The sequence below is a fragment of the Dactylosporangium sp. NPDC049140 genome (assembly GCF_040648435.1).
The window spans coordinates 16604-72014 of record NZ_JBEZDS010000042.1 but is presented as its reverse complement, the minus strand read 5'-3'; the positions used below and the strand labels follow the sequence as shown (position 1 = coordinate 72014).

Annotated in this window: 55 protein-coding genes and 1 pseudogene (1 of these 56 only partly in view); 26 read left to right on the top strand and 30 right to left on the bottom strand. The window is 74.1% G+C overall.

From position 1 onward, the window contains the following. Positions 1–261, bottom strand: the 5' portion of a protein-coding gene (locus AB0B76_RS43900) for an NmrA family NAD(P)-binding protein (RefSeq protein ID WP_360387293.1). Its footprint begins 612 nt before the window's first position; 261 of the gene's 873 nt are visible here — the first part of the coding sequence; the start codon lies at positions 259–261; its stop codon lies beyond the left edge, outside the window. Positions 262–311: 50 nt separating this feature from the next. On the opposite strand from AB0B76_RS43900, the gene AB0B76_RS43895 reads away from it, so the two are divergent. Continuing rightward, the gene (locus tag AB0B76_RS43895; RefSeq protein ID WP_360387291.1) at positions 312–1040 is read left to right on the top strand and encodes a helix-turn-helix domain-containing protein; all 729 of its coding nucleotides are present in this window, start codon (positions 312–314) and stop codon (positions 1038–1040) included. Between the two features lie 213 nt (positions 1041–1253). Here the strand turns inward: AB0B76_RS43895 and AB0B76_RS43890 are convergent, their stop codons facing one another. The 5 genes from AB0B76_RS43890 to AB0B76_RS43870 form a co-directional block, all read right to left on the bottom strand. After that, positions 1254–1853, bottom strand: a complete 600-nt coding sequence (locus AB0B76_RS43890) for a class F sortase (RefSeq protein ID WP_360387288.1) — start codon at positions 1851–1853, stop codon at positions 1254–1256. Positions 1854–2095: 242 nt separating this feature from the next. Beyond that, positions 2096–2917 carry a DUF4397 domain-containing protein gene (locus tag AB0B76_RS43885; protein ID WP_360387386.1) on the bottom strand — a complete coding sequence of 274 codons (822 nt, stop codon included), beginning with the start codon at positions 2915–2917 and terminating at the stop codon, positions 2096–2098. Positions 2918–3093: 176 nt separating this feature from the next. Further along, positions 3094–3798 (bottom strand): hypothetical protein, encoded by a 705-nt coding sequence (locus AB0B76_RS43880; protein ID WP_360387285.1) that lies wholly within the window; start codon positions 3796–3798, stop codon positions 3094–3096. Further along, a complete protein-coding gene (locus tag AB0B76_RS43875; protein WP_360387282.1) occupies positions 3795–4145 on the bottom strand; it encodes a PadR family transcriptional regulator in 351 nt (116 codons plus the stop codon). Before AB0B76_RS43875 ends, AB0B76_RS43880 begins: the two co-directional genes overlap by 4 nt. Further along, on the bottom strand, positions 4135–4878 hold the full coding sequence (locus AB0B76_RS43870; protein WP_360387279.1) for a hypothetical protein: 744 nt from the start codon (positions 4876–4878) through the stop codon (positions 4135–4137). The genes AB0B76_RS43875 and AB0B76_RS43870 overlap by 11 nt, the downstream gene beginning before the upstream one ends. 71 nt (positions 4879–4949) lie before the next feature. Between AB0B76_RS43870 and AB0B76_RS43865 the strand changes: the two genes are divergently transcribed. Then, positions 4950–5393, top strand: a complete 444-nt coding sequence (locus AB0B76_RS43865) for a hypothetical protein (RefSeq protein WP_360387277.1) — start codon at positions 4950–4952, stop codon at positions 5391–5393. Here AB0B76_RS43865 and AB0B76_RS43860 read toward each other — a convergent pair. Together AB0B76_RS43860 and AB0B76_RS43855 are read right to left on the bottom strand one after the other, a co-directional pair. Then, positions 5308–6564, bottom strand: coding sequence for a YncE family protein (locus tag AB0B76_RS43860; RefSeq protein ID WP_360387274.1), 1257 nt, complete (start codon positions 6562–6564; stop codon positions 5308–5310). The genes AB0B76_RS43865 and AB0B76_RS43860 overlap by 86 nt on opposite strands. After that, positions 6561–7316: a polysaccharide deacetylase family protein gene (locus AB0B76_RS43855; RefSeq protein ID WP_360387271.1), complete on the bottom strand. Its 756-nt coding sequence runs from the start codon at positions 7314–7316 to the stop codon at positions 6561–6563. Before AB0B76_RS43855 ends, AB0B76_RS43860 begins: the two co-directional genes overlap by 4 nt. 680 nt (positions 7317–7996) lie before the next feature. Here AB0B76_RS43855 and AB0B76_RS43850 point away from each other — a divergent pair. Continuing rightward, positions 7997–8575, top strand: a complete 579-nt coding sequence (locus AB0B76_RS43850; RefSeq protein ID WP_360387269.1) for a hypothetical protein — start codon at positions 7997–7999, stop codon at positions 8573–8575. 424 nt (positions 8576–8999) lie between these two features. Then, the gene (locus AB0B76_RS43845) at positions 9000–9191 is read left to right on the top strand and encodes a hypothetical protein (RefSeq protein WP_360387266.1); all 192 of its coding nucleotides are present in this window, start codon (positions 9000–9002) and stop codon (positions 9189–9191) included. A 55-nt stretch (positions 9192–9246) separates the two neighbouring features. Here the strand turns inward: AB0B76_RS43845 and AB0B76_RS43840 are convergent, their stop codons facing one another. Then, positions 9247–9828, bottom strand: coding sequence for an HD domain-containing protein (locus AB0B76_RS43840; protein WP_360387264.1), 582 nt, complete (start codon positions 9826–9828; stop codon positions 9247–9249). 183 nt (positions 9829–10011) lie between these two features. Here AB0B76_RS43840 and AB0B76_RS43835 point away from each other — a divergent pair, with 183 nt between their 5' ends. The 7 genes from AB0B76_RS43835 (at position 10012) to AB0B76_RS43805 (ending at position 18391) form a co-directional block, all read left to right on the top strand. After that, entirely contained in the window at positions 10012–11451 is a 1440-nt protein-coding gene (locus AB0B76_RS43835) for a M28 family peptidase (RefSeq protein ID WP_360387261.1), read from the top strand. Positions 11452–11844: 393 nt separating this feature from the next. After that, positions 11845–14733, top strand: coding sequence for an Hsp70 family protein (locus tag AB0B76_RS43830; RefSeq protein WP_360387259.1), 2889 nt, complete (start codon positions 11845–11847; stop codon positions 14731–14733). Positions 14734–14799: 66 nt separating this feature from the next. Continuing rightward, entirely contained in the window at positions 14800–15834 is a 1035-nt protein-coding gene (locus AB0B76_RS43825; protein WP_360387256.1) for a S66 peptidase family protein, read from the top strand. Between the two features lie 52 nt (positions 15835–15886). Beyond that, positions 15887–16405 (top strand): sigma-70 family RNA polymerase sigma factor, encoded by a 519-nt coding sequence (locus AB0B76_RS43820; protein ID WP_360387253.1) that lies wholly within the window; start codon positions 15887–15889, stop codon positions 16403–16405. Continuing rightward, positions 16402–16887 carry a hypothetical protein gene (locus tag AB0B76_RS43815; RefSeq protein WP_360387250.1) on the top strand — a complete coding sequence of 162 codons (486 nt, stop codon included), beginning with the start codon at positions 16402–16404 and terminating at the stop codon, positions 16885–16887. Before AB0B76_RS43820 ends, AB0B76_RS43815 begins: the two co-directional genes overlap by 4 nt. 59 nt (positions 16888–16946) lie before the next feature. Continuing rightward, positions 16947–17822 (top strand): fructosamine kinase family protein, encoded by an 876-nt coding sequence (locus tag AB0B76_RS43810; protein WP_360387247.1) that lies wholly within the window; start codon positions 16947–16949, stop codon positions 17820–17822. 365 nt (positions 17823–18187) lie between these two features. Beyond that, entirely contained in the window at positions 18188–18391 is a 204-nt protein-coding gene (locus AB0B76_RS43805) for a cold-shock protein (RefSeq protein ID WP_360387245.1), read from the top strand. 204 nt (positions 18392–18595) lie between these two features. On the opposite strand, the gene AB0B76_RS43800 is transcribed toward AB0B76_RS43805, so the two are convergent. Further along, positions 18596–19585, bottom strand: coding sequence for a YafY family protein (locus tag AB0B76_RS43800; protein ID WP_360387241.1), 990 nt, complete (start codon positions 19583–19585; stop codon positions 18596–18598). A 61-nt stretch (positions 19586–19646) separates the two neighbouring features. Between AB0B76_RS43800 and AB0B76_RS43795 the strand changes: the two genes are divergently transcribed. Then, positions 19647–20045 (top strand): VOC family protein, encoded by a 399-nt coding sequence (locus AB0B76_RS43795; protein WP_360387238.1) that lies wholly within the window; start codon positions 19647–19649, stop codon positions 20043–20045. 128 nt (positions 20046–20173) lie between these two features. Here AB0B76_RS43795 and AB0B76_RS43790 read toward each other — a convergent pair whose 3' ends face one another. Continuing rightward, the gene (locus tag AB0B76_RS43790) at positions 20174–20755 is read right to left on the bottom strand and encodes a TetR/AcrR family transcriptional regulator (protein WP_360387236.1); all 582 of its coding nucleotides are present in this window, start codon (positions 20753–20755) and stop codon (positions 20174–20176) included. Between the two features lie 116 nt (positions 20756–20871). Here AB0B76_RS43790 and AB0B76_RS43785 point away from each other — a divergent pair, with 116 nt between their 5' ends. Beyond that, positions 20872–22098 carry a serine hydrolase domain-containing protein gene (locus AB0B76_RS43785; RefSeq protein WP_360387234.1) on the top strand — a complete coding sequence of 409 codons (1227 nt, stop codon included), beginning with the start codon at positions 20872–20874 and terminating at the stop codon, positions 22096–22098. A gap of 77 nt (positions 22099–22175) precedes the next feature. Here AB0B76_RS43785 and AB0B76_RS43780 read toward each other — a convergent pair whose 3' ends face one another. The 8 genes from AB0B76_RS43780 to AB0B76_RS43745 all read right to left on the bottom strand — a co-directional run bounded on the left by AB0B76_RS43780 (position 22176) and on the right by AB0B76_RS43745 (position 29529). Next, on the bottom strand, positions 22176–22445 hold the full coding sequence (locus AB0B76_RS43780) for a hypothetical protein (RefSeq protein ID WP_360387231.1): 270 nt from the start codon (positions 22443–22445) through the stop codon (positions 22176–22178). A gap of 70 nt (positions 22446–22515) precedes the next feature. Next, complete coding sequence (locus AB0B76_RS43775) at positions 22516–23769, bottom strand: multidrug effflux MFS transporter (RefSeq protein ID WP_360387229.1); 1254 nt, start codon at positions 23767–23769, stop codon at positions 22516–22518. A 563-nt stretch (positions 23770–24332) separates the two neighbouring features. After that, entirely contained in the window at positions 24333–25001 is a 669-nt protein-coding gene (locus AB0B76_RS43770; protein WP_360387226.1) for a response regulator transcription factor, read from the bottom strand. Next, on the bottom strand, positions 24998–26107 hold the full coding sequence (locus tag AB0B76_RS43765) for a sensor histidine kinase (RefSeq protein ID WP_360387223.1): 1110 nt from the start codon (positions 26105–26107) through the stop codon (positions 24998–25000). The genes AB0B76_RS43770 and AB0B76_RS43765 overlap by 4 nt, the downstream gene beginning before the upstream one ends. A gap of 11 nt (positions 26108–26118) precedes the next feature. Beyond that, positions 26119–26862: a hypothetical protein gene (locus AB0B76_RS43760; protein ID WP_360387220.1), complete on the bottom strand. Its 744-nt coding sequence runs from the start codon at positions 26860–26862 to the stop codon at positions 26119–26121. Further along, the gene (locus AB0B76_RS43755) at positions 26859–27746 is read right to left on the bottom strand and encodes an ATP-binding cassette domain-containing protein (RefSeq protein WP_360387218.1); all 888 of its coding nucleotides are present in this window, start codon (positions 27744–27746) and stop codon (positions 26859–26861) included. The genes AB0B76_RS43760 and AB0B76_RS43755 overlap by 4 nt, the downstream gene beginning before the upstream one ends. Before the next feature lie 75 nt (positions 27747–27821). Then, positions 27822–28838 carry an NAD(P)-dependent alcohol dehydrogenase gene (locus tag AB0B76_RS43750; protein WP_360387215.1) on the bottom strand — a complete coding sequence of 339 codons (1017 nt, stop codon included), beginning with the start codon at positions 28836–28838 and terminating at the stop codon, positions 27822–27824. Between the two features lie 91 nt (positions 28839–28929). Continuing rightward, positions 28930–29529, bottom strand: a complete 600-nt coding sequence (locus tag AB0B76_RS43745) for a YbhB/YbcL family Raf kinase inhibitor-like protein (RefSeq protein WP_360387212.1) — start codon at positions 29527–29529, stop codon at positions 28930–28932. Between the two features lie 77 nt (positions 29530–29606). Between AB0B76_RS43745 and AB0B76_RS43740 the strand changes: the two genes are divergently transcribed. Then, a complete protein-coding gene (locus tag AB0B76_RS43740; RefSeq protein ID WP_360387209.1) occupies positions 29607–30440 on the top strand; it encodes a helix-turn-helix transcriptional regulator in 834 nt (277 codons plus the stop codon). A 978-nt stretch (positions 30441–31418) separates the two neighbouring features. Here the strand turns inward: AB0B76_RS43740 and AB0B76_RS43735 are convergent. After that, a complete protein-coding gene (locus AB0B76_RS43735) occupies positions 31419–32543 on the bottom strand; it encodes a histidine kinase (RefSeq protein WP_360387206.1) in 1125 nt (374 codons plus the stop codon). Positions 32544–32863: 320 nt separating this feature from the next. On the opposite strand from AB0B76_RS43735, the gene AB0B76_RS43730 reads away from it, so the two are divergent. Next, positions 32864–33715 (top strand): hypothetical protein, encoded by an 852-nt coding sequence (locus AB0B76_RS43730; protein WP_360387203.1) that lies wholly within the window; start codon positions 32864–32866, stop codon positions 33713–33715. Between the two features lie 7 nt (positions 33716–33722). On the opposite strand, the gene AB0B76_RS43725 is transcribed toward AB0B76_RS43730, so the two are convergent. Continuing rightward, a complete protein-coding gene (locus AB0B76_RS43725) occupies positions 33723–33941 on the bottom strand; it encodes a hypothetical protein (protein ID WP_360387388.1) in 219 nt (72 codons plus the stop codon). Between the two features lie 54 nt (positions 33942–33995). Between AB0B76_RS43725 and AB0B76_RS43720 the strand changes: the two genes are divergently transcribed. Then, positions 33996–34712 carry an alpha/beta hydrolase gene (locus AB0B76_RS43720; protein ID WP_360387200.1) on the top strand — a complete coding sequence of 239 codons (717 nt, stop codon included), beginning with the start codon at positions 33996–33998 and terminating at the stop codon, positions 34710–34712. On the opposite strand, the gene AB0B76_RS43715 is transcribed toward AB0B76_RS43720, so the two are convergent. Next, positions 34694–35482: a hypothetical protein gene (locus tag AB0B76_RS43715; protein ID WP_360387197.1), complete on the bottom strand. Its 789-nt coding sequence runs from the start codon at positions 35480–35482 to the stop codon at positions 34694–34696. The genes AB0B76_RS43720 and AB0B76_RS43715 overlap by 19 nt on opposite strands. 253 nt (positions 35483–35735) lie before the next feature. Then, positions 35736–37751: a hypothetical protein gene (locus tag AB0B76_RS43710; protein ID WP_360387194.1), complete on the bottom strand. Its 2016-nt coding sequence runs from the start codon at positions 37749–37751 to the stop codon at positions 35736–35738. Positions 37752–37844: 93 nt separating this feature from the next. Between AB0B76_RS43710 and AB0B76_RS43705 the strand changes: the two genes are divergently transcribed. Then, a complete protein-coding gene (locus AB0B76_RS43705) occupies positions 37845–38726 on the top strand; it encodes a hypothetical protein (protein ID WP_360387192.1) in 882 nt (293 codons plus the stop codon). On the opposite strand, the gene AB0B76_RS43700 is transcribed toward AB0B76_RS43705, so the two are convergent. Further along, positions 38696–39091, bottom strand: a complete 396-nt coding sequence (locus AB0B76_RS43700) for an NUDIX domain-containing protein (RefSeq protein WP_360387190.1) — start codon at positions 39089–39091, stop codon at positions 38696–38698. The two genes, AB0B76_RS43705 and AB0B76_RS43700, sit on opposite strands and share 31 nt — an antisense overlap. 72 nt (positions 39092–39163) lie before the next feature. Between AB0B76_RS43700 and AB0B76_RS43695 the strand changes: the two genes are divergently transcribed. Beyond that, a complete protein-coding gene (locus AB0B76_RS43695; RefSeq protein ID WP_360387188.1) occupies positions 39164–39862 on the top strand; it encodes a GntR family transcriptional regulator in 699 nt (232 codons plus the stop codon). Between the two features lie 10 nt (positions 39863–39872). On the opposite strand, the gene AB0B76_RS43690 is transcribed toward AB0B76_RS43695, so the two are convergent. Further along, positions 39873–40481 carry a TetR/AcrR family transcriptional regulator gene (locus AB0B76_RS43690; protein WP_360387185.1) on the bottom strand — a complete coding sequence of 203 codons (609 nt, stop codon included), beginning with the start codon at positions 40479–40481 and terminating at the stop codon, positions 39873–39875. Between the two features lie 126 nt (positions 40482–40607). On the opposite strand from AB0B76_RS43690, the gene AB0B76_RS43685 reads away from it, so the two are divergent. The 4 genes from AB0B76_RS43685 (at position 40608) to AB0B76_RS43670 (ending at position 44749) form a co-directional block, all read left to right on the top strand. Further along, positions 40608–41915, top strand: a complete 1308-nt coding sequence (locus AB0B76_RS43685; protein ID WP_360387183.1) for an MFS transporter — start codon at positions 40608–40610, stop codon at positions 41913–41915. Further along, positions 41912–42298 carry a hypothetical protein gene (locus AB0B76_RS43680; RefSeq protein WP_360387181.1) on the top strand — a complete coding sequence of 129 codons (387 nt, stop codon included), beginning with the start codon at positions 41912–41914 and terminating at the stop codon, positions 42296–42298. Before AB0B76_RS43685 ends, AB0B76_RS43680 begins: the two co-directional genes overlap by 4 nt. After that, entirely contained in the window at positions 42283–44088 is a 1806-nt protein-coding gene (locus AB0B76_RS43675) for an extracellular solute-binding protein (RefSeq protein WP_360387178.1), read from the top strand. The genes AB0B76_RS43680 and AB0B76_RS43675 overlap by 16 nt, the downstream gene beginning before the upstream one ends. Before the next feature lie 76 nt (positions 44089–44164). After that, positions 44165–44749 (top strand): hypothetical protein, encoded by a 585-nt coding sequence (locus tag AB0B76_RS43670; RefSeq protein ID WP_360387175.1) that lies wholly within the window; start codon positions 44165–44167, stop codon positions 44747–44749. On the opposite strand, the gene AB0B76_RS43665 is transcribed toward AB0B76_RS43670, so the two are convergent. Then, complete coding sequence (locus tag AB0B76_RS43665; RefSeq protein ID WP_360387173.1) at positions 44734–45681, bottom strand: hypothetical protein; 948 nt, start codon at positions 45679–45681, stop codon at positions 44734–44736. The two genes, AB0B76_RS43670 and AB0B76_RS43665, sit on opposite strands and share 16 nt — an antisense overlap. A 126-nt stretch (positions 45682–45807) precedes the next feature. Here AB0B76_RS43665 and AB0B76_RS43660 point away from each other — a divergent pair, with 126 nt between their 5' ends. Then, a complete protein-coding gene (locus tag AB0B76_RS43660; RefSeq protein ID WP_360387171.1) occupies positions 45808–47025 on the top strand; it encodes a hypothetical protein in 1218 nt (405 codons plus the stop codon). Here the strand turns inward: AB0B76_RS43660 and AB0B76_RS43655 are convergent. After that, positions 46943–48256 carry a hypothetical protein gene (locus AB0B76_RS43655; protein WP_360387168.1) on the bottom strand — a complete coding sequence of 438 codons (1314 nt, stop codon included), beginning with the start codon at positions 48254–48256 and terminating at the stop codon, positions 46943–46945. The genes AB0B76_RS43660 and AB0B76_RS43655 overlap by 83 nt on opposite strands. Positions 48257–48336: 80 nt before the next feature. On the opposite strand from AB0B76_RS43655, the gene pip reads away from it, so the two are divergent. The 3 genes and pseudogenes from pip to AB0B76_RS43640 all read left to right on the top strand — a co-directional run. Beyond that, positions 48337–49257: a prolyl aminopeptidase gene (gene pip, locus AB0B76_RS43650; RefSeq protein ID WP_360387165.1), complete on the top strand. Its 921-nt coding sequence runs from the start codon at positions 48337–48339 to the stop codon at positions 49255–49257. A gap of 108 nt (positions 49258–49365) precedes the next feature. Next, a complete protein-coding gene (locus AB0B76_RS43645) occupies positions 49366–50430 on the top strand; it encodes a hypothetical protein (protein WP_360387162.1) in 1065 nt (354 codons plus the stop codon). A 191-nt stretch (positions 50431–50621) separates the two neighbouring features. After that, a pseudogene (locus AB0B76_RS43640) lies at positions 50622–52412 on the top strand (family 43 glycosylhydrolase); the annotation flags it as partial. 52 nt (positions 52413–52464) lie between these two features. On the opposite strand, the gene AB0B76_RS43635 reads toward AB0B76_RS43640, so the two are convergent. Genes AB0B76_RS43635 through AB0B76_RS43625 form a run of 3 tightly spaced genes read right to left on the bottom strand, consistent with a single transcriptional unit; the run spans position 52465 to position 55094 of the window. Next, positions 52465–54099 carry a sodium:solute symporter family protein gene (locus tag AB0B76_RS43635; RefSeq protein ID WP_360387160.1) on the bottom strand — a complete coding sequence of 545 codons (1635 nt, stop codon included), beginning with the start codon at positions 54097–54099 and terminating at the stop codon, positions 52465–52467. Next, positions 54096–54305, bottom strand: coding sequence for a DUF3311 domain-containing protein (locus AB0B76_RS43630; RefSeq protein WP_360387158.1), 210 nt, complete (start codon positions 54303–54305; stop codon positions 54096–54098). Before AB0B76_RS43630 ends, AB0B76_RS43635 begins: the two co-directional genes overlap by 4 nt. Positions 54306–54356: 51 nt before the next feature. Further along, a complete protein-coding gene (locus AB0B76_RS43625; RefSeq protein WP_360387155.1) occupies positions 54357–55094 on the bottom strand; it encodes an MBL fold metallo-hydrolase in 738 nt (245 codons plus the stop codon). Between the last annotated feature and the right edge of the window lie 317 nt (positions 55095–55411).

The following is a 55411-nucleotide window of genomic DNA, read 5'->3' as shown; positions in this document are numbered from 1 at the left end:
CGTGTCGAACGTGGCCGGCGGGATGGCGAACACCGCGGCGGCGCCGTCGAGCGCGGACGCGAGGCTCGCCGGGTCGTCGAAGTCGCCGGGTACGAGTTCGGCCCCGGCGGCGGCCAGGGCGGCGGCGGCCGGTTTCGTGGCGTCGCGGACCAGGGCCCGGACCGGCCGTCCGAGCGCCAGCAGCCGTCGTGCGGTGGCGCCGCCCTGCTTCCCCGTGGCGCCGGTGACGACGATGGTCCCGGGCCTGCGTGATACTGACATGAACCGGAACGATCCACCCGCTTGCCGGCCGACGACAAGGATTTCGTGACATGAGCGCCGAACGCACGGACGGCCGCCGCAACCGCGAGACCGTGCTGCGCACCGCGATGCGGGTCTTCGCCGACGACGGGCTGGAGGTACCGCTGAGCCGGATCGCCCAGCGTGCCGGGGTCGGGGCCGGGACCGTGCACCGGCACTTCCCGAGCAAGGAGATCCTCGTCGAGGCGGTGCTCGCCGAGCACGTCCGCGGCCTGGTGCGCGCGGCCGGGCGGTGGGCCGCCCGGGCCGCGCCCGGCGACGCGCTGCTCGGCTTCCTCGTCGAGGCGATCGAGCAGTCGAGCGGGCGGATGAGCGTCTGCGCCGCGCTCACCGCGGACAAGAGCTGGCCCCGCGCCGAGCTGGCGGCGGCCGCGCAGGACTTCGGCCGGGCCCTGGACCGGCTGCTGCACGCCGCCCGGCGGGCCGGCGCGGTGCCGGCCGGGGTGGAGGCCGACGACCTGGCCGCGCTCATCGCCGGCGGCGCGGCCCTGCGCTCGGCGCACCACAGCCGCGCCCGCGGCGCGCGCCTGGTGCGGCTGCTGCTCGACGGGCTGTTCACGAAACGCGGCGAGTTTCGTGACAACGAGCCCGGGCGGCGTCACGAAACGGGGCACTGCCTGGAGTGCGGGGCCCGGCTGCACCGGCACACCACCGGCCGCCCGCCCAGCTACTGCGGCCCGACCTGCCGCCAGCGCGCCCGTCGGCGCCGCCCGGTCGCCGACCGCGCTGCCGCCGATTAGGCGTTCATCCGCTATTCCGACAGATCCTGCCCGATGGGACGGAACCGGCATGACCGTGAACTCGACGCCGATCGAGGTGACCGTCCGGCGCAGCGCGCTCGCCGGGTGGGTCGCCGACCGGCCCGTGAACGTGAAGAACCGTCCTCACCACGCACGGCACGCTGCCCGCCGACGTACGGCTGCTGGAGAAGCCGTTCACCATCGCCGAGCTGCTCACGGCGCTGCACCGGGCGTGAAGGACGGCACGGCGGTGACGACGACGTTGTCGCGGTAGTGCCGGGTGCGTGAGTCGAAGGGGCCCCCGCACGTGATGAGGGTGAGCCGGGGCGCGCCGTCGCGGGCGAAGTACCGTTCGAGCGGGATCTGCGTCTTCGGGTACACCTCCCGCGCCACGACCGCGAACGGGTAGGCCCGGCCGTCGTCGCCGGTGACGGTGACCGCGTCGCCGGGGCCGAGCTCACGCAGCCGGAAGAACGCCCCGCCGCCCTGCTCGGCCGTGTCCACGTGCCCGGCGAGCACGATCGACCCGGCGGTCGCCTCCAGGCCCGGCCCGTACCGGTACCAGCCGACCACGCCGACGCTCGGCGGGACGGCGACGTCGCCGGCGGCGTCGACCCCGACCGGGTCCACCCGCGCGGAGAGCCGCAGGGCGTCGATGCGCAACCCGGCCGGCGCGACCACCGTCGCGGCCGGCGGACCGGGGACGGCGGGGGCGGATGCGGGTGTCGACGCGGCCAGGGCGGCGGCGGCCGGGGCGCCGGCCGGGCCCGGGGGCCGCTGGGTGCACGCGGTCGCCACGGCGGCCACGAGCACCGCGACCCCGACGACCAGGGCCGTGGCGGCGGCCGCCGGCCCGGGGCGGGCCCCCGCACGGATGCGCGGGGACCCACCGGGCTTTTCGGGAGCGGGCGTCGGCCCTGGCCCGTCGGGCTGTTTGTGAGCGGGCGTCGGCCCTGGCCCGTCGGGCTGTTTGTGAGCGGGCGTCGGCCCTGGCCCGTCGGGCTGTTTGTGAGCGGGCGTCGGCCCTGGCCCGTCGGCCTCTTTGTGAGCGGGCATCAGCCCTGGACCGGGGCGGCCCGGCGGCCGCGGCGGAGGGCCAGCGCACCAGCCGCCGCCACGAGCAGCCCGGCGAGCCCCGCCCCGTAGACCCAGCCGGCCGGGCCGTGGTCGGCGCCGCCGCCGCTGCCCGATGGCACGCCGCCGGGGGTGCCGTGCAGGCCGGTGATGGTCTGCGCGACCACGCCGAGGGTCTTGCCCTCGGCCGAGCCGACCGCGTACACGATCGTCGAGGTGCCCTCGGCCAGGTTCAGGTTCGCGGCCGGGATGGCGACGGTGGTGGTGCCGGCCAGGACCACGTCGGCGCTGACCGGCCCGGCCGGCAGGTCGGCCTTGGCCTCGCCGGGGTTGGTGAGGTTCTTGAACACCGGCTGCCCGCCCGCGCGCACGTCCACCGCCGGTGCGGCCGCGGTGTGCCGCACCACGAGCCGCGCCTGGCCCGGCGCGAGCTTCGACACGTCGTTGACGAACGGGGTCAGCGCCGGCTTGCCGTCGGCGCTCAGGTGCGCCACCAGGCTGATGTTCGCGTCGCCCGGCACGGCCGCCTGGTCGACCTTGAGGATCGGGCTGGTGACCGGGTCGCCGGGCTTGACGATGACGATGTCGTACTTACCGGCCGCCAGCTGCAGCGGGCCGGCCACGGTGGAGGGCTTGAAGTCGCTGAGGGTCTTCTTTCCGTTGACGTACACGTCGACCGGCTGCCCGGGAATCCCGTGCACGACCGACACCTGGGAGGTGCCGGCGGCGTGCGCGGGCGGCGCGCCGAGGACGACGGCACCGGTGGCGGCCAGCGCGGCCAGCGCGGCCGCGGACCGGCGCATGGACAGACGAGCAAGCATTGGCGAAACGCCCCTTCCGGCTGGTGTCGACCCGCGTGGATGCGTGGGTCATCAGCGGATTCGCCGGCTCGGCCGGGCTCGGATTCGCGACGTGGCATCTTCCACAGACCGCAACCGCCGGCGCCTCTGCGGCCGTACGCGCGCCTGGTCCTGCACCGTCAGTGCAGGCGGCGCCCGAGGCGGATCCCGGCGGCGGCGAGGCCGGACAGCGCCGCGCCCAGGCCCGCGCCGGCGACGGTGCCGTAGGCCCAGCCGCCGAGCAGTTCGTGGATCTGGTACACCCGGAAGTCCGTCTCGTGGCTGGCGGCGAACGCGGCGAGCTGGACGGAGTCGCGGCCGAGCCGGTCGAGGCCGATGAGGACCACGGCGGTGGCGGTGAGGTTCGCGGCCGTGAACGCGATCACGCCGCCGAGCAGGCCGTGGCGCAGCGCCCGGCCGACGGTGCCGGCCGCGGCGAGCGTGGCCGGCCCGGTCAGCGCCAGCACGCTCAGCGCCGCCCCGCTGATCAGCCAGGACGCGACCCGCGCGGCCGGGGTGGCCCAGAGGTGGCCGAGGTTGCCGGCGACCGTGACGATGCTGAGCAGGGCACCGGCCGGCGCGCCGTGCGTCAGGGCCGGGTGCCGGACCGCGGGCCGGCGGCGCAGCTCCCGGTACCACTCCGCGAAGAGCCCCCCGGCCAGGTCGGGCAGGTGCCGTAGCCACAGCGCGGCGGTGCCCGCCGGTCCGGGCGGCCGGCGCCGGGCCAGCTCGGCGAAGAGCAGGACGGTCTCCCCGGCCCAGCGGTCGCGGAACGCGGGCGGGTACAGGCGCAGGATCGCGCCGTACACGGCCACGGACGCGCGCCGTTGCCGCGGGGCGCTCACGCCGGGTCCGGGCGCAACCGCGGCTTGGCCCGCGCGGTGTCGATCAGCCGTTGCAGGCGGCGCAGCTGCTCGCGGGCGGCGGCGCGGCCGTCGTCGGTGATGTCGTAGTAGCGCCGCCGCGCGTCGTCGCCCGGGTCGTCGTGCGGGACCTCGGCCACGAGGCCGGCCTCGTGCAGGGTGCGCAGCGTGCGGTACAGCGTGGTGGGGCCGAGCCGCACGCCGCCGCCGGACTCCGCGGCGACCGTCTGCATGATCGCGTACCCGTGGCGGGGCCCGTCGGCCAGCGCGAGCAGCACGTGCAGCGCGGCCTCGCCGAGCGCCGCCGGCTGGGGTGGCCTACGCGCCATCGCCGGCCGCCGTCGCCGGTCGGGCGGCGGTGCGGGCCCGGACCGCCGCGATCGTCACGGCCGCCGCGACCAGGCCGAGCAGGGCACCCTGGACGACGCCGAGCACCCACAGGTGCCCGCCCACGCCGGCCATGGTCTCCCGGGTGACGTACGCGGGCAGGCCGACGTCCCCGCCGAGCCGCCGCCACTCGTCCTGCATCAGGGGATCGTGCTCGACCGACGGGCGGAACAGCGCCAGGAGCACGGCGCCCCCGAGCGCGGCGCCCAGCCCGCTGCCGGCGCCCGACCACACGCCCGCCCGCAGCCCGGAGCGCCACCGGCGGGTGCGCGCCGTGACCGCCGCGGCGGCCGCGATCGTGACGACGCCGACGACGGCCCAGGTCGCGTTGTCGAGCACGCCGCGCGCGGCGGCCGTCGACACCGTGTGCGGCGTCAGATTGTTGAAGCCGATCTCGGCGATCCACAGGCCGCCGAGGAGCAGCCCGGAGCCCAGGCCGAGGCGCAGCACGATACGCCGGTCGGGGACGCCGGGCCGCCCGGTCAGCCACCACGCCACCGCGATGAGCGCGAACGCGGAGCCGGCGACCGCCGCGGACTCCGCCCGGACCACCGGATCGGGCACCGGCAGGCGGGCGGCCGCGAGCAGCGCGGCCACCGCCGTCGCGCCGCCGATGGCCGCGACGGCGGGCCGGGCCCAGGCCGGGCGGGCACTGTCCAACTCGGCTATAGCCATAATGGGCACAGTAGCAGAAGGTAAACCGGGCCCGCCGGGTGCCGATGCCTCTGGTGGAGGGGTATCGCGACATGGAGCAACCGAAGCAGGGCAAGGGCCGCTCGCTGCGCGCCCGGGTGTACCTGGTGGTCGCGGTCTGCGCCGTGCCGGCCGTCGTCGGCAGCGCCGTCGCGCTCGTCGGGCTGGGGCAGACCCACGCGAGCGTGGTCGAACTCGACTCGCAGTCGGTGCGGCCGCTCGCCGCGCTCGGTGACCTCCGGGACATGGAGGGCGACACCCGGGTCGAGGTGTGGGAGTACCTGGCGGCCGACGCGGCCGGCCGCGCGGAGCAGCGCACCGAGATCGCCGCGACCGATCAGGAGGCCGACGAGGACATCGCCGCCTACCTGGACACCCACCCGGACTCCGGCGACGAGCGCGACCAGCGGATCAGCGCAGGATGCCCGTGTGGCCCAGCGAGTAGCGGCCCGGCTGCGGCCAGATGCACAGGCCGTGCGGCTGGGTGCCGACCTTGATCCGGGCCAGCAGGTGCCCGTCCGCGGTCGACAGCGCGTACACCTCGCCGTTGTACCGCCCCGAGAGCCACAGCACCGTGCCGTCGGCCGACACGCCGCCCATGTCGGGGCTGCCGCCGCCGGGGATGTGCCACTTCGCCGCGAGCTTGCCGGTGGCGAAGTCCAGCAGCGACACGGAGCCCTCGCCGCGGTTGGCGATGTAGAGGTACTTCGAGTCCCGGCTGACGTACAGCCCGTGCGCGCCCGCGCCGGTGGCCAGGAACGAGCGCACCGTGAACCGGTCGCCGTCGACGATCCACACCCCGGACGTGTGCATGTCGGCGACGTACCAGGTGTTCCCGTCCGGCGCGATCTTGACGTCCTGCGGCATGGCGTGGTCCCCGGTCAGGTGCAGCTGGCCGATGACCTCCTGGCGGGCGACGTCGACCTTGATGAGGTCGCCGGAGAACTCGCACGTGGCGATGAAGTAGCGCCCGTCGGGGGAGAAGTCGGCGTGGTTGACCCCGGAGCAGTTCACGGTGAGCTCGCGCACGATCGCCATCGTGTGCGGGTCCCGGAACACGATCTTGTGCCGGGCCTCGGACATGACCATCGCGTACTTGCCGTCGGGCGTGAAGTACAGGTTGTACGGGTCGTCGACCGGCACCGGCTTGCCGAACGTGCCCGTCGCCGGGTCGATCGGCACCAGCGCGTTGCCGGTGTTGTCGTTCACCCACAGCGTGCGCAGGTCCCACGCCGGCACCACGTGCTGCGGCCCGCCGCCGACCTTGACGGTCTGGATGACCTTGAACGTCGCCGGGTCGATGACCGACACGGTGTCGCTGCCGAGGTTCGGCACGTAGATGCGCGCCGGGTCGTTGCGGACCTGCTCGGCGAACGCGCCGGGCCGGTCCGCGGCGTACACGTCGTGCGGGTCGAGCAGCGGCGGCATCCCCGGCAGGCCCGGGCCGGGGCTCGTGCCGGCGCTGCCGCTCGGCCCCGGGCCGGCGCTGCCGCTCGGCCCCGGGCCGGCACTCCCGCTCGCCGCCCCGGCCTGGTTCGCCGGGGCGTTGTCGTCGCCCGGCCCGGCCGGGTGCTCACTCTGGGCCTTGGTCGAGGAGCAGGCCGCGACCAGCGCCCCGAGCAGCACGAGGACCGCGACGATCCGCCCGGTCACCAGCCGGGCGGTCACGCGAACAGCTCCGAGGCCGTGACCGGGCGCAGGCCGCGGTCGCGCAGGCCGGCGAGCAGCTTCGGCAGTGCGGTGACGGTGCCCGCGTGCCCGAAATGCAGACTGACGATCGATCCGTTGCGCACGCCCTGCAGCGTATGGCGCACGATCGCGTCCGCGCCGGGGTCCGTGTAGTCCAGTGAGTCAATGTCGTATGACAGACAGGTGGCGTACCCGGCGCGCTGGGCCTGCGCCCGGATCCGCGGGGTGCTGCGCTGGGTCTGCGAGGGCCGGAACCAGCGCCCGATCGAGCCGCTCACCTCGCGCAGGGCCGCGGCGCAGCCGGCGATCTCGGCGTACGCGCCATCGTCGCTCATCCCCTTGATGTCATCGTGGTTGAGCGTGTGGTTGCCCAGCTCGTGGCCGTCGGCGAGGACCCGGCGGGCGAGCTCCGGCTGGCCACGGACCCACACGCCGACGGCGAGGACGGTCGCCTTGACCCGCTCGGCGGCGAGGGCGTCGAGCAGGCCGCCGACCACGCCGGGCTCGCCCTGGCCGTGGAACGTGAGCGCGACGGCCGGCACGTCGCGGGGGCCGCTGTCGACCTCGGGGGGCAGCGCCTTCGGGGGCGGGCCGCCCGCGGCGCTCGGGCTTCCGGTGGCGTCGGGGCTCTTCGCGGCGTCGGGGCTCTGTGCGGCCGGGGCCTGAGATTGGCCGCCGCAGCCGCCGAGGGTGGCGGCGCCGGCCGCCAGGAGCAGTGTCCGCCGATCCATGCACGTCGTCCTTTCGCCGCACGGGTCAGCGGCCCCGGACCATCTTTCCCGACCGATCCTGAGAACTGGCCGAATGCCCATTCACCCAAGCGTGGAGCGCCTTTCGCGCGCGGCCTGGCGTGTCGTTGCGCGGTGGCGTGCCGTTGTGCGCGGGTCGGCGTGTCGTTGCGCGTGGCGCGCTGTCGGGGCACGGCTCGGCGTTGCGTTGCGCGCAGCACGGCGTGTCGTTGCGCGTGGTGTGGTGGTGAGCGCGGCCTGGCGTGTCGTTGCGCGTGGCGCGCTGTCGGGCACGGCTTGGCGTTGCGTTGCGCGCAGCACGGCGTGTCGTTGCGCGTGGTGTGGTGGTGAGCGCGGCCTGGCGTGTCGTTGCGCGTGGCGCGCTGTTGCGCGCGGACCGGCGTGGTGGTGAGCGCGGGCCGGCGTGTCGTTGCGCGTGGTGTGGTGGTGAGCGCGGGCCGGCGTGCCGTTGCGCGTGGCGTGCGGAGTGCGCGCGGGCCGGCGTGTCGTTGCCGGCGCGAACATCGGGGCACGACCCCGAGGACCGCCGCCGCGCCGCCGAGCTCCTGGTGCCGTGGAGTCCATTGTGGACAGCTTGGCGGCCGGGCCGCCGGCCGTGGCGGTGGTCGACCGGGCCTGGCCGCCGCCGGGCCGAACTGGCACGCACCGACTACGCTCGAACGGTGAATCGACGCGTCCTGGCCGTATCCTTCCTGCTGGTCCCGGCCGTGCTGGCGCTCGCCGGCTGCGGCGGCTCCGACAACAAGCACCCGCGGCCGCCGGCGCACCGCAGCACCGCACCGGCGAAGACCCCGGCCGCGCGGCCCACCGCCGGGCCGCCGATCGCGATGGGGCAGTCGGCGCGGCTGCTCGACACCGTCAACGCCACGGTGTACGAATTCCGGCAGCCCAGCGTGACCGGCGGCCCGACCGCGGGGCCGCCCGGATACTCCTGGGCCTCGGCCGACGTCCAGGTGTGCACGCTGGACTCGGCGAAGCAGAACGTCACCGTCGACTGGAAGACGTGGGGCCTGCACTACGCCGACAACTCGATCGCGGTCGCGGCGGAGACGAACAACGACGCGTTCCCCCGGCCGGAGTACCCGTTCACCTCCCGCCCGCTCGCGAACGGCACGTGCGTCCGCGGCTGGATCACGTTCTCCGCCCCCACCGGGCAGCGGCCGACCACCGTCGACTACTCCCCGCACGGCGCGGTCGCGAGCTGGATCGTCCCGGCCGGCGCGGCCCCGTCCGCGTCGTAGCCCGCCGGCCGGCGCCGCCCGGGTCAGCCCGCCGGCCGGGCGCCGCGCGGCGTAGCCCTTCGGTAGGGCGCTGCCCCGGGGTAGCCCTTCGGCCGGGCGCCACCCTGGTCAGCCCTCCAGAAGGGCGCCGCTCGGGGTAGCCGTCCGGAAGGGCGCCGCCGGGGGTGGTCCTCTGGAAGGGCGCCGCCGGGGGTGGTCCTCTGGAAGGGCGCCGCCGGGGTGGTCCTCCGGAAGGGCGCCGCCGGGGTGGTCCTCCGGAAGGGCGCCGCCGGGGTAGCCCTCCGGCCGGGCGCCGCCCGGGTCTGTACCTCGGCTCGGCCCAGCCCGGGTCGAGCTCGCCGTCGATCTCCCGCTGGTCGGCGATGGCGTCGCGCTCGTCGGCGGCCCGGTCGCGCTCGTCGGCGCGCCGTCCCCGATCGTCCAGGTGGCGTTCGCGCATGTCCATGGCGTCCCGGCGCACGGTCGCGCCCTGCTGCTCGAACAGCGCCACCGTGTCGCGCAGCTCCTGCTGGATCTCGCGCTCGTCGGCGCGCGCGTCGCGCTCGTCGGCGGTGTCGCGGTCGCCGGTGGTGCCACGCCTGCCGGCGGCGTCGTGCAGGGCCGGCTGCGCAGCTGACTGATCGTTGTGCGCCACCGTCCGATAGTACAAAACGGCCGCTTTTAGCGCGTATTCATCCCTCGTCCAGGGGGTTACCGGTGATCCGCCCGGCCAGGTTGCGGCGCACCGACCCGGCCGCGGCGCTGTCCGGCTTGCGCCGGGCCTGGTCCTCGAAGCGGGCCAGGAACTCGTCGCGGAAGCCGAGCCGGGGGAGGCGGTCCAGCGTCGCCGCCCGCAGGCCGGCCGGGAACTCCTCCCGACGGCGCCCGACCACCTCGAAGCTCGACGCGACCTGCAGCAGGTGCGACTCCGGGTCGGCGTCCGCGGCGACGTCGTCGCGCATGTGCCGGACGATGACCTCGGCGACCCGGTCGGCCCGGGCCGCGGGCCACCCGGCCGCGCGGCCGAACACCCGGGCGAGGTCGCCGCCCGCCTCCTCGAACGGCACCGTGTGGCTGTCGAACGACGGCGTGAGCGCGATGTCGTGCAGCAGCGCCGCCACGCCGAGCAGTTCGTCGTCGCGGTGGATGCCGTGCGCCGTGGCGTACGCCGCCGCCCACGCGTAGGTGCGCACCGAGTGGTTGAGCAGTGCGGGCGAGCAGTGGCGCTCGGCCACCGCCAGCGCGGCCGCGACCGCGGACGTGTCCGGCAACATCGGGCCGCCCTCTCGTCAGTTCCCACCGGCAACCCTGCCGCCGGCGCGGCCGGCGGGCGCCACCTGGACCGGGCGAGACACGGGCGCGGTATGGGCCGGGTGGTATGGACCGGCCACTTGATCGCTGGCATCGAGATATGCGAATCTCTCGCCACCTTCTTCCTCCGATCGAGGAGCTCACCCATGCGATCCCGCTCCGCGGCGCTGACACTGACCGTGTCCGCCGCACTCCTGCTCACCGGCGCCGGCCTGGCGATCCCGGCCGCTGCCGCGCCCGTGACCCTCACCCCCGCGCTCGCCGCGGCGCCGGACATCGCCGTCGCCAACGTGCAGGCCCACCTGACCCAGCTCAACTCGATCGCCACCGCGAACGGCGGCACCCGGCGCAGCGGCACGGCTGGGTACACCGCCTCCGTCGCCTACATCAAGGGCAAGCTGCAGGCCGCCGGGTACACCGTGGCCGAGCAGACCTGCACCAGCTGCACGTACCGGGCGAACAACCTCGTCGCCGACTGGCCGGGCGGGCCGTCCGACCAGGTCACCATGTTCGGCGCGCACCTGGACAGCGTGGCCGCCGGGCCGGGGATCAACGACAACGGCTCCGGCTCGGCGACACTGCTGGAGAACGCGCTCGTGCTGGCCCAGCAGAACCCGACGATGAGCCGGCACGTCCGGTTCGCCTGGTGGGCCGGGGAGGAGCAGGGGCTGCAGGGCTCGGCCTTCTACGCCAACGCGCTCACGAGCACGCAGCGCACGCAGATCAAGGCCTACTACAACTTCGACATGGTGGGCTCGCCCAACGGCGGCTACTTCATCAACCACATCACGTCGGCGGCGGCCGTGCCGATGAAGGCGTACTGGGACACGCTGGGCCTGCAGCCGGAGGAGAACACCGAGGGCGCAGGCCGCTCCGACGACTACTCGTTCGAGCGCGTGGGCATCGCGACCTCCGGCTACGCCGCGGGCGCCAGCGCGAAGAAGACCTCGGCGCAGGCGTCGAAGTGGGGCGGCACCGCGAACAGCGCGTACGACTCCTGCTACCACCAGGCCTGCGACACCGCGAGCAACATCAGCGCGACGGTGCTCGACCGGGCCGCCGACGGCGTCGCCTCGACGATCTGGGCCACGTCGGTGGGCGGCACGACCACGCCGCCACCGACCGGCTGCACGGCGGCGCAGGTGCTGACGAACCCGGGCTTCGAGTCCGGTACCACCGGATGGACCGGCACCACGGGCGCGATCGGCCAGTGGTCCTCGCAGGGTGAGGCGGCGCACTCCGGCACCTACAGCGCCTGGCTGCTGGGCTACGGCTCGACGCACACCGAGAGCCTGTCGCAGTCGGTGACCATCCCGGCCGGCTGCTCGGCGACGCTGACGTTCTGGGTGCACATCGACACCGCGGAGACCACCACCTCGACGGCCTACGACAAGCTGGCCGTCACCGCGGGCTCGACGACCCTGGCGACCCTGTCGAACCTGAACAAGGCGACCGGGTACGTCCAGAAGAGCTACAGCCTGTCGGCGTTCGCCGGGCAGACGGTCGCGCTGAAGTTCACTGGCACCGAGGACTCCTCGCTGCAGACGTCGTTCGTCATCGACGACGCGGCGGTGCAGGTCAGCTAGGGGCACCCGGACGCGGCGGGCGACGGCCCGCATGCCCGCCACGTTCGGGTGGAACGGCGCCGGGCGCATCGCGGGCCGGAAGCCGGTCACCCACGGCGCGGGCGAGCCGAGCGCGTGCCCTTCGCTGAGCCGCGACGCCCGGAGCAGCTCGGCGCCCGCGCGCCCGGCCGCCCCGGTGGTGGCGCCCGAGACGGACAGGTCGGTCAGCCGGGCGTAGTTGCGGCCCGAACGACCCGTGCGGCGGTCGAGGACCGGGTCGATGCCCGGCCCGGCGGCGAAGGAGCTGCCGAGCGCGACGATGTGCACCGGACCAGCCTGACGGACGGGTGACCGGTCGGTGAACATCGTGGTGGAGGGGGCCTGTGCTTGCGCGCCGACCCTACTGTGTCCGGCGTGACCGGGATTCGGTTGGGAATCGACTTCGGTGCATCGAACACCGCGGCGGTCCTGCGCCTTGCCGACGGTACGACCAAAACGCTCCTCCTCGACGGCTCCGAGCTGCTGCCCTCGGCCGTGTGCCGCGCCCCGGACGGCACGCTGCTCGTCGGGCGGGACGCGATCCGGGGCGCCCGCACCGACCCCGGCGCCTTCGAGCCGCACCCGAAGCGCTGCATCGACCACGGCACCGTGGTGCTCGGCGACCGCGAGGTGCCGGTCGCCGAGCTCATCGGGGCGGTGCTGCGCCGGGTGTACGACGAGGCCGCGCGCGTCGCCGGCGAGGCGCCCGCGAGCGTCACGATCGCGTGCCCGGCGGGCTGGGGGCCGCGCCGGCGCCAGGTGCTGCTCGACGCGGCCCGCGACGCCGGCGTGCACCGGGCCGGGCTCGTCGCCGAGCCGGTCGCCGCCGCCCACGCCCACGGCGCGCTGCGCGCCGGCGGCACCGCGCTCATCTACGACCTCGGCGCCGGCACGTTCGACGTGTCGGTCGTCAGGCGCACCGGCGCCGGCTTCGAGGTGCTGGCCGAGGCCGGGCTCGACGACGCCGGCGGGCTGGAGATCGACACGGCGATCGTGGCGTACCTCGGCGCCGTCTACGCCGGCCGCGACCCCGGCCGGTGGCGGCGGCTCACCCACCCCGAGTCCAATGAGGACAGACGCGCGGCCCGGCAGCTGTGGGACGACGTGCGCGCGGCCAAGGAGAGCCTCGCCCGGGCCACCGCCACCGCGATCCACATCCCGCTCTTCGCCGACGACGCGCCGTTCGGCCGGGAGCAGCTCGACCAGCTGGCCGCGCCCATCCTCGACCGCACGATCCACCAGACCCGCGCGGTGCTGCGGGAGGCCGCGGTCGCCGCCGCGGACCTCGACGCGGTCCTGCTCGTCGGCGGCGGCACCCGGATGCCGCTGGTCGCCACGACGCTGCACCGCCGGCTGGGCGCCTCCCCGGCCGCGACCGAGCGCCCGGAGCTGATCGTCGCCGAGGGCGCGACGCTCCTGGCCGACCCCACACCGGCGCCGTCCGCCACACCCGCGCCGCCCCCGCCGGCCGCCACACCCGCGCCGCCCCCGCCGGCCGCCACACCCGCGCCGCCCCCGCCGCCCGCCACACCCGCGCCGCCGGCCCCCGCGCCCTCGCCTCCCCGGCCGCCGGCCAAGCGGCGGCGCGGCATCGCGCCCCGCAAGAAGCGCCGGTGGCCCGCCGTCCTCGCGGTGCTCGTCCTGGCCGGGGCCGGGATCGTGTACCTCACCGCCTGGCGCCAGAACTGCCTGTCGCTGAACCTGGTCAGCTCCGACGAGAAGGCGCCGGTGCTCACCGAGCTGGCGCGCCGGTACCACCCCGCGGGCGGCTGCGTCGACGTCCACGTCAGCATCGCCAGCTCGCGCATGATGGCCGACGCGCTCGCCGCCGGGACGACCCTGGACAAGAAGGCCCGTCCCGACGTGTGGTCGCCCTCGTCCAGTGTCTGGACCGAGCGCCTCCGCGCGGCCCGGCCCGCGGTGCTGCCCGAGGGCGAGCTGCCGTCGGTGACGCACACGCCGGTCGTCATCGGCATGCCGAAGCCCATGGCCGCGGCGATCGGCTGGCCCAAGGCGAAGATCGGCTGGTCGGACCTCGCCGCGCTCGCCGCCGACCCGCGCGGCTGGGGCGCCTACGGCCACCCCGAGTGGGGGCCGTTCACACTCGGCAAGACCAACCCGAACACCTCGACGACCGGCCTGCTCTCGTTCGCCTCCACGGCCACCGCGCTCGGGCGCGACGCCGGGCGGCTGCACAGCCTCGAACTCGCCGCCGTGCACTACGGCAGCAGCTCGTCGACGTTCACGAAGAACCTGTACCAGGCCGATCAGGAGGGGCGCGGGCTGGAGTACGTGAGCGCGATCGCGCTGGAGGAGCAGGTCATCTACCAGTACAACCGCGGCAACCTCCTCGACGGCGGGCAGCAGGCCCCGCCGAAGACCCCGCTGGTCGCCATCTACCCGGCCGACGGGACGATCGCGTCCGACGATCCCTACGCGATCCTGCGCGAGCCCTGGGTCAGCCCCGAGCAGTCCGCCGCCGCCGAGAGTTTTCTGCGGTACGTGCACGAGCCCGCCCAGGCCGCCCTGTTCCTCGCCGAGGGCTTCCGCGACGTCGAGGACCACGCGAGCTTCGCCGACGCCAACCTGCAGACGCAGCCGGCGTTCACCACGGTCCCGCCGCCCGACGCGAAGACCGTCGAGGCGTTGCTGGCGCTGTGGGGCCAGGTCCGCAAGCCGGCCGGCGTGCTCATCGTCGTCGACGAGTCCGGCTCCATGTCCCAGGAGGTCGGCGACTCCGGCAAGACGCGGCTGCAGCTGGCCAAGGAGGCCGCCGGGCCCGCCGTCGACAGCCTCGCCGTGACCGACTCGATCGGCCTGTGGGCGTTCAGCGGCCCCGAGCGCAGCGGCGCGGACCCGTGGCGCGAGCTGATGCCGCTGAGCCCGGCGGGGCCGTCGGCGGCGCGGTACAAGCAGTCCGTGGACGTGCTGCGCCCGCACGGCGAGACCGCGCTGTACGCCACGATCCGCGCGGCCGTCGCCCACATGCGCGACGCCCAGACCGACCGGCGCATCTACGCGGTCGTGGTGCTCAGCGACGGCGAGAACCAGTACCCGGCCGACGACGACCTCGGCCGGCTCGTCACCGAGCTCGGCCGCGGCAGCCTGGAGAAGCCGGTGCGGGTCTTCACGATCGCCTACGGCTCCGAGGCCGACGCGGCATCGCTGGACCGCATCGCGGGCGCGGCCCGGGGCGGCAGCTACGACGCCAAGAACGCCCTCGACATCCGCAATGTCTTCAACGACGTACTGTCCAACTTCTGACGGGTCGCACGGATCTCGTTTGACGAACTCCGCCGGGATGCCGAGGCTGGCAACGTGCCCGGCCTGATGCATCCCCCGAAAGCGCGACCCGGTGACCGCGTCGCCGTGCTGTCGCCGTCGTTCGCCGCGCCCGGCCTGTTCCCGGCCGTCCATGAGCAGGCGATGCGCCGCCTCGCCGAGGTCACCGGCCTCGTCCCGGTGGAGTACCCGACGACCCGCCGGGTGGGCGCCTCGGCCGAGGACCGGGCGGCGGACATCAACGCGGCCTTCGCCGACCCGGACATCCGCGCGATCCTGGCGGTGATCGGCGGCGAGGACCAGATCACGGTGGTACCGCACCTCGACCCCGCCGTCGCCCGGGCCGACCCGAAGCCGTTCCTGGGCACCAGCGACAACACCAACCTGCACCAGTGGCTGTGGGTCAACGGCATCGCCAGCTTCTACGGCGGCTCCACCCAGGTGCACCTCGGCCCGGGCCCGGCCGTCGACGAGGTGCACGCCCGCTCGCTGCGGGCGGCCCTGCTGACCGGCGAGCGCCTGGAGGTGACCGACCCGGGCGAGTCCGAGGACGTGGGCGTCGGCTGGGACGACCCGCGGGCGCTGTCCTCGTACGGCGACCGCGCGCCGACCGAGCCGTGGAGCTGGCACGGCCCGGCCCGCACGGTGACCGGCCGCACCTGGGGCGGCTGCATCGAGGTGCTCGAGTGGGTGCTCACCGCGGGCCGGACCTCGCCCGCCCCGGACGCCCTCGCCGGCGGCGTGATGCTCCTGGAGACGTCGGAGGAGCTGCTCCCGGCGCGCAACGTCGCTTGGATCGTCCGCGCGCTGGGGGAGCGGGGCCTGCTGGCGGCGGTGGATGCGGTACTGCTGGCGCGTCCGCCGGTCTCGGACTTCACCCGCCGGCCGGAGCCGGAGGAGCGCTCCCGCCTGCGCGCGGAGCAGCGGGACGCGGTCGTGTCGGAGGTGACGCGGTACAACCCGGAAGCGGTTGTCTGTGTCGGCATCCCGTTCGGCCACACGCGCCCGCAGTGGATCCTGCCGCACGGCGGCACCATGACCGTCGACGCGGTCGAGCGCCGCGTCCACGCCGATTTCGCCTAGCACCGTGAACCTTCCGGGCCTCCGCGCCGACTGAACTGGCGAAGGAGGGCCGATGAGCGACGAGTTGCTGGTGGTCCGCTGTCAGCTGGGTGAGCGGGAGGCCTTCACCGAGCTGGTACGGGCCTGGCACCCGGCGGTCGAGCGGTACGTGGGGCAGATGCTCGGCGGTACCGACGACGATGTGGTGCAGGAGATCTGGCTGGCCGTGGTGAAAGGGCTGCCGCGCCTGCGACAGCCGGACCGGTTCACGCCGTGGCTGTTCACGGTCGCGCGCCGGGCGGTGATGAACCGGCTGCGGGCCGCGTACGCGCGCCCGGACACCGAGCCGATCGACGACGTTGCGGGCCACGACGAGACCGAGGGCGTGGTCGACCGGGAGACCCTGGCCGGCGCCGTGGCCGCGCTGCCGGCCCGGGAGCGTGAGGTGCTCCTGCTGTTCTACCTGGAGGACCTGCCGCTGGAGACGTGCGCCCAGATCTGCGCCGTCCCCGTCGGAACGGTCAAGTCGCGGCTCAACCGGGCCCGCGGGTTGTTGCGCCTGGAGCTGGAGCGGAAGGGGTACGAGGCATGACGCCGGAAGAGGTCCTGGCGCGGCTGGACGCGCCGTTGTCGCTGCGCCGGCGGGTCGCCTACCTGGTCGTGGCCCTGGCCGGCCTGACCGGCAGCGCCCTGATCGGCCTGCTCGGGGCGACGGAGCCGGGCCTGCCGCCCCGCACGCAGGTGGCGTTCGCGGCCCTGATGACGATCGGCCTGGGCTGGGCGGCGTTCGGCGCCTGGGCCGTGACCCGGCGCGTACCACTGTTCGCCCGCGACCGCGTGGTCGCCGCCTGGCTCGGGGCCGGCGCGTGGCTCGCCTTCACGACGGGCGCGCTGGTCATCACCATCGTGCGGCACAAGCTCGAGCCGTCGCTGCTGGCGGTCGTCGTGGCCCTGGGCGTCCTGGCGGCCGTGAACCTGGGCGCGGCCCGCCGGGCGAGGACCGCCCTGATGCGGCGCAAGACCGAACTGACCAGACGCGGAGACGGTACCGCCGCGAAAGGTACGCCGGGATGAGGTGGTCCATGCGCCGCAATGGGCGTGCCGGTGTGTGACGCGGCGGGCTGGAGTCCGTCGTGACGGCGCTGCTGCTCGACCGGCTGCACCGGGCCGGCCTCCGTGACGTCGTCGCCGTGGAGCCCGTCAGCGGTGGTCTCGCGGCGCTCGCCGGGATCGCCACCCGGCGGGGTGCGCCGCCGGTGTTCGTCAAGGCGTTCGCCGACGCGCCGGACGACGGCGTGTTCGCGGCCGAGGCCGAAGGGCTGGCCGCTCTGCGCGAGCTCGGCGGTGTGGTGACGCCCGACGTGATTCTTGCCGACCGGGAACTGCTCGTGCTGTCGGTCCTGCGCACGCGGCCGGATCGCGCGGCCTTCTGGGAGCAGCTGGCCCACGCGGTGGCCCGTTTGCACCGGAGTACCACCCACAAGCTCTTCGGCTGGCAGCGCGACAACTGGCTCGGCCGCGGCCGGCAGGTCAACACCTGGGCCGAGGACGGGTTCGCGTTCTTCGCGCAGCACCGGCTGCTGCGGTGGCTCGGGGAGCCCCGCGTCGACGCCGCCCTCGGGCCCGCGGACCGGGCCGCGCTGGAACGACTCTGCGACCGGCTGCCCGAGCTGCTGCCCGACCGGCCGGCCTGCCTGACCCACGGGGACCTGTGGGCGCCGAACGTCCTGGCCACCCCGGACGGGCGGCCCGCCCTCATCGACCCGGCCGTGTCGTACACGTGGGCCGAGGTCGACCTCGCGCACCTGTGGTCCGCCGTGCCCCCGCCCGAGGCGCGCCGCTTCTTCGCCGTGTACGCGGAGCTGACCTCGCTCGACGCCGGCTGGCGGGACCGTATGCCGATCATCCAGCTGCGCCAGCACCTCGCCGTGCTGGCCCAGATCGAGCCCGACTGGGGCGTGGCCGGCCTGATCCGGGCCACGCTCACGCCATTTCGTACGCGTCGGTAACAATCGCCCGGGTGACTCCCTGGATCACAGTTTGATGACGACCTGACGCCGGGTTCGGAGCCGCAAAATGCCGTCGCTGAGCGTTCGCAAGACCGGGGTTATGTACGTCGATCGGGGGCCGTAACCCTCGCTCCGCCCCGTTGCCGAAACTTCGGTACGCCTCGGGGAAGCTGTTCGCGTCCCGGTGTGCGACTATGAGCGCGGATACGAGCATTTGGTTACGCACCGGATGCGGTAGACCGCCGGCCCGGTGACTTGTGCCTGCGGTGCTGGGGTGCGGACCGACGGCAGGTATGGTTCATCGAGCGGAAGCACCTCGCCGGCGATTGGCGAGGTTCTGGTTTTCCGCTATCAGGAGGAAAAGCGTGGCTAGCGGTACTGTCAAGTGGTTCAACTCTGAAAAGGGCTTCGGCTTCATCCAGCAGGACGACGGCGGCGCGGACGTGTTCGTCCACTACTCCGCCATCGCCAGCAGCGGCTACCGCGAGCTGACCGAGGGTCAGAAGGTGGAGTACGAGGTGACCCAGGGTCAGAAGGGTCCTCAGGCGGAGAACGTTCGCGCTCTCTGACGGGTCCTCGCAAGAGACTCAAGCGCCAACCGGAGCGCCGTATGCCCAAGCGTACGGCGCTCCGTTCGGCAGTGTGCCCGATTGTCGGCATTAGCGGCTAATGACGACCTTTCCGCGCACGTGCCGCCCGCGCCACCGCGGAACCGCTTCGTAAATTCGCTCGATCGGGTATGCCGCCGCCGTAAGTTTCGTGACGACGGGCCCTCACGGCCCGTACCGGTTCGCCGCCTCTTCCGGTGTCGTCGCCCCCGCGCACCCCGCCACACGGTCGGCCCAGGCGCGTATCACATCGCGCAACTGCGCGGGTTCGTGCACGAGAAACGGCCGCCCAAGCCCGGCCAGCAGCCCCGGAAGCCAGTCGAGCCGCTCCGCGCGCAGCCGCACCAGCACCCAGTCCGGCCCTTCGCCCGGGTCCGGCTCGATGCTCGCCAGCCCGCCGGGCAGCCGCGCGCGCACCTCCTCGGCGGTCCCCCGCACGGCCACGACGACCTCGTGCCGCCACGGCGTGCCGGCCAGGCCGGTCCGCACCACGTCGGCCGGACGGAACCCGGCAGGAACGGCAAAAGAGCCCTGCGCGAGGTGTACCTCCACAATGCGGTCGAGCCGGAAGGTGCGCAGTTCGCCCGAGGCCGAGTCGGGCCCGGTGACGTACCAGCGCGCGGCGTGCGCCACGATGCCGTACGGATGCAGGGTCCGCTCGCTGCGCCGGCCGTTGCGGTCGGAGTACACGATCACCGCGGGCCGGCGCTGCCGCGTCGCCTCGGCCAGCCGCAGCATGACCGAGGCCTGCGGTCCCGTCTCCTCGTGCGAGCGCGCGGGCGCGCCGAAGTCGGCCGTGGCGAACAGCGCGTCGAGACGGGCGGCGAGCGCCTTGGGCAGCACCCGGCGCACCTTGGCCGCGGCGGCCCCCGACGATGCCGTCACCCGGCCGCCCGACAGGCCGAGCAGCACGGCCAGCGCCTCCTCGTCGGTCAGCATGAGCGGCGGCATCCGGAAGCCCGGGCCCAGCCGGAAGCCGCCGTAGCGCCCCCGCACCGCCTCGACCGGCACGTCGAGGTCGAGCAGGTGCTCGGCGTAGCGGCGCACGGTCCGCTCGTCGACGCCGAGCCGCCCGGCCAGCGCGACGGCGGTGTGGGTGCCGCCGCCCTGCAGGATCTCCAGGAGGGCGAGCACCCGGGCGGTCGGACGTGTCATGGATCAACATTCTGCCAAAACCGGGCGGACCTTGTCCGGTATCGCTCCTACGGTGGGCGTCATGGATTTCGCATCGGTTCGTCTCATCACCGGCCAGGTCGGCCGCCTCACCGACTTCTACGAGCAGGTCACCGGGCAGACCGCCCGCCGGTACACGCCGGACTTCGCCGAGCTGCCCCTGCCGGGCGCGACGCTCGCGATCGGCGGTACCGCCACGGTCGCGCTCTTCGGCGCGGGCTCGGCCGAGCCGGCCGCCAACCGGACGGCGATCGTGGAGTTCCGGGTCGACGACGTGGACGCCGAGTTCGAGCGGCTGCGCGACGTGATCGGCGCGCCGGTACAGGAGCCGACCACCATGCCGTGGGGCAACCGGTCGCTGCTGTTCCGCGACCCCGACGGCACGCTGGTCAACCTGTTCACGCCGGTCGGCGCCGACGCGATCGCCCGGCAGCGGCGCTGAGCGCGCCCAGGCCCGGAGGAAGCGCAGGACCGCGAGCACGCGCCGGTGCTCGCGCTCGTGCCGGACCAGCCCGAGCTTGGTGAAGATCGACGGTCGCGGCTGTGTGACACCTGAGCGCGCGGCGCCGGTCAGGGTGGGCCGAACGCGCGCAGGGCATGCGCCACGCGCGTGCGGACCTGGTCCGCGTCCGGCAGGCCCAGGTGGTAGACGAGCCGGTGGTAGATCGGTCCGTAGACCAGGTCGAGGGCCACGTCGAGATCGGCGTCCGCGGCGAGCTGGCCGTCGCGCTGGGCCCGGCGCATGCGCTCCTTGAAGTCCTCGATGCGCGGCGCTATGAGTCGCTCCCGCAGGTCGTTGGCCAGCCCGTCGTCGTGGAGGGCCTCGGAGATCAGGCCCACGACGGCGGAGCCGGTCGGCGAGGTGAGGAGCTCGATGACCGATGTGACCTGGGTGTGCAGGTCGGTCGCGAGGTCGCCGGTGTCGCGCTGGTACACGACCGTGGTGGCCACCTCGTCCATGGCGTCCAGGAGGACCGCGCCCTTGGAGGGCCACCAGCGGTAGATCGTCTTCTTGCTCACGCCGGCGCGGGCGGCGATGGCCTCGATGGTGAGCCGCCGGTAGCCCAGCTCGGCGCACAGGCCCAGCGCGGCGTCCAGGATGGCGCGGCGGCTGGCCTCGTTGCGGCGCAGGGGATTCGGCGGTGCGGCCATGCCTCCCACGGTAACAGGGAAACGATACGTGCCGTGTTGACACGCCGAATACACGACACGTAGCGTGTCGTCCGCCGGGACACGACACGTGTCGTGTGCGTACAGGAGGAGACACGGTGGGACGAGACAGCGGCTTCACTGCGCCAGGGCTGCGCAGACTGCACGACGTACTGGCGCGGTACGTCGAGTCCGGGCGGATCCCCGGGCTCGTCGCCCTGGTCGGCCGGGGCGACGAGACGCACGTCGAGGCGCTGGGGACGATGCGCCACGACGGCGGTGCGCCGATGCGCCGGGACACGATCTTCCGGATGGCCTCGACGTCCAAGCCGGTGTCGGTGGCGGCGGCGATGGTACTGCTCGACGAGTGCCGGCTGCGGCTGGACGACACGGTGGAGCAGTGGCTGCCGGAGCTCGCCGACCGGCGGGTGCTCCGGCGCCTCGACGGCCCGCTGGACGACACCGTGCCGGCGCGCCGGCCGATCACCGTGCGGGACGTGCTGACCTCCACGTTCGGGCTCGGCATGGACATGACGGTCCTGGGCACGCCGATCATGGGTGCCGTCTTCGAGCAGGGGCTCACGCCCAACCTGCCGACGCCGATGCCCGAGCCCGACGAGTGGCTGCGCCGGCTGGCCACGCTGCCGCTGATGAACCAGCCCGGCGAGCGGTGGCAGTACCAGATCGCCAGCGACCTGCTCGGCGTGCTGGTCGCCCGGGTCTCGGGGCAGTCGTTCGAGGCGTTCCTGCGTGAGCGCGTCTTCGAGCCCCTCGGCATGACCGACACCGGGTTCGACGTGCCCGCCGATCAGATCGACCGGCTCCCGCCGCTCTACGCCCCCGACCCGCAGACCGGCGAGTTCCACGTCTGGGACCCGGCCGAGGGCGGACGCCACAGCAAGCCGCCGGCGTTCGCGGGCGGCGGAGGCGGGCTGGTGTCCACTGTGGATGACTACCACGCCTACTTCCGGATGCTGCTCAACCGGGGCCGGCACGGCGGCGAGCGGGTACTGTCCCGGCCCGCCGTCGAGCTCATGACGACCAACCGGCTGACGGCCGAGCAGCTCGCCGCCCGGACCGCGCTGGCCCGGGACAACGTGCACGTGTCGTTCGGCCAGGGCCAGCACGGCGGGTGGGGCTTCGGGATGGCGGTGCGGACGTACCGCGGCGACTATGCCCCGGTCGGCCAGTTCGGCTGGGACGGCGGCAGCGGAACCTCGACCTACGCCGACCCGCAGAACGACCTCGTCGGCATCCTGCTCACCCAGGTCGGGGCCTCCACCCCGGACTCGGCGCGGGTCTACCTGGACTTCTGGACGACGCTGTACCAGGCGATCGACGACTGAGCGCGGTCGGGCGAAGGCGATCACGGTGATGGTGAGCGTGGCGGAGTACAGGCCGGGCTGCGTGCTCGACGGAATCTTCAGGTGCAGGTCGGCGCCGATCGAGGTGGTACCCAGGCCCCCGCCCGGGCCCGCGACGGCCGGCCGCCGCCGGCGCGCAGGCCGGGGTCGGTGCCCGGGGCCACCACGGGGCCGGCCACGACGTCGTGGCCGGCGTTCGGCGCCGCGATCGCCGGGGCCCACCCCAGGTCGGCGCCGCTGAAGGTCCGGGTGCCGTTCGTGAAGTCGCCGACCTGGCCCGAGACGGTCCAGCCGGGGCGGGTCTGGTCGCGGCCGTCGCTGACGGTCACCGTGCCGAGGTGGCCCGCCGACTCGAAGGTGTGGTCGGTGCCGTACGACAGCAGTCCGTTCGGTGAACGATCAGTGGGCGGCGACCGCCACGGCGGGATCGAGCTGCTCGGCCGGAAGATGCTGCGGCTGTACCACCAGCCAGAGCGCCAGAGCCGCGGCCGCCATGCCCCCGAAGACCACGATCGCCATCGCGAGGGCGCCCACGCCCAGGACACCGACGAGCGGGGCGGCCAGCGCGCCGACGCCGAACTGGACGGCACCGAGCAGCGCCGCCGCGGTACCGGCGGCCTCACCGTGCCGGGACAGGGCCAGCGCGGGGGCGTTGGGCATGGCCAGGCCGACCATCGCGAGCACCGTCCACAGCGGCAGCAGCACGCCGAGCAGCCCGCCCGCGTGGGTGGCGGCCAGGGCGAGCAGCACGGCCCCGGCCGCGACGCCCGCGACCAGTGCGCCGGCGAGGATCCGCTGCGGCGTCCAGCGGCGCAGCAGCCGCACGTTGAGCTGGGTCGCGCCGATCAGGCCGACCGCCCCGCCCGCGAAGACGAACGCGAACTGCTGCTGGCTCATGCCGTACTCGTCCTGGAACACGAAGCTCGACCCGCTCACGTACGCGATCAGCGCCGCCATCGACAGCCCGGCGACGATGATCAGCCCGACGTACACCCGGTCGGCGAACAGGCGCCCGTAGTCGCGCACGGTGCCGCCCACGCCGCCCATGCGCCGCCGCTCGGCCGGGAGGGTCTCGGGCAGCGCGAACGCGGTGGCGGCGAGGATCGCCAGACCGGCCACGGCGAGTACCACGAAAACCCCCCGCCACTGGGTCAGGCGCAGGACCAGGCCGCCGACGGTGGGGGCCAGGATCGGGGCGACCCCGACGACGAGCATGAGCCGCGACAGCAGCCGCGCCGCCGCGAGCCCGTTGAACAGGTCCCGCACGACGGCCATGGCGACCACGGACGCGGCGGCGGCGCCGAGGCCCTGCAGCACCCGCAGCGTGCCGAGCACGGCCAGGTTGGGCGCGAACACGCACAGCACCGACGCGGTCACGTGCACCGCGATCCCGGCGAGCAGCGGTACCCGGCGCCCGAACGCGTCGGCCAACGGCCCGACGATCAGCTGCCCGATGGCCAGACCGGCGAGGGTACCGGTGAGCGTGAGCTGCACCGCGGCCGCCGACGCGTGCAGGTCGGTGGTGATCGTCGGCAGCGCCGGGAGGTACATGTCGATGGTCAGCGGCCCGAGGGCGGTCAGGAATCCGAGCACCAGCGTCAGCCGGAGCCGGCGCCAGGCGGACAGCGGCGGCTGGGCTTGGGGTCGGGTCATCGTCACAGTCTCGGCCACGACCGGTGGCAACAGTATGGAGTTTCCCCGCATTCCGGTCGTTACCTCGGTCACGTTCCGGCCGACGGCGACGGTGCGGCGTCACCGTCCCGGGTGAGCGACAGGACTTCCGGCCATCCCCGGGGCGCGCCGTCCGGGGCGAAGCCGCAGTCGGCGGGTCTGGAACCGTCGGCGGGGTGTGCGCGTCGGAAGCGGTATGCGCACACTCGCCGTGATCGGGGCGCTCCTCGCCGGGCTCGTTGCCGGGGCGGTCGTCCTCCGTGAGGGGTGGGAGCTGCCCGTGCGGCAGTACTGCCCGACCGACGCCTGCCACGACGGTTCGTGGTTCGACGTCGACTGGGGCAGTGTCGACTGGAAGCTCACGCCCACCCGGCTCGCCTGCTTCGAGACCAACCCGCAGCCCGGCGCCGTGCTGATCGGGCCCGGCGACGTGTGTGTCTCGTCGCGCGGGGACGTCGTCGAGCGGCGGGCCACGTACGAGCAGCTGCAGGCCGAGGCGGGGCGGCGGCGCCTGCTGGCGCTCGGGCTCGCCGGGGTCATGGTGGTCACGCCGGGTGTGGTGGTGTCAATCCGTTCTCGTACGCGTACACGACGATCTGCACCCGGTCGCGCAGGGACAGCTTCGCGAGCAGACGGCCCACATGCACCTTGACGGTCGCCTCCGACAGGTGCAGGGCCGCGGCGATCTCCGCGTTCGACGAGCCGCGCGCCACGTGGGTCAGCACCTCGCGCTCGCGGCCGGTCAGGGTGTCCAGCGCCGGCGGGGTGCGGGCCGGGCCCGGGGCCGGCAGGTGCGGGAGGAACGTGTCCAGCAGGCGCCGGGTCACCGCCGGGGCGACGACCGCGTGGCCGCCGGCGACCGAGCGGATCGCGGTGACGAGGTCGTTCGGGGGCACGTCCTTGAGCAGGAAGCCGCTCGCGCCCGCGCGCAGGGCCGCGTATACGTACTCGTCCAGGTCGAACGTGGTCAGCACCAGGACGCGGGCGCGGGCGCCGGACGCCACGATGCGGCGGGTCGCCTCGATGCCGTCGAGCACGGGCATGCGCACGTCCATGAGCACCACGTCGGGGTCGAGCGCGCGGGTCATCGCGATCGCCTGCTCGCCGTTGCCCGCCTCGCCGACGACGCGCAGGTCGGGCTGGGCCTCCAGGACCAGGCGGAAGCCGAGGCAGAGCAGCGGCTGGTCGTCGACGAGCAGCACCGAGACGCTCACGACTCGAACGCCAGGTGCGCCTCGACCCGCCAGCCGGGCCCGGGGCGCGGGCCGGCCTCGATCTGCCCGCCGTAGACCGCGGCCCGTTCCCGCATGCCGGTGAGCCCGTGCCCGGCCGGGGCGGGCCGTCCGCCGCCGTCGTCGAGGACGGTGAGGTCGGCCCGGCGCTCGCCGTACCGGATGCGCACCTCGGCCTTCGCGTGCGGCCCGGCGTGCTTGAGGGTGTTGGTGAGCGCCTCCTGCACGATGCGGTAGACGGCCAGTCCCGCCCCCGGGCCCCACGGCCCGGGCGTGCCCTCGCGGGACAGCTCCACCTGCACCCCGGCGGCGCGGACCCCGTCCACGAGCGCGTCGAGGTCGTCCAGGCCCGGCTGCGGCGCGCGCTCGTCGCCGGGGTCGCGGCGCAGCAGCCCGACCAGGCGGCGCATGTCGGCCAGGGCCTGCCGCCCGGTCGCCGACGCCTGGCGCATCACGTCGGCGGCGCGGGGCGGGTCGGCCGGCACGGTCGCCGCGGCGCCGTCGGCGAGGGCCACCATGACGGCGAGATGGTGCGCGACGATGTCGTGCATGTCGCGGGCGATCCGGGCCCGCTCCTCGGCGACGGCCAGGCGGGCCTGGCGGTCCCGGTCGAGCTCGAGGCGGCGGGCGCGGTCCTCCAGTTCGGTCAGGTACGCGTGCCGCGTCCTCTGGTTGATGCCGATCAGCGCGATCGCGACCGTGATCGCGGTGACGGCGGCGAACGCGGTCCACGGGAAGCTCCCGCCGGTGCGGTTGAGCCAGCCCGGCAGGATCACCGCCACCGCGCGCGGCCACACGAAGCGGGCCGGGCGGTGGCGGGCGACGGCGTGCAGCGCGGCCAGCGGCACGAACAGCCCCGCGGGCGACTCGATGTTCAGCAGGCCCTGCAGCGTCAGCAGGCCCGCGGTGACCCACAGCACGAGGACCGGGGCCCGGCGGCGCCAGATCAGCGGTACCGGCACCAGCACCACCGACAGCCAGTCCAGCCAGTCGCCGCCGTGCTGGGTGGCGCCGGTGCGGCCGGTGAGCACGATCCCGCACGCGAGCGCCACCGCGGCCGCGATCGCGATGTCGGTGCGCAGCCTCATGGGAGCCATTGTCACGGGTCGCGGCGCCGCAGCGTGACCGCGCCGGCGGCGAGGGCGGCCGCGACCCACGCGAGCAGGACCAGCGCCGCCGGGCCGGGCGCCAGCGTGCGGGCCGCGTCGCCGCCGCCCGGCAGCGCGTAGAGGGCCTGCGCCGCCGCCACGGGCACGCACCGCACGACGTCGTCGGCGACGGACGCGGGCAGCGCGGCGCCGAGCAGCGCGGGGAGCACGAGCATCGACAGGACGTACACCGTGATCGCCGCCGCGGTGTGCCGCAGCAGCGCCCCGATCCCCAGCCCCAGCAGCGCGAGCGCGACGGGCGCGGCGGCGGCGCCGAGCGTGGCCCGCACCAGCCCGCCGTCGCCGAGCGGGTACCGGTGCGCCTCCGGCGTGAGCGCGTGGTTGACGAGCAGCGAGCCGGAACAGACCAGCAGCATCAGCGGTACCGTCGCCGCAGTCAGCACGGCCGCCTTCGCCCACAGCACCGGCAGCCGCCGCGGGACCGCCGCGAACGTGGCGCGGATGAGCCCCGAGCCGTACTCGCCGGTGACCATCAGGATGCCGAAGACGCCGAGCAGGACGGAGAACACGTCGATCGCGAGGAACACCTGCCCCGGCGCCGGATGTTCGGCGGTGGCGCCGATCGCCGCGGCCAGACCGACGGCGAGCGCCCCGACGACGGCGAAGACCACCCAGGTCGAGCGCAGCGCCCAGAGCTTGCCCCACTCCGCATGCACGATGTTTCGGTACCTCACGATGCCACCCCGTACTCGACGCTCTCCCGGGTCAGGTCCATGTACGCCTGCTCCAGCGACGCCCGCTGCGGGGTGAGCTCGTGCAGCGCGATGCCGTGCCGGGCCGCGAGCTCCCCGATCGCGGCGGCCTCGACCCCCTCGACCTCGAACGTCTCGGTGTCCCGGGCCCACGTCGGCTGCGGCAGCAGGGCCTGCAGCTCCGCGGCCCGGGGCGAGCGGACCAGGCACCGGCCGCCGTGGACCAGCTCGGCCAGGCTGCAGTCGGCGAGCAGCCGCCCCGCGCCGACGACGAGCAGATGGTCGGCGGTGAGCGCCATCTCGCTCATGAGGTGGCTGGAGACGAGCACCGCGCGGCCCTGGGCCGCGAGGTCGCGCAGGAGTGTGCGGACCCACAGCACGCCGTCCGGGTCGAGCCCGTTGACCGGCTCGTCGAGGATCACGACGGCCGGCTCGCCGAGCAGCGCCGCGGCGATCCCGAGCCGCTGGGACATGCCGAGCGAGAACCCGCCGGCCCGCCGGTCGGCGACGCCGCCGAGCCCGGCCTGCTCCAGTACCTCGGTCACGCGCCGCTCCGCCAGGCCGTGGGTGCGGGCCAGGCCGAGCAGGTGCTGGCGCGCCGTCCGGCCGCGGTGCACGGACCGGGCCTCCAGCAGCGCGCCGGCCTCGCAGAGCGGGGCGGCGTGGTCGCGGTACACCCGGCCGTTGATCGTCGCCGTTCCGCTCGTGGGCCGGTCGAGCCCGATCATCATCCGCATCGTCGTGGACTTCCCGGCCCCGTTCGGCCCCAGGAACCCGGTGACGAGCCCCGGTCGCACGGTGAAGCTCAGCCCGTCGACGGCCGTGGCCGCCCCGAACCGTTTCGTCAGCCCCTCAACCTCGATCATGCCCCCGACGCTAGGGCGTTTCCGGGCGCCGGGAATCCGTCCGAGGTCGAGCGTGCGGCCGGCGCGGGGTACGACTCAGGTCGTACCCATGCTGATGACCACCTTGGCCCGGGCGTGCTCGATCTCCAGGTAGCGCACCGCCTCGGCCGCCCGCGCGAACGGGAAGGTGCGGTCCACCGCCGGGGCGACCTCGCCGGACTCGAGGTACCCGCGCAGCGTCTCCAGGCCGCTCGCCGGGGTCGGCGGCACGTCGGGCATCGGCCGCACCCGCCGGTCGCCGAAGCGGGCGGCCAGCCGGGCCCGGATCACCAGGGCCATGGGGCCGAAGACGCGCGGCCGGCCGCCGGCCGAGGTGCCGCCGCCGCTGAGCACCAGGCGGCCCTGCGGGGTCAGGGTCTTCTTGAGGTCGCCGAGCGAACGGTTCGCGACGAGGTCGAGGACGACGTCGTACCGCCGGCCGGAGCGCGTGAAGTCCTCGCGGGTGTAGTCGATGACGTCGTCCGCGCCCAGCTCCGTGACGAGGCCCAGGTTCCGGGTGCTGCACACGCCGGTGACGGTCGCGCCGAAGGCCTTGGCCAGCTGTACCGCGAACGTGCCGACGCCCCCGGAGGCGCCGTTGATGAGCACCGTCTCGCCGGGCCGGACCTGGGCCATGTCCTGGAGCGCGACGAGGGCCGTGGTACCTGCCAGGGGTACCGCCGCCGCCTGCTCGAACGTCAGGCCGGCCGGTTTGTGCGCGAGATAGTCGAGGGGGACCCGGGCCAGCTCGGCGAAGGCGCCGTCGTGCTCGCGCAGGTCGCCGTAGACCTCGTCGCCGGGCGCGAAGCTCGTCACGCCCGGCCCGACCGCCTCGACCACGCCCGCGAAGTCGCTGCCGCGAACGGCGCGCCGCGGCCCGCGGGGCCCGAAGCTGGCCGGCAGCGCCAGCCGCGCCAGGTAGGGGTCGCCGCGCATGATGTGCCAGTCGCGGGCGTTGACGGCCGCGGCCCGCACCCGGACGAGGACCTCGCCCTCGCCGGGCACGGGCGTCTCGACGTCGACGAGCCGCAGCTCCTCCGCGGAGCCGTACCGTTGCTGCGCAATCGCTCTCATACCGTCGATGGTGGCCATCGGGGGCGCGGCGTTCATCGGAACTTGGGCCGCGGCTTTCCCGTACTTTCGGCGGCGGCCGGTAGGACCCTCGCTACCGCCGCGCGGTCACCGTGAGCCGGCCGTAGGCGATGACGTGCGGGCCCATCGTGAACGCGGCCACCGCGGGCGGCGTGCTCGCGGGCAGGGCGAGGCTGGGTGTGTCGAGGGCGTACACGGTGATCTCGTAGTGGTGCCCGACGTCCCCGGCCGGCGGGCAGGGGCCGAGGTAGCCGGGCGCGCCCGCGTCGCCGGTGCCGTCGACCGTGCCGGCCGGCTCGGCGGCGTCGAGGGTCCGGGTGCCGGCCGGCAGGTCCCACGCCAGCCAGTGCCAGAAGCCGCTGCCCGTCGGGGCATCCGGGTCGTACATTGTCACGGCGAGGCTGCGCGTGCCGGCCGGCGGGCTCGACCAGCGCAGCCGCGGGCGCGCGTTGGTGCCGGCGCAGCCGAACGCGTTCGCGAACATGTCCGCCGGGAACTTCCCGCCGTCGCGCACGTCGGGGCTGGCGACCGCGAACCGCGCGGCGCCGTCGGGGATGCCGCGGCGGACGGTGTGGTACCCGAAACCGCCGCTCGTCTGGTGCGCGGTCGCGGCGGTGGCGGACCCGGCGAGCAGGGCCCCGGCGCCGGCGAGGATGGCTATGAACCTTCTCATGCCGTTCAGCCTTTCCGGGCTTCCTGGTCCGTGGGAGATCGCGTGGAACCTGGTACCGGCGGTGCCACCATTGGCGCATGACGACGCAGCTCGGCGACTTCCTGCGGGCTCAGCGCGCCCGCCTCACGCCGCACGACGTCGGGCTCCCGGGCGGACCGCGGCGGCGCACGCCGGGGCTGCGGCGGCAGGAGGTGGCGGAACTGGCCGCGGTGAGCGTCGACTGGTACATCCGGATGGAGCAGGGCCGCGCCGGCACCCCCGGCACGGCGGTCCTCGACGCGCTCGCGGCGGCACTGCGGCTCTCGGAGGCCCAGCGCCAGCACCTGCACCTGATCGCCCGCGGCGAGGCCCCCGCGGCCCGCCACGAGCCGGCGCCGGTCGCCGCGTCGCTGCTCGCGGTGCTCGACGGGATGCCGCTGCTGCCGGCGTACCTCGTCGACTTCCGCTTCGACGTGCTGGCCTGGAACGCCGCGGCCACGGCCCTGTTCGGCGCGGACTTCGGCACGGGCCTGGCCGCGAACACGGCGCGGCTGCTGTTCCTCGGCGAGGGCCCGCGCCGGACGCAGCTGGACTGGGAGTGCGTCGCCCGCGAGACGGTAGGCAACTTACGCGCCAACCGCGCCCGCCACCCGGACGACGGCCGCCTGTGCGAGGTGATCGACGGCCTGCACCGCGAGAGCCGCGAGTTCGCCGCCTGGTGGGACGACCACACGGTGCACGAACGCACCCACGGGACCAAGCGCATCTGGCACCCGGCGGCGGGGGTCATCACGGTCTGCTACGACGCCTTGGCCACGCTGGACGGCTCGGGGCAGCTGCTGTTCACCTTGACCCCGGCTACGCCCTCGGACGCGGACGCCCTGCGGACCGTCCTGACCCACCACACGGGAGCCGTGCGCAGCGTCTCGTGAGCGATCGCGCATCCCGTCGCCCGTCGCCCGTCGCCCGTTGCGTGGGGCTCGGTGGGCGATTGCGCAGCCGGTTGACAGCCGCGCGAGGTCTGGTGCGCATTGCGTGCAGTCTCTTGAGCGATTGCGCAACCATTGCCCATTGCGCGCGGTCTGGTGAGCGAAACGCGCCGTCTGTTCGTTGTGCGCGCGTTCGAGTGAGCGATTGCATGGTCCATTGAGCGATGTGTGCGGTCTCTGATCGATTGCGCGGTCTCGTGGGCGGTTGCGTAGCTCGTTGCCCGTTGCGCGCGGTCTGGTGAGCGATTGCGGGTCTGTTCGTTGTGCGCGCGTTCGAGTGAGCGATTGCATGGTCCATTGAGCGATGTGTGCGGTCTCTGAGCGATTGCGCGGTCTCGTGGGCGGTTGCGCAGCTCGTTGCCCGTTGCGCGCGGTCTGGTGAGCGATTGCGGGGTCTGTTCGTTGTGCGCGCGTTCGAGTGAGCGATTGCATGGTCCATTGAGCGATGTGTGCGGTCTCTGAGCGATTGCGCGGTCTCTGAGCGATTGCGCAGCTCGTTGCCGGTTGCGCGCGGTCTGGTGAGCGATTGCGGGGTCTGTTCGTTGTGCGCGCGTTCGAGTGAGCGATTGCGCGGCCTGTTGACAGTCGCGCGGTCTGGTGTGCGTTGCGCGCGGTTTCGTGAGCGGTTGCGCGGTCTGGTGCGCGTTGCGCGCGGTTTCGTGAGCGGTTGCGCGGTCTGTTCGTTGTGCGCGCGTTCGAGTGAGCGATTGCGTGGTCCGCTGAGCGATGCGCGCGGTCTCTGAGCGAATGCGCGGTCTCGTGAGCGTTGCGCGCATTCAGTGAGCCCGATGTGCGTTCGTGCGCGTTGTGAGCGGTTGGGCTGCGGCCGGATGCGTGCCTCAGGCTCAGGGGAGTGCGCAGAGTGCGCTCAGACGTCCGGTCGCCGTTGTGCCGGGCTCCCGGGACCGGGCGCCCGCGCGGCTAGGCGCGCGGCAGGACCGCGGTGACCGTCCAGCCGCGGACCGGGGCCGGGCCGGCCGAGCACGTGCCGCCGAGCAGGCCCGCTCGCTCCATCATGCCCAGCAGGCCGAAGCCGCCCGACGTCGCCGGTCGGGGCGGGGCCGCCTCGCCGTCGTCGGTGACCTGGAGGCGCACCGCTGCGTCGTCCGCCACCACGCTCACCTCGATGCGCGTCGCGTTGCGGGCGTGGCGGCGGGCGTTTGTCACCGACTCCTGGGCGAGGCGGAACACGGCCGTGCCGATCGGGGCCGGCAGGTCCTCGATGTCGCCGGTGATGGCCACGTCGACGGCCGGGCCCACGCGGTGTGCGCCCGCCAGGCCGTGCAGGTCGGCGAGGCCGGGCGTGGGGGCGAGCTCGGCCGGCTCGTCGGTGCGCAGGACCCGTACGATCCCGCGCATCTCGGTCAGGGCCCGCGTCGCCTCGGCCTCGATGAGGCGCAGGGCGTCGGTGGCGGCGTTGGGGTTGAACGGGGCCGTGGCCAGGCCGGCCTGGGCGCGGATGATCATCGCCGAGACGTGGTGGGCCACGGTGTCGTGCAGGTCGCGGGCCAGGCGCTCGCGCTCCAGGAGCTTCACCTGGTCGAGCTCGCGCAGGCGGAAGCGCGCCCGGTACCGCACCGCCGCCCCCAGCGCCGTCACCGCGAACAGAATGCCGAAGCCGGCGAGGGTGTCGTCCGGGCCCGCGTGGCCGGCCAGCCACCCGACGGCCAGCTTGGCGGTGATGATCGCGGCGCCGAGCACCGCCTGGCGGCCCGAGCCCCAGCGCGTCAGCGCGTAGCCGAGGAACAGCACGAACACGAAGCTGTTCAGGCCGAGGTCGAGGCCCGTGACGAACGGCGCGACCCCGCACGCGCCGAACGCGAACGCGACGGCCAGCAGCGGCCGGGTGCGCCGGATCAGCAGCGTCGGCAGGACGACGAGGGCGACCGCGCCCGTGAACCAGCGGTACGGCAACCCGGGCCGCAGCAGCACCTCCAGCACCACCGCGGCCGTGAACCCGGCCAGGAGCACCCAGTCGCGCCACACCCGCCCGGGGGCGTCGGCGGGGCCGGGTTCGTCCCAGAAGGATCGGAGCTTGGCGAGCATCGTGTCAATGGTATGGGGGTGGCGGGCGGGGCGGATCGGTCCAAAGTACGACTCGACGTTGTGCCGGTTTTGTCCGGTGTACCGCACGCGCGCCCGATTGCCGCGCAACGTACGCATCGGTCCCGCCGTTATGTGGCCTTTGACCCGCTATGTTCGTATTAACTGGTAGGCGTGGGGGGCTACCACCTGGGGATCGATTTCGGCACGGCCCGCACCGCCGCGGTGCTGGCCCGGCCCGACGGACGGCGCGAGCTGCTACTGCTCGAGCCGTCCGCGGTGTGCCTGGACAACGCGCCCCACTTCGTCGCCGGCGTCGCCGCGTGCGAGGCGGGCGCGGCGAACCCGGACCGCTTCGAGCCGGGTCGTTCGCGGCGGGCGGCCCGGCCGTTTCCAACTGGGCGGCGTCGGAAACTTCCAACTGGGCACCGTCGGACGGGTCGGCGGCGGCCGCCGAGGCGTCTCCCACGGACGATCCGTGGGAGACGCTGAAGCGCGAGAGCGCCGCAACCCCGGCGCCCGCCACGCCCTGGCGCACCGGCACGGCCGCCGCCCCGCGCAAGTCCGGCCGGGTGCTGTACGACGCCCGGGCCACCGCCGCCCCCGCCCCGGTGGCCCCGCCCCCGGCGGTCGCCGCCGCCGAGCCGGCGCCCGCCAAGCCGAGGCAGCTCGAGCCGTGGGAGATCCGGGCCGAGCTGTGGGCCCTGGAACAGGACAAGCCGTGGCGCTTCGAGAAGGAGCTGAAGGCGATCCGCGCCGAGTGCCGGGCGGCGGAGATCGAGGCGCGTACGGTCCGCGCCGGCCTCGTCTCGATCGCCAACGAGGTCATGCGGCTGCGCAGCGAGATGGACCTGGCCGAGACGGACCTGAACGCGGCGGGGATCGGGCTGCGCGCGTCCGGGGCCGGGCCGGACGTCTTCGAGGCGGAGCTCGACCTGATGGTGACGAAGTTCCGGACGGTGCGCGCGGCCGAGGCCGAGCCGGAACCCCAGGTGGGGGAGTGCGTCGCCCAGAGCGCCGAGCGCGCCACGGTCGTCGACTGCGACGCCCGCGGCGCGTTCGAGATCACCAAGCAGATCCCGAAGGCCGAGCGCTGCCCGGACGTCGACCAGCCCTTCGTCATCAAGGATGACGCCCAGTCCTGCCTTGTCCCGGTCCCCGCCGGCCGCCGCTGAACGGGGGCTACGGCACGGTCTTCTCGATCGCGGCCGGTCCGAGCTCGTCGAGCTCGTGCTGGGCGCGCCGCACGTTGTCCGGCGTCGGGTCGCGCCCCTCGGCCACGGCCAGGTCCTCGGCCGTCCACTCCTGCTCCGCCCCGGTGCGGGCAGGGCGGTCCCCGGACGCGTCGACCGTGCGCGCCGCCGCCGGGTTCCCCGAGATGATGGGTGTGTTGTCATCCATACCGCGGCTGTACCCGCCCGAGCCCCGCCTATGCCCTGTGGCACCCTGACCGGTATGGCGACCTTCGTACTGATTCCCGGCGGCTGGCACGGCGCTTGGGCGTACCGCGCGGTCGCCGACGCCCTGCAGGCCCGCGGCCACACGCCGGTGCCGGTCACCCTGACCGGCGTGGGCGACCGCGCCCACCTCGCCCATCCGGCCGTGAACCTGGACACCCACATCGACGACGTGCTGGCCTGCCTGGACCAGGCCGACCTGCACGACGTGGTGCTGGTCGGCCACAGCTACGGCGGCATGGTCGTCTCGGGCGTCGCCGACCGCGCCCCGCAGCGCGTGTCGGGCCTGGTGTACGTCGACGCGTACGTCCCGGCCGACGGCGACTCCTGCTGGACCCTGACCACTGACGCGTTCCGCGAGGTCTTCGCCGCGGGCGCGAAGGCCGACGGCTACTCGGTGCAGCCCCCGCCGCGGCTCGACCCGAGGGCCACCGCGCACCCGCTCGCCTCCCTGCTCCAGGCGATCCGCCTGCGCCACCCGATGCGCCACCGGCGGGCCTACGTGTACATGACCGAGTGGCGCGCGAGCCCGTTCACCCAGCTGTACGAGAAGCTGCGCACCGACCCGGAGTGGACCGTCCACACCATGCCGACGAGCCACAACGTCCTGACCACCATGCCCGCCGAGCTGGCGGAGATCCTGCACCGCACGACCGATCCCGCCGCGGGTCGCGGCGGGATCGGCGGCGGACAAGGTCAGCCGATGAGCTGGTAGACCGGCTCCGGGCACTCGATGGCGCCGGCCGGGGCGGTCACCGGGTCGATCGAGCCGTACTCCGTGAAGGTCACCTCCATCGCCAGGTTCTCGTCCACCGAGGCCCCGTCGATGGTGAACACGGTGAGGCGGTTCTGCGCGTCGACCGTCGCCGTGAAGGGCAGCGTCTTCGCGCCCTCCTTCTTCGCCGCGGCCGACGTCGGGGCCATGATGCCCTTCACCGTGGTCACGTCGATGGTGCCGGTGTAGTGCGTCTTGTCGGCGCGCTTGACGTCGGCGGTGTTCGAGAGCAGCTCGACGATGCCCACGTCCATCTTGCCGGCGGCGGTCAGCGGGATCTGCGAGCCCGTGATCTTCGAGCGGTCGACGTGCATCCACGCGGCCGGGTCCATGCCGTAGTGCTCGTTGATGGTGTCGCCGAAGTCGGCCTTGATGTACAGCTCCGGCGCCAGGATCGTGTAGCCGACCGAGAGGTGGGTCTTGCCGTCGCCGAGGCCGAGGTCCACGTCGCCGCCGATGGTCAGCACCGCCTTGCCGGCGGCCGGGTCGACGCGGCCCCCGCCGGTCATGACGCCCTGTTTGAGCGCGACGTTGTACGCGGTCGTGTCGAGGGTCTTCACCGCCTTCGTCAGGGCTTCCTGCGGCGGTACCGCGGCGGCGTTGTTCACGGCCTTGGCCGTGCCCGTCGTTCCGGTGCTGATCGAGGTCTCGCAGCCCGCCAGGGAGGCGAGCGCGAGCGCGCCGACGAGCGCGGCAGTTATGTGCTTCATGATGTATGTCCTCCAGGTAAGGCCCGCGCGAGCGTGGGCTACTGGAGAGTAGGAAGGGCCGCGCCGCCGCGACTACGACGCGTCCCACAGTGTCGGGAAGCGGCGGCCGATCGGTCGCCTAGCTTGCTCGTCAGCCCGCAGCGCGACCGTCGCCGTCGCCAGACGCGGCCGCGTCCCGGGGTTTCGCAGATCTGGGACTGCTACGGCGGGGGCGGCACCCAGTCCAACCAGGTCTGGAGCCTGCGCTAACGACTCAGGGGCAGCCGTCGGCCAGCTCGCGCAGCTGGCCGGCGGTCCAGCGCTCCTCGCCGTGCCGGTTGACCAGGACCAGTTCGGCGACCGCGGGCCGGCCGCCGGGGCAGAGCGTGTCGGCGGCGGCCGCCCGGTGCCGTGGCTCGTGCAGCAGCTTGACGAACCCCGGGCGGTCGAGGTCGTGCTCCGGGCGGGTCGGCTCGAGGTACACCACGAGGACCAGCCCCTCGGCGGGCGCGGGCCGGGCCGGCAGCAGGCGGTCCCCGGTCACGGCGGCCAGCCGGTACACCCGCTTCCCCGTCGTGTCTGTCAGCGTGGGCGTCCGGTCGTCCAGCCGCAGGTGCACGTCCGGGTCGTTGCGCAGCAGGTTCGCGGCCAGCTCCAGCTCCCGGCGGAACGGCAGCTGGTCGGCGGCCGGGGCGGCCCCGGAGGCGTTGCGCAGCACCCCGGGCAGCGCGTCGGGGTTCTCCACGCGGCCCGAGCCGGTGATCTCCTGCACCTCCGGGATCAGCTGGCCGGCGACGACCAGGTCGAGCGCGGCCAGGAGCAGCTGGCGGTCCGCCGGCGTGAGGCTCGTCCGGCCGTGGACCATCGCGTCGGCGGCGCCCAGCAGCACCGTCTGCAGCGCCGGGTCGAGCTCCCGGACCAGGGGCGAGTACGCCGGGTCGAGCTGCACCGCGGCGAGGCGCTGCCGGGGGCCGGGGTCGAGGCCGTCCAGCGCCGGGCAGTACACCTGCGCGTGGTACAGCGCGTGGGCGGCCGCCTCCCGGAACCGCATCGAGGCGGTGGTCCTCGACTGGCCCGGGTCGAGCACGCCGAGGTGCGTGGCCCGCGGCTCCATGCCCGGGGTCACCGTCGCGATCACGGTCGCGTCGCAGGGCGCGGTGCCCGCGTTCGTCACCTTGACCGTCCACGAGCACTGCCCGCCGCCGCAGCCCTCGTCGTCGGGCTGGGACACGAACCGCGGCGCGGTCAGCCGGACCGAGTCCTGCGTCGCCGGCGGCGGCGGCGCGTCGGCGGCCGCGGCCCGGTCCGGCGGCGGGAGCACCTGACCGACCTGCTCGGTCACCTTCGCTAGGGTGGCATCGTCCGGTGTGGACAGTGTGACCCCGACGTACGGCGGCACGTTGTTCGGCTGGTAGGCGGGGACGAAGTTCGGGGCGGCCGCGCGGCCGGGGTTCCAGGCCGCGGGCTGCAGCGGCCCGAAGCCGGTCAGGTGCCCGCCGAACCAGACCACCGAGCGCGGCTCGGCGCGGGTGAGCAGCAGCAGCCAGCTGTCGTTGTCGACGATGTCGGCGTCGCGGCCCTGCCACGGTACGGTGCCGCCCGTCTTCGGATGCCCGGCCGCGGCGAAGCGCACCGACTCGGCCAGGCCCTTGGGCGTGAGCGCGCGGGTGATGTCGATCGGCAGGATCAGCCCGTCCTTGGGCAGGATCCACTTGTCGGCGAGCGCGGACGCCTGCGCGGGGGCGCGCCGCGACCACCAGGCGGCGTCGGCGCGCACGACGGTCCGGGTGCCGTTGGTGCGCACCTCGGCCCGGCCGCCGCCCGGGTCGGTGACGAGGCCGGTGCCGAGCCCGGCCGCGGTGACGGTGAACTCGGCGTCCACGAGCGTGCCGTTGCGATCGCCGAAGGTCAGTTCCGCATGGGTACCGCCGGATGCCGCGATCGCCTTCACCGCCGCGGCGACGCCGGCCGAGGGATCGTCCCCGGCCGCGTGCCGCCCGGCGAACACGATCACCACGACGGCGGCGACGGTGAGCGCGAGGACCCAGGCGGCGAGCGCGACCGGCATCCAGGATCGCCGGGCCGGCGCGGCCGGACGGTGCGAGACCGGCGGAACCGGCCAGATCGGCGGGGCCGGCGGAGCCGTCTCGGGCTCCTCCTCGTCGGCGTCCGCGTCCGGCGGCGCCTCGGCGTAGCGGGACGGCGGGGACGCCCACGGCGAGGGGGCGTCGAACGGCGACGGGTCGGCCGGCCGCGCCCACGGCGACGGCTCGTCCGGTCGGTCGCTCATCGCCCCTCACCCTCGGTCACCGAACGTCATCGATGCACTGCGCTGCGATGGTACTCCGGGGACCTTGGAACGGGATGGAACGCGGGCGAGGACGTGACCTTGGTCCACCTCCAGCCGCCGCTGCCCGCCGCCCTGCACGTGCTGCACCGCTGGGCGCCGTCCGTGCGCGTCGAGGCGATCGCGGGCAGCGCCCCGATCCAGTGGGTCGCCCCGTGGGACGAGCCCCTGGAGCCGCGCCGGGCGGCGCGGTACGCCCGCCTCGACTCCGCGCCCGACGCGGTCCACCGCCTGCCGCGCTCGGGCAACCGCTTCGCCGTCGACCAGACCGAGCGCGTCGGCGAGCTGGCGGCGTGGCTGCGGGCGTCGGTCGCGCCCCGGCTCCCGCCGCGGGAGTCGCTGGAGCTCGCGGAGCTGCTGCCGTACATCGCGGAGCTGCTCGTCACCTGGGTCGCGGTCGACCCGGACGTCATGCTGCTGGAGTACCCGGGGGAGACGGCCGTCCACCTGCTGCACCGCACCGGCGACCAGACGACCCGCTTCTCGTTCGTGCCGTGCGAGGAGCCACTGCCGACGGACCCGGGCGCGGTGGCCGAGCTGCTGGCGTTCCTGCTGCCGGTGACCGTGTCGGAGGGCGTGCACCTCACCACGACCACGGGGGAGTGGGACCCGGCGGGCCTGGCGCCGATCGAGCGCGACGAGCTGTACCTGCGGCTGGGCCGCGCCGTGTTCGCCTACGGCAACGCGATCGCGCCGCCGGGCCAGGAGCTGGGCCGGCTGGCCGCCCGCCTGCTGCGCGACATCCTCGGGTCGGCGGAGTCGCGGGCCGGTGGCGCGGGGGAGTGGTACCGCGCCGGGCTGCCGGTGCGCCCCTCCTTCGCCGCCGCCGGCCGCCCGGTGCGGCTGGCCTTCCGGGGCTCGCGGCGCACCGCCTACATCGACGCCGGCTACTGCATTGAGGGGGCCGCCAGCAGGTGATCGCGCAGGAGCGGGGCCAGCTCGACGCCGTCCGGGGCGGCCGGGTCGAGCCAGTAGAGCTCCTCGATCTCGGCCAGGGGCTCGACCGGGCCGTGCAGCGGGGCGGTGTACACGTCCGCGTCCACGGTGAAGCCGGCCTCGTTGGCGGCCGGCGCCGTGAACCGGCCCACGTGCCCGAGCTCGGCCGCCTCCACCCGCAGCCCCAGCTCCTCGGCCAGCTCACGCACGAGCGCGTCCGGCGCGGCCTCGCCCGGCTCCAGCTTGCCGCCGGGCTGCATGAAGACCGAGGTGCCGCGCTTGCGTACGAGCAGCCAGCGGCCGGCGGGGTCGCGGAGCACGGCGGCGACGATGCGGATCACGGGCACCCGAAGAGCCTAGCGCCCGGCCGTGCGACGATGGATTGTTCAACGATCCGCCATTGTGCGATGCTGCACAGCGTGACGCGTGCTGCCCCTGCCGGTGACTGGACCCTCGCGCTGGCCGACGACCGGGCCCAGCTCGACCGCGGCGGCTACGGCGAGCGGGTCGCCGACGTGCTGCGCGACCGCATCACACAGGGCGTGTTCCCGCCCGGCACGCGGCTGAGCGAGGAGGCGCTGCGCGAGGCGCTCGGGGTCTCGCGCAACACGCTCCGTGAGGCCTTCCGGCTGCTGTCCCACGAGGGGCTGCTGACGCACGAGTTCAACCGCGGCGTGTTCGTCCGCGAGCTGACCGCCGACGACGTGCGCGACCTGTACGCGATCCGCCGCATCCTGGAGGGGGCCGCGGTGCGCGGGGTGCAGGCCGCACCGCCGGGCGCGCTCGAGCCCATCCGGGAGGCGGTGGAGTCGGCCGAGGAGGCGGCGGCGCGGGGCGCCTGGGTCGAGGTCGGCACCGCGAACATGCGGTTCCACCAGGCCGTGGCGGGCCTGGCGGGCAGCCGCCGGGTGAGCGAGACGGTGCGCCGGCTGCTGGCCGAGCTCCGGCTGGTGTTCCTGGTGATGTCGGCGCCGCGGGAGTTCCACGAGCCGTACCTGCTGACCAACCGCAAGATCTACGAGCTGCTCGCGGCCGGCGACGCCCGGGCCGCCGACAAGGCCCTGGCGGTCTACCTCGACGCGGCCGAGCGGCAGCTGCTGGACGCGTTCGAGGCGTGAGGGCCGGCGCCTACCTGAGGGCGCCGTGCAGGAACAGGTCCACCAGGTCGGCCGCCTCCACGTCCGCCGCGAGCGGTGAGCGGCCCCGGGCGAACATGAAGCCCAGGAACACCTCCGCGGCCGCCGGGGCGGGTATGCGCAGCTGAGCCTGGTCGGGCTGGAACAGCTCCGCGATCGCGGCCTTCGTCGCGGCCTGGGACTCGTCGCGGCGCACCCGCTGGCCGTCCTCGGCGGTGGGCGGGGTGCGCTGCAGCGGCCGGCCGGTCGCGGCGAGCGAGCCGAGCACGGCGCCCATCCGCCCGAAGTGGCCCTGCACCGCCTCGGCCGCCTCGAGCAGGCGGTCGGCGAGGGGCTGCTCCAGCGAGATGGTCTCGAGGTGGTCGACGAGCTGCGTGGGGTCGAGGGCGCGCGCGATGCACGCCTGGAGGAGCTCCTCCTTGTCGGCGAAGACCCGGAAGATCGTGGCCTCCCCGATGCCGGCGGCGCGGGCGATCTGGGCCGTGGTGACGTTGCTGCCGTACTCGGCGACCAGCGGCAACGCGGTCTGCACGATCATCTCGCGGCGCTGCTCGGTGCTCATGCCCGGCGCGCGCCGCCGCGGGGCGTTGGTGTCCGTCATGGCGTCCAGACTACGGAGTGAGTGCTCACTCCGTCAAGCGATTGAAAACCTCCTATTGCTGAATCGTTGAACAATCCTCTACCTTGAGCGGTGAGCCTGGTCTCACGATCCGTTAGGAGCCCACCCATGGCAGAGCGGACAAACCAGCACCACTCGGCACCGCGGCGGGTCATTCTCGCCGCCCTGGTCGGTACCTCACTGGAGTGGTACGACTTCTTCCTCTACGGCTCGGCCGCGGCCCTCGTCTTCGGCAAGCTGTTCTTCCCGTCGTTCGCGAGCATGACGGCCACCCTGCTCGCCTTCGCCACCTACGCCGTGGGCTTCGTGGCCCGGCCGCTCGGCGGGATCGTCTTCGGCCACTTCGGCGACCGCGCCGGGCGCAAGGGCGTGCTCGTCGTGACGCTGGTGCTCATGGGCGGGGCAACCTTCGCCATCGGGCTGCTGCCGACCTACGCCACGTGGGGCGCCGCGGCCCCGATCCTGCTGGTGACGCTGCGGTTCCTGCAGGGCCTCGGCCTCGGCGGCGAGTGGGGCGGCGCGGTGGTGATGACGATGGAGCACGGCTCGGACGAGCGGCGCGGGCTCAACGCGTCGTGGCCGCAGGTCGGGGTGCCGGCGGGGAACCTGCTCGCGGCCGGCGTGCTGTGGGTGCTCAACGCCGTGCAGTCCGACGCCGCGTTCCTGTCGTGGGGCTGGCGGCTGCCGTTCCTGCTCTCCGGCGTGCTCGTGCTCGTCGGCCTGTGGATCCGGTTCGCGGTCGCCGAGTCGCCGCAGTTCGCCGAGGTGCGGACCACCGCGGCGGCGGCCCAGATGCCGCTGGTCGAGGTGCTCGTCAAGCACCCGCGCAGCCTGCTCGTGGCGATGGCGGCCCGGATCGGCACCGACGTCGCGTTCTACGTGTTCACGCTGTACGTGCTGACGTACGTGACCGGCACCGTGAAACTGCCCCGCGGCGTCGCGCTCTCCGCGGTGCTGATCGGCTCCGCGCTGCAGCTCGTGCTCATCCCGCTGTTCGGCGCGCTGTCGGACCGGGTGGGGCGCCGGCCCGTGTACGCGGCCGGCGCGATCGGCGCCGCGCTGTGGGCGTTCGCGTTCTTCCCGCTGCTGGACACCGGCAACCGGGCGGCGATCGTGCTCGCCGTCGTCGTCGCGCTCGTCGCGCACGCGGCCATGTACGGACCGCAGGCCGCCTTCGTGGCCGAGCAGTTCGCCGCGCGCCTGCGCTACTCCGGTGCTTCGATGGGGTACCAGATCGCGGGCATCTTCGGCGGGGCCCTAGCGCCGATCATCGCGGTCAAGCTCGTCGCCTCGACCGGCACCGCGCTCAGCGTCTCGATCTACGTCCTGGCCGCCCTGGCCCTGACCGGCGTCGGCCTCGCCTTCGCCAGGGACGAGCCGCAGCCGAGCCTGCGGCTGGCGGAGGTGGCCCCGTGACGACGCCGATCACCAAGCGGCCCCGCGAGGTCTGGACCGTCTCGATCCTGCTCTTCTGCTTCGGCCTGCTGGGCACCGTGCTGTCGCTGTTCCTCGCCGGGCTGGTCGCCGGCGAGGACGACATCCCGGGCTTCGTCACCTTCGCCGTCTACGCCGGGGCGGTCCTCGCCGCCGCCGAGATCCTCGCCGGGATCTTCGTGTTCCTCGGCCGGGAGTGGGCCCGCCGCATCGCGATCGCGGTGTGTGTCCTCAATGGACTCAGCGGCCTGGTCACGCTCGCGTCCGGCGTCGTGCTCCAGGCGCTGGTCGGCATCGTCGTCAACATCGCGCTCATCGTGAACCTGTCCAAGGACGAGGTGAGGTACTGGTGCCAACCGGACTGAGGCGGCGGGCCCCGCTGGCGGCGGCGGTGGTCGTGGGCGTCATCGCCGTCGCCGGCACCTACGTGTGGCTGCGGCCGGACGGCGAGGCCGAGGGCAACCGGGGGCGCGGCGACTGCGTGCAGATCGAGGTCAGCGCCTCCACCGAGAAGGGCGACCTGCTCGCGGAGCTGGCGTCGCGGTACAACACCGCGGGCCGCGTCTTCGACGGGCACTGCGCCGGGGTCTCGGTGCACAAGAAGACCTCCGGCGCGGCGATGGAGTCCATCGTGGCCGGCTGGAACACCGGCGCCGACGGGCCGGCCCCGCAGGTGTGGGCGCCCTCGTCGTCGCTGTGGCTCGGCCTCGCCCGCGAGCGCGCCACCGGCACCGACCGGGCCGCGCCGCTGGACGACACCCCGGACGCCGACGTGCCCTCGATCGCGCAGAGCCCGCTGACGATCGCCATGCCCAAGCCGATGGCCGAGGCGCTGGGCTGGCCGGGCAAGCCGCTCGGCTGGGCCGACGTGCTCGCCCTCGCGAGCGACCCGCGGGGCTGGGGTGCCTACGGGCACCCGGAGTGGGGCCGGTTCACGCTCGGCAAGGACAACCCGCACCTGTCCACGTCGGGCCTGGCCGCCACCGCCGCGGCGTACTACGCGGCGAGCGGCAAGTCCAGCGACCTCACCGACGCCGACCTGGCCCGGCCGCAGGTGCGCGACTTCGTGCGCGGGGTCGAGGCCAGCGTCGTGCACTACGCCGACGACGCCGTGAAGTTCCTCGGCAACCTGGCCGAGGCCGACGCGCAGGGCCGCTCGACGTCGTACGTCAGCGCGATCGCCATGCAGGAGCAGCTGCTGTACCTGTACGACTCCGGCGCCCCCGACGGCGACCCCGCGCAGGTCGGCAAGGGCCGCCGGCCGAGCGTGCCGCTGGTGGCGATCCACCCGAAGGACGGCACGCTGATGATGGACCACCCGTACGTGGTCCTGGCCTCGGCGACGGCGGAGCAGCGGGCCGCGGCCGCGGACTTCCTCGACTTCCTGCGGCGGCCGGCGCAGCAGCAGCGCTTCGCCGACCTCGGCTTCCGCGACTACCAGGGCCGGGCCGGCACCGCGCTGGCCACGGCGATCGGGCTGCCCGCGAGCGAGCCGGCGCTGTCGCTCATCGACCCGCCGGCCCCGCAGATCCTGTCCCGCATGCTGGCCGGCTGGGACGACCTGCGCAAGAAGGCGCGGGTGCTGCTCGTCATGGACGTCTCCGGCTCGATGAACGAGCCGGCCGGCGGCGGGCGGACCCGGCTGGAGGCCGCGAAGGCCGCCGCGATCGAGGGGCTCAAGCGGCTGCACCCCGACGACGAGGTGTCGCTGTGGCAGTTCTCGACCGAGGAGGCCGGGGGCCCGCGGCCGTACGCCGAGGTCGTCCCCTTCGGCCCGATGCGCGACAACCAGAGGCTGCTCACCACGGCGATCCAGGGCCTGCACCCCGAGGGCGGCACGGCCCTGTACACGACCGTCCGGGCCGCCCAGCAGAGCATGGTCCAGGGGTACGCGACCGACCGGATCAACGCGATCGTGCTGCTGACCGACGGCAAGAACGAATACCCGCGCGACAACGACCTCAACGCGCTGCTGCGCGACGTCAACGCCGACAGCCTGGAGCGCTCGGTGCGGGTCTTCGCGATCGCGTTCGGCGACAAGTCCGACCTCAAGACCCTGTCGAGCATCGCGCGCTCGTCGCGGGCCGCGGCCTACGACGCCCGCAACCCGTCGAGCATCAACGACGTCTTCGTCTCGGTGCTGAGCAACTTCTGACGCCGGGCATTGCCCCGGGTGGATATTCTCGCGGCTGCCGGCGGTGCGCGCCGGCGCCGCGGGGGAGGCGGTCGGGATGAAATACCTGCGGGGGTTGCTGGCCGCCGCCGTCGTGGCCGGCACGGGCGGGCTGTGTGTCTGGGCGGGGCACGTCGGCTCCACCGGCTGGTGGCGCGGGATCGCGACGCTGGCCATCGGTGCCGTCGCCATCCTGGTGCTGACGTTCGTCGTGCCGGTGATCGCGCTGGAGGACTCGGCCGACGCCGGCTGCGCGATCGCGTTCCCGGCCGTGGTGCTCGTCGCGGCCCTGGTCTGGCTCACCGGCATCGACATCGAGGTGCACTCGGGGCAGTGGCAGGCCGTCGTGGTCATGGACAAGGACTGCCAGTCCTCCGACAGCGGGTGCGCGTGGCGGTACCGCGTGAGCGACCTCAAGACCGAGCGCGACCTCGGCTGGATCTACTGCGACGACGACCGCCTCAACCCGGGCGACCACACCCGCGTGCACGCCGAGCCGTCCGGCCGGTACCGGGGGAACCTGGAGCCGTGCGCGCACACCTCGCACGGCTGGACCAACGCCCTGCGCGTCGTGCAGGGCCTGTGGGGGCTGGCGATGCTGGCCGCCTTCGGCCTGGCGGTGTTCGGCTACGACGACTTCTGAGCGGAGCGCCCCAGCCGGCGCAGCACCGTCCACTGGGGCTCGAACGTGAAGCCGAGCGACTCCTTGGCCTCGCGGGCCCCCTTGCCGGCCAGCACCAGCGGGCGCCCGGCGTCGAGCAGGTCGCGCAGCTGCCGGCTGAACTGGTCGAACCACAGGCCGGTGCGGCGGTCGCCCAGCGGGGGCGCGCCCCACGGGCCCAGCAGCGGCGCGACCGGGTGGTCGAACATCGCCGTCGCCGCGATCAGGGTGCCGTCGGGCTCCTTGTACGTCAGCATGCGCACGTCCGGCAGGCCGAGCATGGTCGTGAACAGCCGCAGGGACCACATGCGCAGCGGCGGCCAGCGCCGGGTGTGGTTGCGCCGGGCCGCGTCGGCGGTGAGCCGGTGCAGCTCGGCCAGGTCGACGCCCGACTCGGCCGGCGGGCCCGACCAGACCACGGTGTCCGGGTCGGCGTCGATGCGCCGCAGCAGCCGGCGCTGGTCGCCCCGGCGCGACTTGCTCAGCGAGGCCAGGTACTCCTCGTAGCCGCCGAACCGGTTGCGCAGCACGGCGACCGGGGCCCCGGCCCGCACGAGCGTGACGCCGGGCAGGAACACGGGCAGCTCGGTGCGGTACACCTGGCGATAGGCGACCGCGGGGACCCTCGGCCCGAACTCGGCCCGCACGGCCCGCTCGAACGCGAGCACCGCCGCGCCCAGCAGCTCCGGCCCCGGGCGGCCGGCCGGGTCCAGCGTGCCCGGCAGCCCGTCGGGCAGGCCCAGGCCGGGCAGCGCGCCGATCGCCGGGTGCTCGACGTCGGCCACGCCCGCCAGCACCCGGCGCCGGCCCAGCCCGTGCACGCGCGCCCCGGCCAGCCCGATCGGCCGGCCGCCGGCGCGGAACACCCCGGCGATCACGCCGCCGCCGCGCTCGGCCGCGATCGTGTGGATCACCGGCCAGTCCCACAGGTGGTGCAGGCCCGCGTGCCGGATCGCCTCGGCCCAGCCCGGCGGCGGCGTGGGGGAGAGCGGGTCGGCGAGCTCGAGGACGAGCTCGGATGCGGATGCTTCAATGGCGGCATGCGCGCTCGCACGGTCGCCCTGCTGCTCGCCGGACGCGGAGCCGGGCGGCTGGCCCAGTACGGCGCCGGGTTCGCGCTGCTGGCCGTGTGGGGGCCGGACGAGTTCGCGGGCTACGCGGCGGCGGTCGGCGTCGGGCTGTGGGCCTTCGCCCTGGCCGCCACCGGCGTGGAGCGGTCCGCCCTGGTCACGCTGGCCGGCGTCGGCCCCGCCGACCCCGGCCGCCGCGCCCTGGAGGGGATGTTCGCCGCGCTCGGCCTGCTCCCGTTCGCGCTGTCGCTGGCGGCGTGCGCGGCGGCCGGGCTGCTGGACCCCGGGGGCGCCGCCCCGCGGTACGCCGCCGGGATCGCGTTCATGACCGGCACCGGCGCCCTGGCCGTGCTCGTCGCCCTGCTGCGGCTGCGCGGCCGCCCCGGCGCCGACCCGGCCGCCTACGCCGTGCTCTCGGCCGGGTACGGCGCCGCGGTCGCCCTCGCCGCGCTGGCCGGGTTCGGCGCCGGCGGGGTGCTCGCGCTGCTCATCGGCGTCACCGCCGCGATCGTCGCCGTGCTGCTGGCCGTGCTGCGGCCCGCGTGGCGCGGAGCCGGGCGCGCGGCCGTCCTCGCCGCCGTGCGCACCGGGGGGCTGTTCGCCGCCGGCGACGTGCTCGGCAACGCCGCCGTCTCCGTCCTGTACGCCGAGCTGGCCGCCCTCGCCCCCGCCGCCCAGGGCAGCCTGCTGTACGTCGGGCTCACCGTCTCGGTCGCGCTCGGCGCGCTGAGCAACTACGTCCTGCGGCTCTGGCAACCTGCGATCCTCGTCTGGTTGGCGGCCGACCCGGCCGGCTCGCCGGCCCGGGTGCGGCGCGCGCTCGTCGTGGCGGGCGGGGCCGGGGTGGTCGCGACGGTCGCGGCCGGCCTGGCCGGGCACCTGGTCGTCGCGCTCGCGGTGGAGATCGGCACGTTCCTGGCGGTGTCGGGCGCGGCCTTCGTGGTGGAGAGCATCGACGACCGGGCCCGGCTCAACTCGGCGCTGAGCGCCCTGGCCGGGCTGGGCGTCGTGGCCGTCGCCGGGCTGCTGCTCATCCCGGGCGGCGGCGCGGCCGGTGCCCTGGTGGCGCTGGCCGCCGGCTGGCTCGCGCGGGTGCCGTGGCTGTTCACGGCGGCCCGCCGCCCGGCGGCTCCGGCGCCGCGGGCCGATACCGCGAGCGCACCAGGCGGGCCTTCCCGCCCGGCGTGAGTTCGAGCCGGTCGATGCGCCGGAAGTGCAGCGGCAGGTCGAAGCCGAGCAGGTCGCGCAGCATCGCGCGGACGCCGTCGCACACCTCGGCGAAGCCGAGCCCGGCCGCCGGGTCCAGCTGCAGCGAGACCGTCACGTCGCCGGCCTCGTCCTGGCGCACCGAGAACTCGGCGATGCCCGGCTGCTTGAGCGTCACGGCCGCGAACGCGCCGAAGTAGACGACGGTACCGTCGCGCAGCACCAGGCTGTCCTCGATGCGCCCGTCGAGCAGGCGCATCCGGCCGAACCGGCTGCCGCACGGGCACGCGCCGGGCACCTCGGCGACGCGGTCGTCGATGCGGTACCGCACCAGCGGCATCGCCCGCTCGCGGAAGTGCGTCACGACGGCCACGCCGGGCGTCCCGGGCGGCACCGGGCGCCCGTCGTCCGGGTCGACCACCTCGAACACGACCCGGTCCGCGTCGACGTGCATGGACCCGTGCCGGCACTCGGTGGCGATGGTGAGCACCTCGAACGCCGAGTACTCGTCGCGCACCGGCACCCCGAAGCCCTCGGTGAGCAGCGCCCGCGTCTCGGCGGTGAGCAGCTCCGACTCGCTGAGGACCAGCCGCAGCGAGCGCCGCAGCCGGGCGAGCTCCTCCGGGCTCAGCTCGCGCAGCACGGCGCGCAGCATCACCGGGTAGCCCATCAGCACGCCGGGCCGCAGCGCCAGGACGGCCTCGGCCAGCTCCCGGCCGGGCCGCCCGGCGTGGACCACGGTGCGCCGGAACAGCCCGAAGCGCTGGAACCACCGGCTCGGCCGGGGGAACGGCTTCAGGTGCGCGATCGTCCACCAGGGACGGCAGCCGGCCCGCAGGAACCGGCGCAGCAGGGTGGCGCCGTGGTAGCCGTAGGCGCCGGCGTCGTGGCGCACCTTGAGCACCGAGCCGGTCGAGCCGGCGGTGGTGTCGGTCTGGAACCAGCCGCGCTCGGGGGCGTGGAACCGCTCGGGCCGCGCGCGCACCTCGGCCTTGCCGACGATGGGCAGGCGCGCGAGGTCGGCCAGGCGCGCCAGCGGGCGCGCGTAGGCGGGGTCGCGGTAGTGCTCGACGTCGGCGCGGGCGGCCGCGAGCATGGCGTTGACCCCGTCGAGCCGGCGGCGTTCGATCGCCGCCGCGGACCGCCGCGGCGCGACAAGCGCGGCGGCGACGTACCACAGCTCGCGAACGGCGACCGCCGCACCCTGGCTCATGCGGTCCATCGCAGTGACGATCAATGTCAATATCAAGGCCCCGGTCGCATTCCCGACCCAAACGATCGATAAGGAAGATCATGATCGATGATCTGCACGACGAAGGGCTGCTCGACGTCGGCGACGGGCACCGGATGTACTACACGGTCGGCGGCAACCCGGCCGGCGTGCCCGCGCTCGTCGTGCACGGCGGCCCGGGCTCGGGCTCCTCGCCCGGCGCGCGGCGGCTCTTCGACCCCGGCCGGTACCGGATCGTGCAGTTCGACCAGCGCATGTGCGGCCGCAGCACCCCGCACGCGAGCGAGCCGGGGGCCGACCTGAGCGCGAACACCACCGGCCACCTCCTGGCCGACATGGAGCGGCTGCGGGAGCACCTCGGCGTCGAGCGCTGGCTGCTGTACGGCGGGAGCTGGGGCTCGACCCTCATCCTGGCCTACGCCGAGCGCCACCCGGACCGGGTCGCGGCCGTCGTGCTCGCCGGCGTCACCACGGGCTCGCGGGCCGAGCTGGAGTGGCTGTACCGCGGCGTCGGCCGGTTCGTGCCCGAGCAGTGGCACCGGTTCAGCGCCTTCGCCGGGCACGCCGACGACCTCCCCGCCGCCTACGACCGCCTCATGGCCGACCCGGCGACCCGCGATCGCGCCGCGCGGGAGTGGGTCACCTGGGAGGACGCGGTCATCGCCCATGAGGCGCAGGGCAAGCCGAATGCGTACAGCGATCGCCCGCCCCGGGCCCTGCTCGCCTTCGTGCGCATCTGCACCCACTACTTCGCCCGCGGCTGTTTCCTCGACGGCGTCGACCTCGTCGCCGGGGCCGCGCGGCTGGCCGGCGTGCCGGGCGTGCTCATCCACGGCCGGCTCGACCTCGGCGGCCCGCTCAAGAACGCCTGGCGGCTGTCGCGCGCCTGGCCCGGCAGCGAGCTGGTCGTGGTCGGCGACGGGCACACCGGCGGGCCCGCGACCGCCGCGGCGATCCGGGCGGCCCTGAACCGCGTCATCTGACCCGTTCCACCACGATTCGTCCGGCGTACGCCACCGAGTCATCGAGCATCGTCGACGCATTCCTACATTCGCGTCCGTCAATCGACGGTTCGCACGTTAGGGATGCCCATGAATCACCGGATCAGGACGGCCGGGCTCGCGCTGGCCACGGCGGCGGCCGCGACCCTCGCCGCGCTCGACTTCGCGGCCCCAGCGCGGGCGGCGGTCACCCCCGCGGCGCTGGCGCTGCGCTGGGCGCCGATCCACTACCCGGACGTCGACCAGACCGGTGCGCACGCGATCGGCGGCCGGGCCGACTACCTCAGCAAGGTCGACTACGACGGCGACCTCGTGGGCCGCAACAACTGGGAGCACGCGCCGGGCTACGCGCTGCGGGCCTACGTGTACTACTCGGTGGTCGAGACGGGCACCCACTGGTACCTCACCTACATGTTCTTCCACCCGCGCGACTGGATCGACCACCCGTTCTTCGAGGGTGAGCACGAGAACGACGCCGAGGGCGTGCTCCTCGCGGTCGAGAAGGACGGCTCCGCCTACGGCGTGCTGCGCGCCGCGGTGACCGTCGCGCACAGCGACTTCTACTCGTTCACCCCGGCCGGGAGCGGCTGGACCAACGGCGGCGAGACCATCGACGGCACGCTGTCCCTCGCCGCGTCGCCGCACGACGGCTTCCAGCATCCGGTGACCGCGCAGGAGGCGCACGGGCACGGGCTCAAGGCGTGGCCGTACTTCGACATCGACAACAACGGCAACGGCGACGGCATCGTGTACTACCCGTCGGCGACCACCGCCGAGGTGCCCTCCAGCGCCAACGACCGCGACGTGCAGTACCAGCTGATCGACCTCCTCGCGCCAGGCGGCCTGTGGGCGCAGCGCGCGAACCCGAGCCTGTTCGCGGGCTACGGCACGTTCGCGGGCGACGACACGAACACCGGCGCGGACAGCTGCGGCAACGGCACCTGGGACTGCACCACCGACTGCGAACGCGCCGTGGGGCTGGGACGACGGCAACGACGTGCCCGGCCGCGGCGAGCTCGCGACCGACCCGGCGCACGTCGCCGCCGCGTACTTCACCGTCCCCGGCTCGCTGGCGCGGACGTACACCTCGAACGGGTACACCGCGGGTTAAGAATTGACAGAACCGGCGGCTCCGATTGCATCGATGACGCTTGACTGGTCCGTTGAGTTGTGTGCATCTTTGACGGAACCTGAGCGTTTCCCCCCGAGCATCGGAGCCGCCACCGATGACCAGACGCCTGCTCGCCGGCCTCGTCGCCGCCGGGCTCCTAGCCGCGCTCGCGCCCGCCGTTCCCGCCGCGGCCGCGATCCCCGAGTACGCCACCGCCGAGGCCGGCAACCCGTTCGCCGACGGGTGGTACGCCGACCCCGACATCGCGGTCTACAACAACACCTACTGGGTCTACCCGACCACGTCGAAGAGCTACGCCGAGCAGACGTACCTCGACGCCTTCTCCAGCACCGACCTGGTCACCTGGACCAAGCACCCGAACGTGCTCACCACCGCGAACGTCCCCTGGGCGTCGTACGCGGTGTGGGCCCCGGCCCCGATCCAGCGCAACGGCAGGTACTACCTGTACTTCGCCGCCAACGACATCCAGACCAGCTCCGCCCTGGGCGGCATCGGCGTCGCCGTCGCCGACAACCCGGCCGGCCCCTACCGCGACGCGCTGGGCAAGCCGCTCATCGGGCAGTACTACAACGGCGCCCAGCCCATCGACCAGGACGTCTTCATCGACGACGACGGGCAGGCCTACATCTACTACGGCGGGCACGGCCACGCCAACGTCGCCCGGCTGGGCGCCGACATGACAAGCATCGGCACGTTCCCCGACGGCAGCACCTACAAGGAGATCACGCCGTCCGGGTACGTCGAGGGCCCCCAGATGTTCAAGCGCAACGGCAAGTACTACCTGATGTGGTCCGAGGGCGCCTGGACCGGCCCGGACTACTCGGTGTCGTACGCGATCGCGAACTCCCCGACCGGCCCGTTCACGCGGCTGGACAAGGTCCTCGCGCAGGACCCGGCGGTCGCGAAGGGCTCCGGGCACAACTCGGTCGTCAACGTGCCGGGCACCGACACGTGGTACATCTTCTACCACCGCCGGCCGCTGAGCGAGACCGACGGCAACCACCGCCAGCTCGCCTACGACCGCATGAACTTCAACGCCGACGGCACCATCCAGCGCGTCACCATGCGGGTCAAGGACAACTTCGGCGACGCCAACGCGCTGGGCTGGAAGACGTACGGCGGCAGCTTCTCCGCCGTCAACGGCCGCTACGAGGCCGGCAGCTCGCTGGGCGGCAAGGCGTTGCTGGACACCAACTTCGGCGACTTCACCTACGACGCCGACGTGACCGTCACCGCCGGCTCGGGCGACGCGGGCCTGGTGTTCCGGGCCACGGGCGCGGCGACCGGCACGGATGCGTACAGCGGCTACTACGCCGGGATCAGCCCGGCCGGGCGGGTCGTGCTGGGCCGGGCCGCGAACAACTGGACCCAGCTCGGCACGGCGAGCCTCACCGTGGCCGTGGGCACGACCTACCACCTGCGGGTGACCGCGGTCGGATCGTCGCTCAAGGTGTACGTCGACGACCTGGCCACGCCGCGGATCAGCGTGACGGACGCGACCTACGCCTCCGGGGCCGACGGCGTGCGGGTCTTCAACGCCGCGGCCGCGTTCGACAACGTGGCCGTCGGCGCGCCGGCCGGGCCCGGGACGAACCTCGCCCAGGGCCGCCCGGCGACCGGCTCGACGCCGTGCGCGGCGTCGGAGGGCCCGGAGAAGGCGGTCAACGGCAGCGTCACCGGGGGCAACTCCGACAAGTTCTGCTCGTCGCTCGCGGGGCCCTGGCTGCAGGTCGACCTCGGCGCGACGAAGAGCATCTCCCGGTTCGAGGTCGCGCACGCTCAGGCCGGCGGGGAGTCGGCCGCGTACAACACCAGGGCCTTCACCATCGCGGTGTCCAACGACGGCACGACGTGGACCCAGGCGGTCGGCGTCACGAACAACACCGCCGCGAACACGACGCACCCGGTCAGCGGGGTCTCCGGGCGGTACGTGCGCCTCACCGCCGGCACCCCGACGCAGGGTGCCGACGGCGCGGCGCGCATCTACGAGCTGCGCGTGTTCTGAGCGTTCGCTCGGCGCGTTCTGAGCACTCGCTCAGCGCGCGCTGAGCGCTCGCTCAGCGTGGATAACGGTGTACGGCGTGGACGCCGGCCGGGTTCGAGGGCAGGCCGTCGAGGAGGTTCTCGAGGCGCTTGACCATCGGGTCGTCGGCGTCCGCGTCGTAGTCCTCGGGGCGGGTCTGGTCGCGGCCGGGCCGCACCCGGGCGGCGCGCAGCAGCAGCGTGCCGAGCACGGCGACCGCGAGGTTCACGGCGAGGGCGACGATCCCGACGTACACCGGCCAGCCGGCGATCGTGGTGATCGAGCCGCCGAAGTGGGCCTTGGCGATGGTGCCGCCCGGACCCGGCTGCGGGATGCGGTACAACATCACGAGCCCGGCCCCGAGGCCCACGACGAGCCCGGCGATGAGCGCCAGGCGGTGGAACCAGCCGGTTACCAGGCCCACGAGGCCGGCCGGGATGGTCTGCAGGATGATGACCCCGCCGATCAGCTGCAGGTCGACCGAGAACGCCGGGTCGAGCAGCAGGATGCAGCCGACCGCGCCGACCTTCACCACCAGCGACGTCCAGCGGCTGACCCGCGCCTCCTCGGCCGGGGCGGCGCCCGGGCGCAGGTAGGCACGGTAGATCGAGCGCGTGAACGCGTTCGCGGCGGCGATGGACATGACCGCGGCCGGGATGAGCGCGGCGATGCCGAACGCGGCCAGCGCGATGCCCGACGACCACGGCGGGAAGAGGGCGTGGAACAGCTGCGGCATGACGGTGTTGAGGTCGTGGCCGACCGGGAGCACGCCCTGCGACAGTGCGAAGAAGCCGAGCATCCCCATGAGCCCGAGCACCAGGCAGTAGATCGGCAGCGCGGCGGTGTTGCGCTGCACCGTCGAGCGGTCCTTCGCGGCGAGCATCGTCGTGAGCGCGTGCGGGTACACGAAGATCGACAGCGCGGAGCCGATGACCATGGTCAGGTAGGCGCTCTGCCCGGCCGACCCGCCCAGCAGCAGCCCGTCGGACGGCGACGGGGTCGCGGCGAAGTGCGCGCCGGCCCGCCGGAACGACTCGCCCCAGCCGCCGTTCATGGCCACGATCAGCAGCGCGGCCACGACGACCCAGCCCAGCAGCACGTCCTTGGCGATGGACAGCAGCGCGGGCGCGCGCAGGCCGGAGCGGAACGTGCACAGCGCCACCACCGTGACCGCGGCCAGCAGCGGCCACTCGCCCCGCATCCCGACCGTCTGCAGCACCGCCTGCAACGCGCTGAGCTGCACGGCGATGTACGGCATGGTGGCCGCGATCCCGGTGAGTGCGACGGCCGCGCCCAGCCCGCGGGAGCCGAAGCGGGCGGCGGCGAACTCCCCGGGCGTCACGAACCCGTGCCGGTGCGCGACCGACCAGGCCCGTGTGGTGAAGATGAACGACAGCGGCGTGGTGAGCGTCGCGAACGGGATGGCGAAGAAGCCCATCGCGCCGACGCCGTAGGTGAGGGCGGGCACGGCGACGAAGGTGTATGCGCTGTACATGCTCCCGCCGAGCAGGAACCACGTCGTCCAGTTGCCGAAGGCCCGGCCGCCGACGCCCCACTCCTCGAGGCTGTGGATGTCCCGCGGCCGCCGCCAGCGCGCCGCGCCGACGCCGAGCAGCAGCATCGCGATCATGAGCCCGACGAAGACGGCGGACTCGACCCCGCCGTTCATCGGTGGAACTCCTGCCGGCGGTTACGCAGGTGCACCCCAGCGATGATCAGCATGGCGAGCAGGACGCAGGCCATCTGGTACCAGTAGAAGAACGGCACGCCCCACAGCGCCGGGTCGGCACGGTCGTACAGGGGTGTGAGCAGCGGCGCGACCGTAGGTATGACCAGTAACCAGTAGCCGGAGCGGCGGCGGGCGGGCGGTGCCATCGGGCCTCCTATGGATCGGGGGGTGTGGCGCGATGGTACTGGCAAGTAACTTCACGCGACAGGCCCGTTCACGTGCGCTGCGGCAAGTACCGTGCGCCCGTCGCGGTACTCCTGGAAGATCGCCTTGCGGCTCCTCCGGGCCTCGTCGGCGTCCACATCGGAGCGGAACCGCCAGTTCGGTTCGTCCATTTGTGCGCGTGTGTGCACCAGGTCGCCAAGAACGAGCAGCCGCCGGTCGGTACCGTTGTCCGTGACGAGCACGCTCGTGTGCCCGGGTGTGTGCCCCGGCGTGGGGATCGCGTGCAGATTCGGGTGGTCGAGGCGCTCACGGCGCTGTTCGATGTGCGCGAGCACGCGGTCGGGGTCGGGCCCGACGCCGCCGGGGTGGTTGCTCCAGTAGTCCCATTCGCGCTGGTCGACGGCGTAGCGGGCGCGGGGGAAGGCGCCGACCCAGCCCACGTGGTCGCGGTGCAGGTGGGTGAGCACGACGAGGTCAACCTCTTCGGGCGCGACCGTGAGTTTGCGGAGATTCTCGATCAGCGCGCCGTCGTGCTCCCTTTCGTTTCCGCTCCTTCCCAGGCCGGCATCGATGAGAATCGTGTCGCTCGATGTGCGAATGAGGAACGCCCCGACGCGCGCAACCACGTTGCCGTGCGGGTCGAGCAGGTGGCGGTGCGGCCCCCAGTCACTGCCGGGAAAGAACTCCTCGGCCGCCCCACGGACCTCGCCGTCCGCGACAAACTCAACGCGCGTGTCGCCAATTTCAAAGAGCGTTTCACCGATCTCCACGCCCTAAACCCTCGGCCGATTCATCCTTTGCGCACAAGTACGCACTTGCAAGTGCGTCCACACTTACAACCACACACGGCAGCCGTCGCCAGTCCGGTCGAACCACGGTCCGCACAGCCGTACGCACTGACAAGCGCGCCCATGGTCGATCCTGTGCGTGGTCCCTCACTTCCGACTGCTCCCCGTCGGGTCGGACCGCGGTCTGCGCGGACGTACGGACTTACACCTGCCGCGTCGTTGGTCGATTTTGTGCGTGGTCCCTCGCTTCCGGCGGCTGCCCGTCGGGTCGGACTGTGGGCTGCGCGGACGTACGGACT

What these genes read in the sequence shown, in the direction of transcription:
- AB0B76_RS43895 (WP_360387291.1), top strand. Translation starts at nt 312, where the DNA reads ATGAGCGCCGAACGCACGGACGGCCGCCGCAACCGCGAGACCGTGCTG.
- AB0B76_RS43885 (WP_360387386.1), bottom strand. Translation starts at nt 2,917, where the DNA reads ATGCGCCGGTCCGCGGCCGCGCTGGCCGCGCTGGCCGCCACCGGTGCC.
- AB0B76_RS43875 (WP_360387282.1), bottom strand. Translation starts at nt 4,145, where the DNA reads ATGGCGCGTAGGCCACCCCAGCCGGCGGCGCTCGGCGAGGCCGCGCTG.
- AB0B76_RS43870 (WP_360387279.1), bottom strand. Translation starts at nt 4,878, where the DNA reads ATGGCTATAGCCGAGTTGGACAGTGCCCGCCCGGCCTGGGCCCGGCCC.
- AB0B76_RS43865 (WP_360387277.1), top strand. Translation starts at nt 4,950, where the DNA reads ATGGAGCAACCGAAGCAGGGCAAGGGCCGCTCGCTGCGCGCCCGGGTG.
- AB0B76_RS43855 (WP_360387271.1), bottom strand. Translation starts at nt 7,316, where the DNA reads ATGGATCGGCGGACACTGCTCCTGGCGGCCGGCGCCGCCACCCTCGGC.
- AB0B76_RS43840 (WP_360387264.1), bottom strand. Translation starts at nt 9,828, where the DNA reads ATGTTGCCGGACACGTCCGCGGTCGCGGCCGCGCTGGCGGTGGCCGAG.
- AB0B76_RS43835 (WP_360387261.1), top strand. Translation starts at nt 10,012, where the DNA reads ATGCGATCCCGCTCCGCGGCGCTGACACTGACCGTGTCCGCCGCACTC.
- AB0B76_RS43825 (WP_360387256.1), top strand. Translation starts at nt 14,800, where the DNA reads ATGCATCCCCCGAAAGCGCGACCCGGTGACCGCGTCGCCGTGCTGTCG.
- AB0B76_RS43820 (WP_360387253.1), top strand. Translation starts at nt 15,887, where the DNA reads ATGAGCGACGAGTTGCTGGTGGTCCGCTGTCAGCTGGGTGAGCGGGAG.
- AB0B76_RS43815 (WP_360387250.1), top strand. Translation starts at nt 16,402, where the DNA reads ATGACGCCGGAAGAGGTCCTGGCGCGGCTGGACGCGCCGTTGTCGCTG.
- AB0B76_RS43800 (WP_360387241.1), bottom strand. Translation starts at nt 19,585, where the DNA reads ATGACACGTCCGACCGCCCGGGTGCTCGCCCTCCTGGAGATCCTGCAG.
- AB0B76_RS43795 (WP_360387238.1), top strand. Translation starts at nt 19,647, where the DNA reads ATGGATTTCGCATCGGTTCGTCTCATCACCGGCCAGGTCGGCCGCCTC.
- AB0B76_RS43790 (WP_360387236.1), bottom strand. Translation starts at nt 20,755, where the DNA reads ATGGCCGCACCGCCGAATCCCCTGCGCCGCAACGAGGCCAGCCGCCGC.
- AB0B76_RS43775 (WP_360387229.1), bottom strand. Translation starts at nt 23,769, where the DNA reads ATGACCCGACCCCAAGCCCAGCCGCCGCTGTCCGCCTGGCGCCGGCTC.
- AB0B76_RS43765 (WP_360387223.1), bottom strand. Translation starts at nt 26,107, where the DNA reads ATGAGGCTGCGCACCGACATCGCGATCGCGGCCGCGGTGGCGCTCGCG.
- AB0B76_RS43755 (WP_360387218.1), bottom strand. Translation starts at nt 27,746, where the DNA reads ATGATCGAGGTTGAGGGGCTGACGAAACGGTTCGGGGCGGCCACGGCC.
- AB0B76_RS43750 (WP_360387215.1), bottom strand. Translation starts at nt 28,838, where the DNA reads ATGAGAGCGATTGCGCAGCAACGGTACGGCTCCGCGGAGGAGCTGCGG.
- AB0B76_RS43745 (WP_360387212.1), bottom strand. Translation starts at nt 29,529, where the DNA reads ATGAGAAGGTTCATAGCCATCCTCGCCGGCGCCGGGGCCCTGCTCGCC.
- AB0B76_RS43740 (WP_360387209.1), top strand. Translation starts at nt 29,607, where the DNA reads ATGACGACGCAGCTCGGCGACTTCCTGCGGGCTCAGCGCGCCCGCCTC.
- AB0B76_RS43735 (WP_360387206.1), bottom strand. Translation starts at nt 32,543, where the DNA reads ATGCTCGCCAAGCTCCGATCCTTCTGGGACGAACCCGGCCCCGCCGAC.
- AB0B76_RS43725 (WP_360387388.1), bottom strand. Translation starts at nt 33,941, where the DNA reads ATGGATGACAACACACCCATCATCTCGGGGAACCCGGCGGCGGCGCGC.
- AB0B76_RS43720 (WP_360387200.1), top strand. Translation starts at nt 33,996, where the DNA reads ATGGCGACCTTCGTACTGATTCCCGGCGGCTGGCACGGCGCTTGGGCG.
- AB0B76_RS43715 (WP_360387197.1), bottom strand. Translation starts at nt 35,482, where the DNA reads ATGAAGCACATAACTGCCGCGCTCGTCGGCGCGCTCGCGCTCGCCTCC.
- AB0B76_RS43710 (WP_360387194.1), bottom strand. Translation starts at nt 37,751, where the DNA reads ATGAGCGACCGACCGGACGAGCCGTCGCCGTGGGCGCGGCCGGCCGAC.
- AB0B76_RS43690 (WP_360387185.1), bottom strand. Translation starts at nt 40,481, where the DNA reads ATGACGGACACCAACGCCCCGCGGCGGCGCGCGCCGGGCATGAGCACC.
- AB0B76_RS43685 (WP_360387183.1), top strand. Translation starts at nt 40,608, where the DNA reads ATGGCAGAGCGGACAAACCAGCACCACTCGGCACCGCGGCGGGTCATT.
- AB0B76_RS43670 (WP_360387175.1), top strand. Translation starts at nt 44,165, where the DNA reads ATGAAATACCTGCGGGGGTTGCTGGCCGCCGCCGTCGTGGCCGGCACG.
- AB0B76_RS43660 (WP_360387171.1), top strand. Translation starts at nt 45,808, where the DNA reads ATGCGCGCTCGCACGGTCGCCCTGCTGCTCGCCGGACGCGGAGCCGGG.
- AB0B76_RS43655 (WP_360387168.1), bottom strand. Translation starts at nt 48,256, where the DNA reads ATGAGCCAGGGTGCGGCGGTCGCCGTTCGCGAGCTGTGGTACGTCGCC.
- pip (WP_360387165.1), top strand. Translation starts at nt 48,337, where the DNA reads ATGATCGATGATCTGCACGACGAAGGGCTGCTCGACGTCGGCGACGGG.
- AB0B76_RS43645 (WP_360387162.1), top strand. Translation starts at nt 49,366, where the DNA reads ATGAATCACCGGATCAGGACGGCCGGGCTCGCGCTGGCCACGGCGGCG.
- AB0B76_RS43635 (WP_360387160.1), bottom strand. Translation starts at nt 54,099, where the DNA reads ATGAACGGCGGGGTCGAGTCCGCCGTCTTCGTCGGGCTCATGATCGCG.
- AB0B76_RS43630 (WP_360387158.1), bottom strand. Translation starts at nt 54,305, where the DNA reads ATGGCACCGCCCGCCCGCCGCCGCTCCGGCTACTGGTTACTGGTCATA.